The sequence below is a fragment of the Kocuria sp. GQ42 genome (assembly GCF_059758435.1).
In genome coordinates this window covers 56,274-113,118 of record NZ_JCAXEN010000001.1, presented here as the reverse complement: position 1 = coordinate 113,118, position 56,845 = coordinate 56,274, and the positions used below count along the sequence as shown (strand labels likewise).

The window sequence follows — 56,845 nt, the reverse complement described above, 5'->3', positions numbered from 1 at the left end:
GCAGGTGCTGGACCGCCACGGCGCAGTCGTTGTAGATGCAGAATCCGCTGGCCTTCTCCGCGTGGGCGTGGTGCATCCCGCCCCCGAAGTTCACGGCGTGCACCGCGTCCCCCGCGAGAACGGCCACGGCGCCCTGGTAGGTGCCGCCCACGAGCCGGGCGCTCGCCTCGTGCACCCCCGGGTACCCGGGGGTGTCCTCGGTGCCGAGACCGCACTCGGGGACCTCCACGGTGGGGTCGGCGCTGACGGCCCGGACCGAGTCCACGTAGTGCTGCGGGTGGACGAGGTTGAGCACCTCGTCCGGGGCCACCTCGGGCGCCTCCACCGTGACGTTGTCCCGGCGGTCCAGGCCGAACTCCTGGACCAGCCGGTAGGTGGCCTCGAGCCGGGACGGGTGCATGGGGTGGTGGTCCCCGAAGTTGTACTCGAGCAGGGCGGGGTCCCAGAACAGTCGCGTGGGGTACGGGGCGCCGGGCCCGGACGTAGCAGGGGTCACACCGCCATTAGACCACTCGGGGCCGGGGCCCGCCGTCGCGGGCGTGGCGCCGGCGCCCTTTGTGTCACCCCGGCGCGGCTCAGTCGAGGTCGCTGAAGGCCTCGACCGCACGGGTGGGTCCCGTCACCAGGATCTGGTCGTTCTCGTAGAGGACCGTGCCGGGCTCGGTGGCCTCCCACCCCTGGCCCAGGCGGCGGACCGCGACGATCGAGACCCCGTGGGTGCGCCGGATGCTGAGGGTGTCCAGCGGCCGCTGCTGGACGGCCTCCGGGGCCGGGCAGCGGATGAGGGCGAATCCCTCGTCGATCGTCACGAAGTCGAGGACCCGGCCCTGGATCAGGTGGGCGGAGCGCACGCCCATGTCGTGCTCGGGGCTGATGACGTGGTGGACCCCGAGCTGCTCGAGGATCTCGGCGTGGGGCGTGGTGATGGCCTTCGCCCAGATCTCGGGGTGGGCGAACTTCAGCAGCCGGGAGGCGACCAGGATGCTGGCCTGGACGTCGGAGCCGATGCCGACCACGACCTTGTCGAACTCGTCGACGCCGAGCTGGCGCAGCACCTGTTCCTGGGTGGCGTCGGCGCGCACCACGGTGGTCAGCTGCCCGTTGAGCTCCTGGACGACGTCCTCGTCGACGTCGATGCCCAGCACCTCGGCGCCGTTGCGCATCAGCTCGAGGGCCAGGGCGGCGCCGAAGCGGCCCAGGCCGATCACGGCCACCGTGCCCGGTGACCGGCGGCGGCCGGAGTGGTGGTGCGAGTCGGTGCCGGGGCGGGAGGGGAACATGTGGGGACCTCCTGGAGGTGTCGGGGTGGGCCGCGGGGCCCCGTGGGGTGGTGTGCCGGGCGGGCGCGGTGGACTCAGCCGATCAGCGGGCGTTCCTTGGGCAGTTCGTACAGGGCCTTCCGGGGACGGGCCGCCATGGCGGTGGCCACGGTGATGGGCCCCAGCCGGCCCAGGAACATCAGGGCGATGAGCACCCCCTGGGCCGCCGGCGAGAGATCCGCGGTGATGCCCGTGGACAGGCCCACGGTGGCGAACGCGGAGATCGTCTCGAACAGGATCCGGTCCAGGCCGATGTCCTCGTGCAGCAGCATCAGCACCATCGTGGCGGTGGTCACCGCGCCCAGTGCCAGGACGACCACCGTGATCGCCTGGCGCTGCACGGACCGGGACAGGCGCTTGCCGAGGACGTGCACGGCCGTTCCCCCGGTGATCTCGGTCCAGGCGATGAAGCCGAGGACGGCGACGGTGGTGACCTTCAGCCCGCCGGCCGTTCCGGCGGGGCCGCCGCCGATGAGCATCAGGAGGTCCAGCCCCAGCCAGGACACCGGGTGCATCGCCGAGATGTCGATGCTGTTGAACCCGGCCGTGCGGGCGATGGTGGACTGGAAGAACCCGGCCAGCAGCTTCTCGTCGGCCCGCATCGGCCCGAGGGTGGCGGGGTTGGACCACTCCACCGCGCACAGGAACACCGTGCCGGCGCCGAGCAGGACCGCGGTGGCGAACAGCACGATCCGGGTGTTCATGCTCCACCGCCGGGGCCGGCGCCACTCCCGGCGCAGCTGGTAGAGCACCGGGAACCCCAGCCCGCCCAGGACCACGGCGACGACGATCGGCAGGTTGGCCCAGGGGTCGGCGGCGAAGTCCATCATCGACAGGGTGTACAGGGCGAAGCCGGCGTTGTTGAACGCCGAGACCGCGTGGAACACGCCGTGCCACACCGCCTGCCCCGGTCCGTACCCGTAGCCGGCGAAGAAGCGCAGGGCGAGGGCCGCGGCCACGACCGTCTCGATCACCAGCGTGGTGGCGAGGATGCGCAGCAGCACCCGGCGCATGTCCCCGTAGCCGGGGTTCTTCGTCTCAGTCGAGCTCATGATCCGGGCCGTCAGGCCCAGCCGGCGGGCCAGGAGGATCCCCAGCACGGTGGCGAAGGACATCACCCCGAACCCGCCGATCTGGATCAGGGCCAGGATCACCGCCTGCCCGAACGGCGTCCAGTAGGTCGGCGTGTCCACCACGACCAGCCCGGTCACGCAGATCGCCGAGGTCGCGGTGAAGAACGCCTCCATGAACGACGCCCCGCCGGGGCCCGACCTCGCGATCGGGAGCATCAGCAGGACGGTGCCGACGGCCAGGGCGGTCGCGAACGCGCCGATGATCAGCTGCGCCGTGCGCGCCGCGGTCACCTCCCGCGGATCGGTGCTCCGCCGTTGTCCCGGCCGGCGGCCGTGGGGGGAGCGGATCCCGTGCCGTCGGGTCAGTCGACGGACCCGGGCGCGCAGCAGGGCCTCTTCCAGGGGCATGGGCGACAACCTACACCCGCGGCTGCCCGCCGCGGACGGGCTCGGGTGGAATACTGTCTCGGGTCGAGGCGAACGCCGCGGCCGCCGCCCCGCCCGGGCGGTCAGGACACCAGGAGGAGAGCCCGTGAGCCACCTGCAGCGCGCGCCCTGGGCCCGTCCGGAGGAGCGCGGCCGGTTCTGGCTGCTCACCTCGCTGCGCGACCTCGTGGACCGGATCGCGGCGGGCTCCCCCGCCCGTCTCGCCGTCATCTCCTTCGCCGCGGTCGTGTCCGTGTTCTCCTTCCTGCTGTGGCTGCCCGTGGCCTCGGCCCCCGGCGTCGTGACACCGGTCGAGGACGCCGTGTTCACGGCCACCTCCGCGGTCACCGTGACGGGCCTGACCACGGTGTCGACGGCGGCCAACTGGTCGTTCTTCGGCCAGTTCGTGATCCTGGTCGCGATGCAGATCGGCGGTCTGGGCACCCTCACCATGACCTCGATCCTGGCCCTGGCCATCGGTCGCAAGCTCGGCCTGAAGTCCCGGCTGATCACCCAGGAGGCCCTGAACATCGGGCGCCTGGGCGAGGTGGGCTCGCTCCTGCAGATCATCGTGCTGATGTCCGTGACGATCGAGGCGATCCTGGCCACGGTGCTGACGATCGGCTTCCTGGTGGTCGGGGAGCCGTTCCTTACCGCTCTCTGGCACGGGGTGTTCTACGCGGTCTCCGCGTTCAACAACGGGGGGTTCACCCCGCACTCGGACGGCCTCGTCCCGTACACGGACGCGGTGCTGATCCTCCTGCCGATCGCCCTGGGCGTCCTCCTGGGCTCCCTCGGCTTCCCCGTGGTCCTCGTGCTGCGGCAGACCGGGCTGCGCTTCTCGCGGTGGAACCTCAACACGAAGCTGGTGATCGTGACCACCACGATCCTGCTGTTCGTGGGGTGGGCCCTGTTCCTGGCCTTCGAGTGGACCAATCCGGACACCCTGCGGGACCGGCCCGTGCACGAGAAGATCTTCGAGGGCTTCTTCCACTCCGTCATGGTCCGCTCCGGGGGCTTCAACCTCGTGGACATGAACAGCCTGGAGCCGGTGACCCTGCTGATGACCGACGCGCTGATGTTCGCGGGCGGCGGCCCGGCCTCCGTGGCCGGCGGCATCAAGGTCACCACCCTCGCCGTGGTCTTCCTGGCGATCCTGGCCGAGGCCCGGGGCGACCGGTCCGTGATCGCGTTCTACCGGACCATCCCCGAGGACGCCCTCCGCATCGCGATCTCGGTGATCATGATGGGGGCGACCGTCGTCCTGGTGGGCTGCGGGATCCTCGTCGAGATCTCCCAGGAGCCGCTGGACCGGGTCCTGTTCGAGGTGATCTCCGCGTACGCGACGTGCGGTCTCAGCGTGGGGCTCTCCGGCGAGCTGCCCCCCGCCGGCAAGTACGTCCTGGTCCTGATCATGCTCATCGGGCGCATCGGCACGACCACCGTGGCCGCCGCCCTGGCGCTGCGCTCACGCCGGCGCCTCTACCGGTACCCCGAGGAAAGGCCCATCATTGGCTGACCGTTCGTCCCACAGCGTCCCCGTCCTGGTGATCGGCCTCGGCCGCTTCGGCACCGCCACCGCGCTCCAGCTCGCCCGCCAGGGCCGGGAGGTCCTGGGCGTGGAGCGGGACGCCCAGCTGGTCCAGAAGCTCTCCGGGCAGCTCACCCACGTGGTCGAGGCCGAGGCCACGGACATCGACGCCCTGCGCCAGCTGGGGGCGGCCGAGTTCGACTCCGCCGTGGTGGGCGTCGGCACGTCCATCGAGTCGAGCGTGCTCATCACGGCGAACCTCGTGGACCTCGGCGTGAGCCGGATCTGGGCGAAGGCCATCACGCCCTCGCACGGCAAGATCCTCTCCCGCATCGGGGCGCACCACGTGATCTTCCCCGAGGCGGACGCCGGGCGGCGCACCGCGCACCTGGTCTCGGGCCGGCTGCTGGACTACATCGAGTTCGACGACGACTTCGCGATCGTCAAGATGTATCCTCCGCGGGAGGTGCAGGGCTTCACGCTGGGCGACTCCCACGTCCGCTCCAAGTACGGCGTGACCGTGGTGGGCGTGAAGTCCCCGGGCGAGGACTTCACGTACGCCCGCCCCGACACCAAGGTCACCTCCCGCGACCTGCTGATCGTCTCGGGGCACGTGGACCTGCTCGAGCGCTTCGCGGCCCGCCCCTGACCCGGGACCCGGGGACCTCCCGGTCCGCGGCTCAGTCGCCGCTGAACTCGCGCGTGAGCTCCGCGGAGCGATCCGCCGAGGCGCGGGCCGCGGAGGCGACGAGAGCCTCGAAGCCGTTGTCCTGGAAGGTCGTGATGGCCCGGTCCGTGGTGCCCTTGGGGCTCGTGACGGCCTTGCGCAGGGCCGCGGGGTCGGCCTCCGCCGGGCGGAGCAGCTCCCCGGCGCCGGAGACGGTCTCCTTCGCGAGGACCCGCGCGACGTCCGCCGGCAGCCCCATCCGCTCCCCCGCCTGCTGCATGGCCTCGGCCAGCAGGAACACGTAGGCGGGCCCGGAGCCCGAGACGCCGGTCACGGCGTCCACCTGCTCCTCGGGGACCTCGACCACGGTGCCCACGGCCTCGAGCACCCGGCGCACGGCCTCCGTCTGCTCGGGGCCGGTGGCGGCCCCCGGGGTCACCGAGACCACCCCGCGGCCCACGCTGGAGGGCGTGTTCGGCATCGTGCGCACGACCGGCTGACCGGCGGGGAGGGCGCGCTCGAGGGCGCCGACGGAGATCCCCGCCGCCACCGACGCCACGACCGTGCCGGGGCGCAGGGCGGGGGCGATCTCGCGGGCGAGGTCGAGGATGCCGACGGGCTTGACGCCGAGCAGCACGACGTCCGCCTCACGGGCGGCCCGCCGGTTGGCATCGGGATCGTCACCGGTGACGTAGGGCCGCACGCCCGTCTCGTCCTCGAGCCGGCGGGCGCTCTCCGCGGAGCGGACGGTGGCCCGGACCTGCTCGACGGGCACGCCGGAGGCCAGCACCCCCCGCAGGATGGATCCGTTCATGGAGCCGCAGCCCAGGAAGGCGAGCACAGGGGTCATGGTCGGTGAGGTCCTCTCATCGGTGGAATCGGAACGGTGGGAACGGGACGGTGGGATCGGAACGGCGCCGGTGGGACGGCGGGGTGCATCGGTCGGTGTGGTTCGGACGGACCGCGACGAGGCGGGCGGACCGGGTGCGCCCGGGCCTCAGCCCTGACTGCCGTCCGCGCCCTCCGTGCCGTCGGGGCCGCCGGCGCTCGGGGCGCCGTCGGAGCGGCTCGTGTGCCGGCGGGCGAACTCGAGGGACTCCGCGAGCCACTGGGTGCGCTCGTCGGCGTTCTTCGAGCGGCGGGTCGAGACCTCGACCCCGATGATGCCCTGCCACCGGGTGGAGGCGAGGAACTCGAGGGACTCGGCCACCGGCTGCACCCCGTGGCCGGGCAGCAGGTGCTCGTCCGCCGTGGTCTCCCCGGACCCGTCGGTCAGGTGGACGTGGCCCAGCCGGGGGCCCAGCTCCCGGATGGCGGCCAGGGAGTCCATCCGGGCGGTGGCGGCGTGCGAGAAGTCCCACGTCACCCAGTCGTAGTCCAGGCCCAGCGGGCTGTAGTGCGGGGCGTAGACCACGGTGTCGCGGCCGCGGACCCGCCAGGGGTACATGTTCTCCACGGAGATCTTCACGCCGGTGGCCTGGGAGACCACCCGCACCCCCTCCACGAAGTTCGCGGCGTACCGGCGCTGCCACCGGAAGGGCGGGTGGACCACGACGACCTCCGCGCCCACCTGCTCGGTGAGCGCGGCCGCCATCTGGATCTTGGTCCACGACTTGCCCCACACCTGCTGGGTCAGCAGCAGGGTCGGGGCGTGGATGGTCGAGATGGGGAGCTGGTGGCGCTGCACGAGGTCCTGCAGCTGGTGGGTGAGCTGGCTCATCCGCTCGTGCGTGACGAGCACCTCCACGCTGTCGTAGCCCAGCTCCACGGCCGCCTCGAAGGTCTCCGGCACCCCGAGCGGATAGAGGGAGCTGGTGGACAGCGCCACGTGCGGACGGTACGGCTCCGCGGCGGCGCCCTGCTGCTCGCTCATGCCGCACCCACCAGGTGCCGGGGGTCCACGGTGCGGACGTCGGAGTGGCTGCTCAGCTGGTCCAGGCGGCGCAGGATCAGCCCTTCGCGGAGCGCCCACGGGCAGATCCGGATCGACTCGACGCCGTAGGCGTCCATCGCCGACTCCGCCACCACGGCCCCGGCGAGGATCTGCCGGGCCCGCGCGGCGGAGACGCCGGGCAGCTCGGCGCGCTCCGCCGGGGACATGGCCTCCATCCGGCGGGTCCACAGCCGCAGGTCCTCGAGGTGGAGGGTGCGGGGCACGTACGGGCCCATCTCGTACGGCGCCGCCCCGCAGATCCGGGCCAGGGAGCGGAACGTCTTGGAGGTGCCGGCCACGCAGGTGGGCTCCCCGGCCGCGCGGACCCGGTCGACCGCGGGCCGGAGCTCCTGGCGCACGTGCTTGCGCAGAGCCTTCATCTCCTTCGGGGTCGCGACGTCCCCGGCGACGAAGGTGCGGGTGAGCCGCCCCGCGCCGAGCGGCACCGAGGTCGCCACGGTGGGCAGCGCGTTGTCCCCCAGGGCCATCTCGAAGGACCCGCCGCCGATGTCGAGGTCGAGAACGGTCCCCGCGCCCCAGCCGAACCAGCGGCGCACCGCGAAGAACGTCACGGCCGCCTCCTGGTCCCCGGCCAGCTCCGTGAGGGTCACGCCGGAGCGGGACTGCACGTGGTCCAGCACCTGCGCCCCGTTGCCGGCCTCGCGGATCGCGGAGGTCGCGAAGGCCAGGAAGTCCTCGGCCCGGTTGTCCACGGCGAAGTCCCGGGCCTCGACCACGAACGCGGTGAGGGCGTCCCGGCCGGCGTCGGAGATGTTGCCGTCGGCGTCGAGGTACTGCACCAGCCGCAGGGCGAGCTTGTGGGACGCGTACGGCTCGGGCCGGGAGCCCGGGTAGACGTCCAGCAGGAGGAGATGGACGGTGTTCGACCCCACGTCGAGGACTCCGAGACGCATGCCGTGGTGCTCCTTCGAGTTCCGTGTCCGTCCCGCGCGTGCGGAGCGGATCAGCCCTTGGACCCGGCGCGGGCGGGCTTGGCCGCCGCGGGCTTCTTGGCCGTGCTCTTCTTCGCCGTGCCGCTCCTGGCGGTCGTCCCCTTGGCGGTCGTTCCCTTGGCCGTGGACCGGGCCGTCTTCTTGGGGGCGGGGCCCTGGGCGCGCTTCTCGGCGAGCAGCTGGCTGGCGCGCGCCGGCGTGATCTGCTCCACGGTCTCGCCGCGCGGGACCGTCACGTTGGTCTCGCCGTCGGTGATGTAGGGGCCGAAGCGCCCGTCCTTGATGACCATGGGCCGTTCCGTGATCTGGTCGGTGCCGAGGTCCGCGAGCGGAGGCTTGGCGGCGCCGCGGCCGCGCTGCTTGGGCTGGGCGTAGATCGCCAGGGCCTCGTCGAGGGTGACCGTGAACAGCTGCTCCTCGGACTGCAGGGAGCGCGAGTCGCCGCCCTTCTTCAGGTAGGGGCCGAAGCGGCCGTTCTGCACCGTGATCTCGTTGCCCTCGGCGTCCGTACCCAGCGTGCGCGGCAGGGAGAGGATCTTGAGCGCGTCCTCGAGGGTGACGTCCTGCAGGGTCATCGTGGAGAGCAGGGAGCCCGTGCGGGGCTTCTCCTTGACCGGCTTCTTCGGGGGCTTGGGCTTGCCGTTCTTGTAGTACTCGACGGGCTGGGCCGCGAGCTCCTCGGCGGTGGGCTCGGGGATCACCTCGGTGACGTAGGGCCCGTAGCGGCCGTCCTTGGCCACGATGGCGCGCCCGGTCACGGGGTCGCGGCCGAGCTCCCGGCCGTCGGCCTTGCCCGTCTCGATGAGCTCGCGCGCCTTGTCGGGGGTGAGCTCGTCGGGGGCGAGGTCCTCCGGCACGTTGGCCCGGATCGGGTCGGTGATCTCCCCGGTCTCCGGGTCGACGGCGCCGGCCACCTCCAGGTAGGGGCCGAACTTGCCGACCCGCAGGGTGATGTCCTCGGTCACGGGGATGGAGTTCACCGCGCGGGCGTCGATCTCGCCGAGGTCGTCGACGATGGGCTTGAGCCCGTTCTCGTGGCCCTGGGAGCCGAAGTAGAAGTCCTGCAGCCAGTCGGTGCTGTCCTCCTCGCCGCGGGCGATCCGGTCGAGGCCCTCCTCCATCGCCGCGGTGAAGTCGTAGTCCACGTAGTCGGAGAAGTGCTCCTCGAGCAGGCGCACCACGGAGAACGCGATCCACGAGGGGATGAGCGCGGAGCCCCGCACGCGGACGTAGCCGCGGTCCATGATCGTGGAGATGGTGGCCGCGTAGGTCGAGGGCCGGCCGATGCCGAGCTCGTCGAGGACCTTGACGAGGGACGCCTCGGTGTAGCGCGGCGGCGGCGAGGTGCGGTGCCCGTCCGCCTCGACGTCGGTCGCGTCCAGGCGGTCGCCCTCGGCCATCCGCGGGAGCCGCTTGTCGCCGTCCTTGCCGTCCTTGGCGCCGTCCTTGTCCGTGGCGGGGTCCTCGTCCCGGCCCTCCTCGTAGGCGGCCAGGAAGCCGCGGAACGTGATGACGGTGCCGGACGCGGAGAACTCGGCGTCCCGCCCGGCGGAGGACGTCGCCCCGAGCCGCACGGTCGCCGTCGACCCCTTGGCGTCGGCCATCTGGGAGGCCACGGTGCGCTTCCAGATCAGCTCGTAGAGCCGGAACGCGTCCGCGGAGAGCTCGCCGCGGACCTGGTTCGGGGTCCGGAAGGAGTCCCCGGCCGGGCGCACGGCCTCGTGCGCCTCCTGCGCGTTCTTCGACTTGGAGCTGTAGAGCCGCGGGGAGCCGGGCACGAAGTCGGCGCCGTAGAGCTCCGTGGCCTGGCGCCGGGCGGCCGTGACCGCCTGGTCGGACAGCGCCACGGAGTCGGTGCGCATGTAGGTGATGTAGCCGTTCTCGTACAGCTTCTGCGCCACCTGCATGGTGGTGCGGGAGGTGAAGCGCAGCTTGCGCGCCGCCTCCTGCTGCAGCGTGGAGGTGGTGAACGGGGCGGCCGGGCGGCGGGTGTAGGGCTTGGTCTCCAGCGACCGGACCGTGAACGCCGCGTCCTCGAGACCGGCGGCCAGTTCGCGGGCGGCCTGCTCGTCCAGGTGCGCGAGCTTGTCCGCGGCGCCCTTGAGCACGCCGTCGTCGCCGAAGTCGCGGCCGCCCGCCACCCGCTTGCCGTCCACGGAGGAGAGCCGGGCGCTGAAGGCGGTGCCGGCGTCCTCGCCGTCGGTGCGTGCGAACGTCCCGCTGAGGTCCCAGTAGTCGGCGGGCACGAACGCCATGCGCTTGCGCTCCCGCTCCACGACCAGACGGGTGGCCACGGACTGCACGCGCCCGGCGGACAGGCCCGAGGCGATCTTGCGCCACAGCACCGGGGAGATCTCGTAGCCGTAGAGCCGGTCGAGGATGCGCCGGGTCTCCTGCGCGTCGACCAGGTCCTGGTCGAGCTCGCGCAGCTCCCCGAAGGCCCGCTCGATGGCCTCGCGAGTGATCTCGGAGAAGGTCAGCCGGTAGACGGGGATCTTGGGCTTGAGCACCTCCAGGAGGTGCCACGCGATGGCCTCCCCCTCGCGGTCGCCGTCGGTGGCGAGGTAGAGGGCGTCCGCGTCCTTGAGCTTGCGCCGGAGCTCGGTGACCTTCTTCTTCTTGTCCGGGTTCACCACGTAGTACGGCTCGAAGCCGTGCTCCACGTCCACCGCGAACTTGCCGTAGGGACCCTTCTTGAGCTCCGCCGGCAGCTCCGAGGGCTGCGGGAGGTCGCGGATGTGCCCCATCGAGGACTCGACCTCGTAGGCGTCGCCGAGGTACCCGGCGATGGTCTTGACCTTGGAGGGGGACTCCACGATGAGCAGGCTCTTGCCCGTTCCCGGGCTCTGGGTGGCCTTCGTTGGCACGGTACTCCTTGCTGCGGTCCGCGGTGCCGCGGGCCGCGGCGCTGCTGGACGTCGGGTCGAACGGGCGGGCGTCGGCCCGCCGTTGCGCTCCACCATAACGCGTCACCGCCGTCAACCCCCGCGCGGCGGGGACCCGGAGGACATCGGCGTCCCCGGGCGGGCCGCCCGGCCCGGGCGTCCCCGGGCGGCCCGGGCCGGTCTCAGGAGGGGTAGCGCTCGGGCTCGTCGCCGATCGTGAACTCGCGGCCCGTGGCGTGCTCCACGTCGATGACCACGAAGTTGTACTTCAGCGTGGGCGCCCACGGCTTGAGCGGCAGCTCCTCCGCGGCGTCGATCTCGGCGCGCGTCTCGAGCCGGCGGGCCCGGCCGTGGACCACCACGGAGCGCACGACGTGCTCCTCCGAGACCTCGTCGATCTCGAACGCCACCTGGTCGTTGACGATGAGGCTCGAGAGCTTGGAGCCCTGGGCCGTGCGGAAGTACAGCTTGCGCTGGTGGACCACGTAGTTCACCGGGAAGATGTCCACGAGACCGGCGGCCTCGACGGCCAGCCGGCCGAAGGGGTGCTGCTCGAGGAGCTGCCAGACGGTGTCCTTGTCGAGGGTCTTGATGGGGTTCAGGTTGTCTCCGATGCTCATGCTCCCATCCTCCCACCCCCACCGTCGCGGCGCCGCCTGCTCATCCGCCCACAACGGTTCATCCGCCCACAACGGTGCTCAGGCGGCGGGCGGCACCGGCTCGTGCGGCACGAGGAAGCCGTCGAGCACGAGGTGCCGGACCTCCTCGGTCAGCCGCTGCCGCTCCTCGCCCGCCCAGTCCAGCAGGGCGGCGAGCGCCCCGAGGATCTGCCGGGCGCTCAGCTCGCCGTCGCAGGCCCCGGCGAAGCCCGCGGCCTCGCTCGAGAGCACCACGGTCCGGCGCAGCCCGGCCCCCTGCCGGAGCAGGATGACGCCGGGGTGCTCCGCGCCGGGGCGCTGGTGGCGCTCCTCGGTGACGTCCTCGGCGGCCACGAGGTGGGCGTCCAGCCAGTCCTGGGAGTGCGCCGCGAGCCAGTCGGCCCGTTCCCACGTGGCGGCGAGCGCGGGGGCGAGCGGCTGCTGGACCGGGTGGGGGACGTGCTCGAAGCGGCGGAGCGCACCCCCGGGCCGGGTCCGGGACGGGCGGCGGAGGCGGATCATCCCGAAGCCCACGGCCTCGACGCCGCGGGCGGCGAAGTCGTCGAGATAGGCGCGGTAGGCGCGTTCGTAGTGCTCGAGGTCTCGGGACTCCGCCGCGTCCCGCAGCCACGTCTCGGCGTACTCCTCCGGGCCGGCCAGCTCCCGCTGGAGGAACCACGCGTCGACTCCCTCGGGCACCCACTGCTCGGGCCGCTGCGCCCAGCGCTCGGCGGCCGGCCGCGCGTCCCCGGGCGGCGGGGCGAGGACCTCCCAGTTGCCGAGCAGGTGGGCGGTGGCCCCGGGGGCCATGACCCCGGGCAGCTCCCGCACCAGGTCGGCCACGATCCGGTCCCCCGGCAGACCGCCGTCCCGGTAGGTGTAGCGGTCGAGAGGGGTCTCCCCGGCGGGGCGCGGGGTGATGACGAACGGCGGGTTGGACACCACGAGGTCGAACCGCTCACCGCGCACGGGCTCCAGGAGGGAGCCCGCCCGCAGGCTCACGCGGTCCTCGAGCCGGTCGGGGTCGATCCCGAGCGCCTGCGCGTTGAGCAGCAGGTTGAACCGGGTGAAGCCCAGGGCCCGGTCCGAGACGTCGGTGGCGGTCACGTGCCCCGCGTGCGCGAGCAGGTGGAACGTCTGGATGCCGCACCCGGTCCCCAGGTCCAGCGCCCGGTCCACCCGGCGGCGGTCGGTCGTCTGGGCCAGCGTCAGGGAGGCCTGGCCGATCCCCAGCACGTGGTCGCGGCGCAGCACGCCGGGGCGCTGGGACTCGCCCAGGTCGCTCGCCACGTACAGCTCCGTCCCGTCGTCGGAGGCGTGGGGGCGCAGGTCCACGGTGGAGCGCAGCCCGCCCTCCGTCTCCTCGGCGAGGCCCAGGCCCACGAGCTGCTCCGGGCGCACCGGGGCGGGCGCGAGCGTCTCCGCGGGGACGGTGCGGCCGAGCAGGAAGAGCGAGACGACCCCGGCGAGGCCCCGGTCCGGGTGCCCGGGCGTGCGGAGGGCCGGGTCGAGGACCCGCAGGGCGGGCACCGCCTGGTCCCGTGCGAGCGCGTCCATGGCGGCCTCCCCCAGCAGCTCCGCCACGCGGTCGTGGGTGAAGCCCGTCCGGCGGAGGGCGTCGTGCAGCTCGGCCGGCGCCCGCGGGTCGTCGGAGGCGGGGGTCCCCGGGACGCGGGAGAAGGCCGGCGCCGCGGAGGGGCCGGGGGCGGCGGGGCTCATGCGGCGCCCGTCGGCACGGGCACGGGTGCCGTGGCGGTGCGGGAGGCGGCCGGGGCCGCGTCGCCGGGCACGGGTGCGGGGGCGGACGCGACGGCGACCGGGGCGCCGTCGCCGGCCCCCGGTGCCGTGGCGGTGCCGCACCCGGCCGGGCAGGTGAGCCGCGGCCGCTCCTCGAGGCAGGCCGGGCACGCGAGCACGAGGGCGCGGCAGGAGCCGTCCGCGCAGTTGACGAAGCGGTTCGCGGGGCCGGCGCACCGGTCGCAGCGCCCGATCGTGACCGCGGCCGGGGTGAACCGCACGTGCATGCGCCGGTCGAAGACGTACAGGGACCCCTCCCACAGCCCCCGGTCCCCGCGCTCGCGGCCGTACTCGGCGATGCCGCCGTCGAGCTGGTAGACCTCCTGGAAGCCGCGGTTGCGCATCAGCGCGGAGAGCACCTCGCAGCGGATCCCGCCGGTGCAGTAGGTGACCACGGGCCGGGTCTTGAGGTGGTCGTACTTCCCGGAGTCCAGCTCGGCCACGAAGTCGCGGGTGTGCGCCACGTCCGGGACCACGGCCCCGCGGAAGCGCCCGATCCGGGCCTCGTGGGCGTTGCGCCCGTCGAAGAACACGACGTCCTCGCCGCGGCGGGCCACGAGCTCGTCCACGGCGTCGGGCGCCAGGCGGATGCCGCCGCCGACCACGCCGTGCTCGTCGACCTCGAGCTCGCCGGGCGCGCCGAAGGACACGAGCTCGTCCCGGACCTTGACCGACAGCCGCGGGAAGTCCTCGGCCGAGCCGTCCGACCACTTGAACACCGTGTCCCGGAGACCGGGGTGGGAGCGGGTGGTCCGGGCGTACTGCTTGAGCGCCCCGACCTCACCGCCCACGGTGGCGTTGATCCCGTGCGGGGAGACGATGATCCGCCCGCGCAGGCCCAGCCCCTCGCACAGGGCGCGCTGCCAGAGCATCACGGCCGTGGGGTCGGGGAGCGGGGTGAAGACGTAGTGCAGAACGATCCGGTGCTGTGCCACGGGTCCAGGCTACAAGCGCGGCGGGGCGCCCGGCGCCGCGCGGTCCGGGCGCCGGGTCAGTGGCCCAGGTGGAACACGCGGCCGGTGACCTTCGTGGGGGCCACCTCCACGTACTCGAGCTTGGTGGTCCCGACCCACGGCCGCAGCGGCAGCTCGTCCACCCGGTCGGTCTCCTCCGGGTCGGTCAGCTGGCGGGCCGTGCCGCGCACGATCACGGACCAGGCCTCCCCGCCCTGCGCCTGGTCGACCTGCACGGCGACGTGCTCGTTGAGCACCAGGTGCAGCAGCTTGGTGCCCTTGGCGGTGCGGAAGTAGATCTTCCCGTCGTCGGCCACGAGGTTGATGGGGGTGATCTCGATCTCGTCGCCGTCCATGGTGGCGATCCGGCCGAAGCGTGCGCTGTAGAGGTGCTCCCAGCACTGCTCCGGGGTCAGCTCCGTGACCGGCGGCCGGTGCGCCCGGGCCTCCTTGTCGGGATTGTGCCCGGAGATGTTCATGGGGTTGCTCATGCGGTCATTCTGGCACGGGGCCTCCGCGGGCGTGACCCGTGTCATGTTCGTGACCGGGGGCCGGCCCGGGACGGGCGGACGCCCCGGCCGGGGTGACCGGCCGGGGCGTCCGCCTTCGTCAGCGCTTCCGGGGCGTTCAGCGGCCGGAGGTGGCGCCGGCCCCCTGCAGCCTCTCCAGCTCGGCCGCCTCGGTGCGGGTGGTGTGCAGGTCGTCGATCTGGCCCAGGGTCCTGTCCTTGGTCTCCTTGGCCGTCAGGGCGGCGGCCACGGCGATCAGGCAGGCGCCGGTGACGAACCCCGCCACGCCCAGCCAGTTGTCCCCCTCGGCCCCGGCCAGGGAGCTGGCCAGGACGGGGGCGAAGCCGCCGGAGATCGCGAAGCCGATCTGGGTGCCCAGGGCCAGCCCCGTCACGCGCACCCGGGTGGGGAACATCTCCGCGTAGAAGGAGGGCCAGATGCCGTTGGACATGGAGTAGAAGAAGCCGGACATGACGGCGCCGAGGAGGAAGATCAGCGTCCAGTTCCCGGCGTGGACGGCGGCCAGGTAGGGATACATCACCGCGGCCGCGCCGGCCGCCCCGGTGATGAACACCGGCTTGCGCCCGACCCGGTCGGCGACCGTGGCCGCCACGGGGATCACGAGCAGGGCCACGGCGTTGGCGATGACGGAGACCCACAGCATGGTCGAGCGGTCCAGGCCCACCACGGAGGTGGCGAAGGACAGCGACCACACCAGGAAGACCACGTTGACGGTGTTGATCATCGCGGCCGCGGCCACGCGCAGCACCGCGGTCTTGTGGTGCTTGACCATCAGGGCGAGCGGGGTGGCCGGCTTCTCGCCGGGCAGCACGGCCCGGGCCTGCTCGAAGGCGGGCGGCTCCTCCAGGTGGCGGCGGATCAGATAGGCCACGACCACCACGACGGCGGAGAGCCAGAACGGGACCCGCCAGCCCCAGCTGAACAGCTGCTCCTCGGTGAGCACGAGCGTGAAGGGGATGAAGACGGCGGTGGCGAGGAGGGTGCCGAACTGGGTGCCCTGCAGCGTCCAGCTCGTGGTGAAGGCCCGCCGGTGCTCCTCGGAGTGCTCCAGGGAGACCGAGATCGCGCTGGCCTGCTCGCCGGAGGCCGACAGCCCCTGGATGACGCGGCAGGTCACGAGCAGAGCCGGGGCCAGCAGACCGGCCTGGTCGTAGGTCGGCAGGCAGCCGACGGCGAACGTGCCGGCACCCATCATGAACAGGGTCAGCATCAGCACGAACTTGCGCCCGAACCGGTCTCCGAGGGGGCCCATGATGAGGGCCCCCAGGGGGCGGACGACATAGGCGACGCCCACGGTGCCCATCGACAGCAGGATCGCCACCCCGGGGGACGTGTCGGCCGGGAAGAACAGGTGGTTGAGCACCAGGGCGGCGGCCGTCCCGTAGACGGCGAAGTCGTAGTACTCCAGGGCGGAGCCGATCCAGCTGGCCAGGGCCGCCTTCTTCGGGGTCTTGCCGTGGGTCGCGGCCGCGGCCGGTGGAGAAGCGTTGTGCATGGGAGGTCCTTCGCTGAGTGCACCCGGGACGGAGGGGGCACGGGACGTGAGCGGAGCTGGAGAGAGGTACACCGGCGGGTGGACGGGTTCGCGAGGAGCTCGGCCGGCCGGACCGTTGCCATATGCTGGCAACTGTGTTTATATCTTGAACACAAGAATGATCCAGATCACACTGCACGTCAAGAGTGCGCACTGCGATGACGCCGGCCCCGGGCCCAGTGGGCCCGGGGCCGAGGAGCAGTGGCGCGGTGCCACCGACGTCGTCCCGCGGAGGATCCGCGTCTCACCGCACCCGGCCGGCGCCCTCCCCCGGCACGACGACGAAGACGTCCGGCGCCCGGTGACCCCGGTCCGCGAAGGCCTCGGCGACCGCGTTCCCGACCTGCTCCGCCCGCGCCGCGGGCACGAGGGCGATCGCGGAGCCGCCGAAGCCTCCGCCGGTCATCCGCGCCCCGGCGGCCCCGGCGGCCAGGGCGGTGTCGACGGCGAGGTCGAGCTCGGGGCAGGAGATCTCGTAGTCGTCCCGCATCGAGGCGTGGGAGGCGACCAGCAGCTCCCCGATGCCCCGGACGTCCCCGGCCCGCAGCCGCCGGACCGTCTCCAGGACCCTGCGGTTCTCGCTGAGCACGTGCCGGACCCGGCGGGCAGTCTCCTCGTCCAGTCCGCTCAGGTCGGTCCCGTCCGGGACGTCGCGCAGGGAGGCCGTTCCGAGGGCGGCGGCGCCGCGCTCGCAGGAGGCGCGCCGGGCGGCGTAGCCGCCGTCGGCGTGGGAGTGGGCGACCTTCGTGTCGACCACCAGGACGGCGAGCCCGTGCCGGGCCACCGGCAGCGGCACGAGCTCGGCCTCCTGGGTGCGGCAGTCCAGGAACAGCGCCGCGCCGGCCCGGCCGCGCAGGGAGGCCGACTGGTCCATGATCCCGGTCGGGGCGCCGACGAACTCGTTCTCCGCCCGCTGCGTCAGCCGCGCCATCGCCGGCCGGTCCAGCTCCAGCCCGAGCAGGTCGTTCAGGGCCACGATCGTGGCGACCTCCACGGCGTGCGAGGAGGACAGGCCCGCACCCACGGGGACGGTCGAGTCCAGCAGCAGCTCGAACCCGGGCACCTCCACCCCGTCCAGGCCGGCGAGCACGTGCACCACGCCGGCCGGATAGGCCCCCCAGCCGCCGACCGCCCCGGGGGCGAGCCCGAGGATCCGGAACCGGGCCCGGGACAGCCCCCCGCCGTCGGGGGCGTACGTGGAGGCCAGGTCGACGACGTCGTGCCCGGTCGCGTCCTCGCCCTGCCCGGTCCGCCGCCCCTGCTCGGCGTCCCGGCGCAGCCGGACGGCGACCATCGCCGAGCGGTCGATGGCGAAGGGCAGCACGAAGCCGTCGTTGTAGTCGGTGTGCTCCCCGATGAGATTCACCCGCCCCGGGGCACGCCACACCCCGTCCGGGGCGCGCCCGTAGACCTCGGCGAACCTGCGGGAGAGCTCCTCCGCCCGGGCGGCGTCGTCCTGACCCGCCTGCCGAGCGGCCTGCTGGGGGGTGTGCTGTCCGGTCATCGTGCGGCCTCCCTCAGGCGTGCGGCGGTCTGCTCCGCGGTGACGTCGTTGATGAACGCCCCCATGGCGGCCTCGGAGCCGGCCAGGAACTTCAGCTTGTCCTCGGCCCGCCGGGGGCTGGTCAGCTGCAGGTGCAGCCGGCCGGCCTCCCGGTCCGCCGCGTCCACGGGGGTCTGGTGCCAGGCGGCGATGTAGGGGGTCGGCGTGTCGTAGAGCCGGTCCACGCGCTGGACCAGGTCCTGGTACACCACCGCCAGCTCGTCCCGCTCGGCCCCGGTCAGCGCGGCCAGGTCCGGGACGCGGTGGTGCGGGACCAGGTGGACCTCCAGCGGCCACCGCGCGGCGTAGGGCACATAGGCCGAGAAGTGCTCGCCCGCCAGCACCATCCGGTCCCCGGCGGCGGTCTCGTCGGCCAGGACCTCGCCCATCAGCGTCCGCCCCGTGGCCTCGAGGTGCGCCCGGGAGCGGGCCGCGAGCCGCGCCGCGTGCGGAGCCGGATAGGGGTAGGCGTAGATCTGCCCGTGCGGGTGGTGCAGGGTCACCCCGATCTGCTCGCCCCGGTTCTCGAACGGGAACACGTGCCGGACGCCGGCCATGGCCGAGAGCGCCTCGGTGCGCTGGGCCCAGACCTCCACCACGGTGCGCGCCCGCTCGGAGGACAGGGACGCGAAGGAGCCCTGGTGCTCCGGGGTGAACACGACCACCTCGCACCGCCCCACGGCCGGGGACGGGACGCCCCACAGGGACCGCTCCCCCACCCGCTGCGGGTCCGGCAGCTCGGCCAGCTCCGGGCCCAGCGAAGGGAAGCGGTTCTCGAAGACGACGACGTCGAAGTCCTCCGCCGGGATCTCCGACTCGCGCCCACCCACGCTCGGGCACAGCGGGCACTGGTCGGCCGGGGGCAGGTAGGTGCGCGCCTGCCGGTGGGCGGCCACCGCCACCCACTCCCCCGTCAGCCGGTCGAAGCGCACCTCACCGCCGCCGGAGCGGGCGTCCAGGGGCCGGCGGTCCACCACGTGCTCCACGGGCGGGGTGCCGCGGTCGGAGAAGAACACGGCCTCCCGTCCGTCGGCGAGGTGGTGGGTCCGGTGCGCGATCAGCGGCGCGGCGGCGCGCTCGGCGGGGGCGGGAGAGGTCATCGGACGGGCTCCAGTCGCAGGTCGGGGACGTGCAGGCTCAAGGTCTGGCGGTCGGCGGCGTCCAGACCGTCGTCGGTCACGACGGTGTCTACCTCGTCGAGACCGGCGATGCGGTGGAGCCCGGACAGGCCCCACTTCGTGGAGTCGGCCAGCACCACGCTGCGGTCGCAGCGCTCCAGGAAGAGGCGGTTGATCTCGGCCTCCATCATGTTCGGAGTGGTCAACCCGTCGCGCTCGGACAGCCCGTGCACGCCCAGGAAGGCGAGGTCCACGTGCAGGGTGCGCAGGGCCGCGGTGGCCAGCGGTCCCACCAGGGCGTCCGAGGGGGTGCGCACCCCGCCCAGCAGGATCACCGTCTGTCCCGTGGCGGGCGCGTCCTGGAGCACGTCGGCGATCCGCGGGGAGTTCGTCACCACCGTGATGTCGCTGACGCGGCGCAGGGCGCGGGCCAGCGCGAAGGTGGTGGTCCCGGAGTTCAGCGAGACGGACATGCCCGGCCGCACCATCGCCTCGGCGGCGGCGGCGATGGCCGCCTTCTCCGGCAGCTGCAGCTCGGACTTGCGCGTGAATCCGGGCTCGGCCGCGGAGGATCCCGCCGGCAGCTTCGCCCCGCCGTGGACCTTCTGCAGCTCCCCGTCCCGGGCCAGCCGGTCCAGGTCCCGGCGCACCGTCATGTCGGACACGCCCAGCTCGGCGACCAGGTCCGCGACCCGCACCGCACCGGAGGCGCGCACGCGGTCGAGGATCTCCCGCCGTCGGCGGTCGGGGAGCATCTCGGTCATGGGGCCTCCTGGCTCGGCAGGGGTCCATCGAGACCCCGGATCGGCGACATGCCCCACAATACAAACATTCTTGTGTTCTCTTCAACAGTATTGATGTTCGGTTCTGTCGCTTCTAGTCTGGCGTGAACCACATCGATCCACCACTGCGATCGAGTGCCCGGAGCCACCACCCCGATCAGCGCCCAGGAGCCGACATGACTGCTGCGACCCTCGAGCCGACCACCGTCCTCGATCCCACCGGACCGTGCCGGGTCCACCTCACGAGCGGGGGCGTGTCGGTCCTGGTCGACCTCTCCGAGGCTCAGCTGCCCTCCGTGGTGCACTGGGGCGCCACACTGCCCGGCCTCGACGCCGAGGAGGCCGCCGTGCTCGTCGAGGCCGCGGTGGCCCACCGCACGGCCAACGGGCAGGACCTGCCGATGCGACCCGACGTGCTCGGGAGTCTGCACACCGGCTGGAGCGGCCGGCCAGGACTGGTGGGTGACCGGGACGGCACCGCGTGGACCCCGCTGCTGCTCCTCACGGAGGCCCGGCTGGATCCGGTGGACCCGCAGGAGGTCGTCGCCGACGGCGCCCTGGTGAGCGCCGGCGCGGCCCGCCTGCTCGTGGCGGCGGAGGACACCGGCGCAGGCCTGCGCGTGACGATCGAGCTGGAGCTCACGCCCTCGGGCCTGCTGCGCGCCCGCGCCACGCTGACGAACACCGCCTCAGGCCACTACCGCGTCCAGGAGCTGGGCCTCGTGCTCCCCTTGCCCACCCACGCCCGGGAGATCCTGGACTTCGCAGGGCACTGGGGCAAGGAGCGGACCCCCCAGCGGCGCGAGCTCACCGTGGGCACGCACCTCCGGGAGGGGCGCAAGGGCCGCACCGGCGCCGACGCCGCCTACGTCCTGTCCGTGGGCGAACCGGGCTTCGGCTTCGCCGACGGTGAGGTCTGGGGCCTGCACACCGGGTTCTCCGGCAACCACCGCACGTGGGCGGAACGGCTCTACGACGGCCAGCAGGTCGTGGGCGGCTCCGAGCTGCTGCTGCCGGGCGAGGTCTCGCTCGGACAGGGCGAGAGCTACACCACCCCGTGGCTGTACGGCGCGTACGGGCGGGGGCTGGACGAGCAGGCCGGGCGCTTCCACGACTGGCTCCGGGCCCGCCCCCAGCACCCCGCCCGGCCCCGTCCGGTGACGCTGAACGTGTGGGAGGCCGTCTACTTCGACCACCGCCTCGAGAAGCTGGCCGCCCTGGCCGACCGGGCGGCCGCCGCCGGCGTGGAGCGCTACGTGCTCGACGACGGGTGGTTCGGCGCCCGCCGCGACGACAACGCCGGACTGGGCGACTGGGTGGTCTCCCCCGAGGTGTGGCCGCAGGGCCTGTCCCCGCTGATCGACCACGTCAACGCCCTCGGCATGGAGTTCGGCCTGTGGTTCGAGCCCGAGATGGTCAACCCCGACTCCGACGTGGCCCGCGCCCACCCCGAGTGGATCATGGGCCCCGGCGGGCGCCTGCCCACCGAGTCCCGCCGGCAGCAGGTGCTCGACCTGGGTGTTCCGGAGGCCTACGCGCACGTGCGCGACCAGATGGTGGCTCTCCTGGACGAGTACCCGATCGCCTACCTCAAGTGGGACCACAACCGCGACCTGCTCGAGGCCGGCACCCACCCCGACGGACGCCCCGGGGTGCACGCCCAGACCCTGGCGACCTACCGGCTGATGGCCGAGCTCAAGGAGCGGTTCCCGGACCTGGAGATCGAGTCCTGCTCCTCCGGCGGCGCCCGGGTCGACCTCGGGGTCCTGGAGCACACCGACAGGGTGTGGACCTCCGACGACATCGACGCCTTCGAGCGCCAGCAGATGCACCGGTGGACCCAGCAGCTCATCCCGGCCGAACTCATGGGCGCCCACATCGCCTCCGGCGCCTCGCACACCACCGGGCGCATGCACACCCTGCACTTCCGCGCCGGCACCGCCGTGTGGGGCCACCTCGGCATCGAGTGGGACCTCACCCAGGCCACCGAGCAGGAATCGGCCGAGCTCGCCGAGTGGGTCGCCTTCCACAAGGACCACCGCCGGCTGATCCACTCGGGCCGGATGGTCCGCCTGGACGCCTTCGACCCCGCGCTGCGGATCCACGGGGTCGTCAGCGCCGACCGCTCGGAAGCGCTGTTCGCCGTCGTCGGCGCCGCCCTGCCCGACGTCGAGCCCGTGGGCCGGTTCCGCCTGCGCGGCCTGGACCCCGAGCGCCACTACCGGGTGCGCGACGTCACCCCCGGCGCCGACCCGCACGGGTTCCGCCGCCCGCCGTGGTGGCCGGCCGAGCGGGGCGTGGTCCTGTCCGGCCGGGCGCTGCAGAGCGTGGGCGTGCACGCCCCCTGGCTGGCCCCGGACACCCTGCGCGTCCTCCGCCTCGACGCGCGCGGCTGAGCCGCACCCCCCCCGAGGTCAGCGGCCGGCGAGCTCCAGGTCCAGGGCGTGGCGCTCCACGTGGTCCAGGGCGAGGCGGACGGCCCCCACGGAGACCACCGACTCCCCGAGCACCGAGACCGCCACCCGCGGGGGCGTGGCGGTGAAGCGGGGCAGCAGGTCCTCGATCCGGCCCAGCAGCGCGCCCGCGGACTCGGCGACGGCACCGGCGATGACCACCAGTTCCGGGTCGAAGAGCGTGCCCAGCAGGCCGATGACCCGCGCGAGCCGCTCGGCGAGGCGGTCGAGGATCTGCTGCGCGACCTCGTCGCCGGCCGCCGCGGCACGGAACACCGCCTCCGCCTCGACGGCGCCGGACGGCCCGGCCAGCTCCCGGAGCGCGGTCTCCGGCGCCCCGGGCCGCACCGCCTCGGCGCCCCACGCCCGGCACAGCGCGGCGATGCCGTCCGGGCTGCCGACCCCTTCGACCAGGGTCAGGCTGCCGAGCTCGCCCGCCGCGCCGGAGCGGCCGTGCAGGAGACGGCCGGCCTCCATCAGCCCGGTGCCGATGCGCTCCCCCGCCAGCATCACCACGAGGTCGTCCACCCCGGCGGCAGCCCCGCGCCAGCGCTCGGCCATGGCCGCGAGGTTGGCGTCGTTGGCCAGCAGGGCGGGCCACCCGCGGCGCTCCTCCAGCCGGGTCTCGAGCCCGAGGTCGAAGGCCTCCCAGAACGGCTGGCCGTGGGAGATCCTGCCGGCGCGGTCCACGGGCGCGGCGATCCCCACCGCGGCGGCCAGCACCGCCCCGGGGGCCACGGACGCGTCCGCGAGCGCGCCGTCGACGGCGTCGTCCACGGTGGCCAGGCGCCGCTCCGGGGCGGGGTCGGCGAAGGCGCGGGTCGTGCGGCCCAGGACGCGGCCCCGCAGGTCCGCCACCACGGCGGTGGTCTTGGCCTCGCCGACGTCCACGCCCACCACGAAGCCCGCCCGGTCCCGGAACCGGAAGCGGCGGGCGGGCCGTCCGACCTGGGCGTCGGAGGCCCCCTCGAGCTCCTCGATCCAGCCCATCCGCAGCAGGTCGTCGCACACGGCGATGACGGTGGTGCGCACCAGGCCGGTGGCGGCGATGAGCTCCGTGACGGTGACGACGCCCGCCTCGCGCATCACCTCCAGGACCGCGACCGTGTTGGTCCGGCGCAGCAGCTGTGGCGATGTTCCCGTACGACCCACTCGAACCCCTTGACTCTCCCGAACTGTGATCCACATAATAGTCCAGATAATAAATCTAAGCCACGTATTTATAGTCCGCGCAGTGGCGGACCGCCTGTCGTCCGTCGTCGCCCCGCCCGAGGAGAACCATGAGCGAAACCCCAGCCCCGCCGCCCCCGTCCGTCCTCCCGGCCCCGGTGCGGCCGTGACCGCGCCACGGCGCCGGGGCGCGCGGCGATGGACCGCGACGGCCGTGTGCGCGCTGCTGCTGACCGGCTGCGCCGCGGACGCGGACGCGCCCACCACGATCACGTTCTTCCAGTTCAAGCCCGAGGCCGTCGCCTACTTCGAGGACCTCGCCCGGCAGTTCGAGGCCGAGAACCCGGACGTGCGCGTGGTCGTGGACAACGTCCCGGACCCCGAGACGGCCCTGCGCACCCGCCTGGTCAAGCAGGACGTGCCCGACGTCCTGACCCTCAACGCCAACTCGACGTTCGGCGAGCTCGCCTCCGCCGGGATCTTCGCGGACTTCGCCGGCACCCCCGCGCTCGAGGACGTCAACCCGGCCTACGTGGACGTCGTCCGGGACCTGGGCGCGAGCACGCCGGATGCCGTCAACGGGGTGCCCTTCGCCGCCAACGCCTCCGGAGTGCTCTACAACGAGGAGCTCTTCGCCGAGCACGGGGTGGAGGTGCCCCGCACGTGGGACGAGCTGATCGCCGCCGCGGAGACCTTCGAGGCCGCCGGGGTCACCCCCTTCTACGGGATGCTCGCCGACGCCTGGACCGCCCAGGCGCCGCTCGCACCGCTCGTCCCGCAGACCGTCCCGGAGGACTTCTGGAAGCAGCGCTTCGCGGGCGGGAGCACCTTCCGCGAGGAGTGGCCGGAGGCCGCGCAGAAGCTGGCGACCCTCTTCGACCACACCCAGCCCGACCCGGTGGCCACCGGCTACGAGGACGGCACCGCCGCCTTCGCCCGGGGCGAGTCGGCGATGCTGCTGCTGGGCAACTACGCCGTTCCCCAGATCCGCTCGTTCGAGCCCGAGTTCACCATCGGCAGCTTCGCGCTGCCCGCCACGAACGACCCCGCCGAGACCGTCCTGGTCTCGGGGGTGGACGTGGTCGTCACCGCCGGCGCGGACACCGAGCACCCCGAAGAGGTCCGGCGTTTCGTCGACTTCCTCATGCAGCCGGAGGTCGTCCAGGCCTACGCCGAGGAGCAGACGGCCATCCCGACCCTCGAGGGCATGTCCAACGACGACCCCGCGCTCGCCGGGGTCCAGACCTACATCGACCAGGAGCGCATCGTGGGTTTCTTCGACCACCAGTTCATCCCCGCCGTCCCCCTGGGGTCGCTGCTGCAGCAGTACCTCATCGACCGCGACCAGGAGGCCTTCCTGGGGAACCTCGACGAGAGCTGGGACAGGGTCGCCGACCGGCGCACCTGGGGCCTCGGGGCCGTGGAGACACGATGACCACGGCACCCGCCCGCGCGCAGGGCGCGCCGTCCACGGGCACGTCCGCCGCTCCGCCCGCCCGGCGCCGGAAGGGACCCGGCCGCGCCTTCTACTGGATGGTGCTGCCCGCCCTCGTGCTCTTCCTCCTCTTCCACACCCTCCCTGTGCTGCAGGGGGTCTTCTACAGCTTCACGGACTCCCCGGGCTACGGCGAGTGGGACTTCGTGGGCCTGTCCAACTACACGGCGCTGTTCACCGACGAGCGGGTCCGCTCCGCGTACCTGTTCACCTTCCGGTTCGCGCTCGTGGCGACCGTGCTCGTCAACGTCATCGCCCTGGCGCTGGCCGTGGGCCTGACGGGGCGGATCAAGTTCAAGAACACCCTGCGCGGGATCTACTTCGTGCCCAACATCCTGGCCGTCCTGGTGATCGGGTACGTGTTCAACTACCTGCTCACCAACTCCCTGCCCAGCATCGGGGCCGCCCTCGGGATCGACCGGCTGTCGACGTCGATCCTGGCCGACCCCGAGCTGGCCTGGGTCGGCATCGTGGTGCTCGCCGTGTGGCAGGCCGTCGCGTTCAACATCATCATCTACATCGCCGGGCTGCAGACCATCCCGGCCGAGCTCTACGAGGCCGCCGCCATCGACGGCGCCGGGCCGTGGCGGCGGTTCTGGTCCATCACGTTCCCCATGATCGGGGCGTTCTTCACGTTCAACATGGTGCTCTCGCTCAAGAACTTCCTGCAGGTCTTCGACCACATCATCGCCATGACCAACGGCGGGCCGGGCACGGCGACCGAGTCCGTCTCCGTCCTCATCTACCGCGGCGGGTTCCAGGGCGGCGAGTACGGCTACCAGATCGCCAACGCGGTCGTGTTCATGATCGTGCTGGTGGTCTTCGCCGTCGTCCAGCTCCGAGTCCTCCAGCGCGAAGAGGTGTCCGCCTGATGTCCTCCACCAACGTCTCCGCCCCGCCCAGCGGCACCGCTGCAGCCGCCCTCCCGGCCCGGCCCCGGCGGTCCGGCCGCCGGCGGCCCGAGGGAGGCCGGGTGAACTGGTGGCTGACCGCGCTGCTGGTCGTCCTGGCCCTGACCGTCTTCGTGCCGCTGTACTTCACGGTGATCACCGCCCTGAAGACCCCCGACCAGCTCGGCGGCAGCGGCTTCGCCCTCCCCACGGAGGTGCGGTGGGCGAACTTCGCCGACGCGTGGACGCTGACGGACTTCCCGCGGGCCGCGCTCAACAGCGCCCTGATCACCGTCTCCGCGGTGGCCCTCACGCTCCTGACGAACTCGATGGTGGCGTACGCGATCGCCCGCAACATGCACCGGCGCTTCTTCAAGGGCCTGTTCTTCTACTTCATCTCCGCCCTGTTCGTGCCCTTCCCGATCCTCATGCTGCCCGTGGCGAAGCAGACGGCCGCCCTGGGCCTCGACAACCCCGCCGGCCTGGTCCTGCTCTACGTGGTCTACGGCCTGTCCTTCAACATCTTCATCTTCACCGCCTACATCCGCTCCATCCCCGTCGAGCTCGAGGAGGCGGCCAGGATGGACGGTGCGGGCACGTGGGGAGTCTTCTGGCGGGTCGTCTTCCCGCTGCTCACGCCCATGAACGCCACGGTCGGCATCCTGACCTGCCTGTGGGCGTGGAACGACTTCCTGCTCCCCCTCATCATCGTCTCCGACCCGCAGCAGGCGACCCTGCCGCTCGTCCAGTACGTCTTCCAGTCCCAGTTCCAGACCAACTACACCGTCGCGTTCGCGTCCTACCTGATGGCGATGGCACCGCTGCTCGTGGTCTACGTCTTCGCCCAGCGGTGGGTCATCTCCGGCGTCACCCGAGGAGCAGTCAAATGAGCACCCGCACCCAGCAGCAGGACATCACCGCCCAGCGGCCCGGCACCGGCAGCGGCGCCGGGGACACCCCCGCGTGGTGGACCGACGCGGTCGTCTACCAGATCTACCCCCGCTCCTTCGCGGACTCCGACGGCGACGGGATCGGCGACCTCGGCGGCATCATCGCCCACCTCGACCACCTGCAGGACCTGGGCGTGGACGTCGTCTGGCTGTCCCCGATCTACTCGTCCCCGCAGGACGACAACGGCTACGACATCAGCGACTACCAGGACATCGACCCGGTCTTCGGCACCCTCGAGCAGTTCGACGAGCTGCTCGGGGCGGTGCACGCCCGCGGCATGAAGCTGGTGATGGACCTCGTGGTGAACCACACCTCCGACGAGCACCCGTGGTTCGTCGAGTCCCGCTCCTCCCCGGACTCCCCCAAGCGGGACTGGTACTGGTGGCGGGCCCCGCGCCGGGGCATGGAGCCCGGCGCCCCGGGCGCGGAGCCGACGAACTGGCAGAGCGCCTTCTCGGGCTCGACCTGGGAGTACGACGAGGCCTCGGGCGAGTACTACCTGCACCTGTTCTCGCGGAAGCAGCCGGACCTCAACTGGGAGAACCCCGAGGTGCGGCAGGCCGTCCACGCCATGATGCGCTGGTGGCTGGACCGCGGCGTGGACGGCTTCCGCATGGACGTCATCAACATGATCAGCAAGGACGTCGCCGAGGACGGCCACCTGCACGACGGGCCCCCGGTGGACGGGACGCCCTGGGGCGACGGGTCGGCGTCCTTCCTCTGCGGTCCCCGGATCCACGAGTTCCTCCAGGAGATGCACCGCGAGGTCTTCGCCGGCCGGGACGCCGAGCTCATCACGGTGGGCGAGATGCCCGGCGTCACCGTGGAGCAGGCCCAGCTCTTCACCGATCCGGCCCGCGCCGAGGTGGACATGGTCTTCCAGTTCGAGCACGTGGGCCTCGATCACGGCCCCGGCGGGAAGTTCGACCCCGAGCCGCTGCGCCTGACGGATCTGAAGGCCTCGCTGGGCCGCTGGCAGGAGGGCCTGGAGGAGGTCGGCTGGAACTCCCTGTACTGGAACAACCACGACCAGCCCCGCGCGGTCTCCCGCTTCGGCGACGACAGCCCGGAGCACCGGGTGGCCTCCGCGACCTGCCTGGCCACCCTGCTGCACCTGCACCGCGGCACGCCGTACGTGTACCAGGGCGAGGAGCTGGGCATGACCAACGCACCGTTCGAGACGATCGAGGACTTCCGCGACATCGAGTCGGTCAACCACTACCGCCACGCCGTGGCCGCCGGCGCGGACCCCGCGGGGGTGCTGCGCGGACTGCGCTGGTCGAGCCGGGACAACGCCCGCACCCCGGTCCAGTGGACCGCGGGCGCGAACGCCGGGTTCACCACCGGCACCCCGTGGATCGCGGTCAACCCGAACCACGAGGAGGTCAACGCCGAGACCGCCCGGGCCGACGAGCACTCGGTGTTCCACCACTACCGGCGTCTCATCGAGCTGCGGCACACCGAGCCCGTGGTCGCCCTGGGCGACTTCACCATGCTGGCCCCCCACCACGAGCAGCTCTACGCCTTCACCCGGCGGCTCGAGGACGTCGAGCTGCTGGTGCTCGCCAACGTCTCGGGCGAGGAGGTCCGCGCAGACCTGCCCGAGGGCTGGGCCGGCGCCGAGCTGCTGATCGGCAACCGCACCGACGGCGTGGTCCCCGGCGACGAGGGTCTGCTGCGCCCGTGGGAGGCCCGCGTGCACCGGCGGACCCGGGGCGCGGCGACGCAGGGCTGAGACGCGCCGCAGCGGCAGGGCGCCACCGTGCAGCGGCGCCGCACGGAGCCGCCGGGGCAGCACCGAGCGCCGATGCCCTGGCGGCTCCCGGCCGCCGCCCCGCCGGTGGGGCCGCCGGGGCGGCGGTGGCACAATGAACCGGTGCCGTCCTCCGACCACGTCTCCCTGATCCCCCTGCTCGGCCGCGGCGACGCGCCGGAGCAGGTGCGGCACGTCCGGGAGATCCCCGACCGGGACGCCGTGACGGCGCCGTGGCCCGAGCACCTGCACCCGGACGTGGTCGCGGCCTGGGAACGGCTGGGCGTGCACGCGCCGTACCTGCACCAGGTCCAGGCGGTGCTGGCCCCCCGGCACGTGGTGGTCGCCACGGGGACCGCGTCCGGAAAGTCCCTCGCCTACCAGGCGCCCGTGGCCGACGCCGTGCACCGCGGCCGGCTCGCGGCGCTGGCGAACCCGGGCATGATCCACCACCCGGACGAGGCCACGGCCCTCTACCTCTCCCCCACCAAGGCCCTGGCCGCCGACCAGCTCAAGGGCCTGGACGCCCTCGGCCTGCCGACCCTGCGTGCCGCCACCTACGACGGCGACACCGACCCCGCGGAGCGCCGGTGGGTCCGGGACCACGCCGACGTGGTGCTGTGCAACCCGGACATGCTGCACTACGGGGTGCTGCCCAACCACGCGCGCTGGTCCCGGTTCTTCCGCCGCCTGAAGTACGTCGTGGTGGATGAGGCCCATTCCTACCGGGGTGTCTTCGGCTCGCACGTGGCCAACCTCATGCGGCGGCTGCGCCGGATCTGCCGTCTCTACGGCGCGGACCCCGTCTTCATCGGGGCGTCCGCGACCTCCTTCGAGCCGCACGCCTCCTTCGCCCGCCTCGTCGGCGTCCCCGAGGCCGAGGTGACGCCGGTGACCACGGACTTCTCCCCGCACGGACCGGTCACCGTGGTGCTCTGGGAGCCGGAGCAGACCGACGGCGGCGGCGAGAACGACGCCCCGGTGCGCCGCACCGCCCTGGCCGAGACCGCCGACATGCTCACTGACCTGGTGCTCCGCCAGGTCCGCACCATCGCGTTCATCAAGTCCCGCCGCGGCGCGGAGACGATCGCCCAGATCGCCCACCGGCAGCTGGAGGAGGTCGACCCCTCGCTGGCCCACCGGGTGGCGGCCTACCGCTCCGGGTTCCTCCCCGAGGAGCGCCGGGAGCTCGAGGAGGCGCTGCGGGACGGGCGGCTGCTCGGGATCGCGAGCACGTCCGCGCTCGAGCTCGGCATCGACGTGGCCGGGCTGGACGCCGTGGTCGTGGCCGGGTGGCCCGGCACCCGGGCGTCGTTCTTCCAGCAGATCGGCCGGGCGGGCCGGGCCGGGCAGGAGGCCCTGGCCGCCTTCGTGGCCGGCGACGATCCCCTCGACACGTACCTCGTGAACCATCCGGAGGCGATCTTCGACGTCGACGTCGAGGCCACGGTGTTCGACCCTTCCAACCCCTACGTGCTGGCCCCGCACCTGTGCGCCGCCGCGGCCGAGCAGCCGCTGCGCACGGAGGAGATCGACAGCTTCGGGCCCACCGCGCCGGAGGTGCTCGGCTCGCTCGTGGCGAGCGGGCACCTGCGCCGCCGGCCGAACGGCTGGTTCTGGACGCACCCCCAGTCCGCGGCCGGGATGGTGTCGCTGCGCTCGGACGGCGGCGGGCCGATCCGGATCATCGAGACGGACACCGGCGCGGTGCTCGGCACGATGGACTCCCCCCAGTCCCACTACCAGGCCCATCCGGGGGCCGTGTACGTGCACCAGGGCCGGACCTACATCGTGGACGAGCTCGACGAGGCGGGCTCGGTGGCCGCCGTGACGCGGGCGAACCCCGACTTCTACACCACCGCGCGGGACATCACGCAGGTGAGCGTAGTCGCCGAGGAGCGCTCGGAGCACTGGGGGCCGGTGACCGTCCACTTCGGCCAGGTGCAGGTCACCACGAAGGTGGTCTCGTTCCAGCGCAAGGCCGTGATCTCCAACGAGGTGCTGGGTGAGGAGCCCCTGGACCTCGCGGCCCGCGACCTGTTCACGAAGTCCGTGTGGTTCACCGTGCCGGGCCCCGTGCTGACCGGCGCGGGGATCGAGGAGCCCGACGTCCCCGGGGCGCTGCACGCGGCCGAGCACGCCGCGATCGGCCTGCTGCCGCTCGTGGCCTCGTGCGACCGCTGGGACGTGGGCGGGCTCTCGACCGCGCTGCACGCCGACACGGAGCTGCCCACGGTGTTCGTCTACGACGGCCACCCGGGCGGGGCGGGGTTCGCGGAGCGCGGCTACGCCACGGCGGTCGCGTGGCTGGGCGCCACCCGGGAGGCGATCTCCTCGTGCGAGTGCGAGCACGGGTGCCCGTCCTGCGTGCAGTCGCCGAAGTGCGGCAACCGCAACAACCCGCTGGACAAGGCCGGTGCCGTGCGGCTGATCGACGCGGTGCTGCGCGACGCCCCCCGCGCCTGAGTCCTCACGGCGCACGGGCGGCCTCCGGGGGCCCGGCCCGGGACACGCTGCGGGCGGCCCCGAAGCGGGCGAGCGGCCCGTCCAGGGCCACGGCGGTGCGCACGTCCACGACGACGCGCTCCGGCTCCACGAGCGCGCACTGCTCGAGCCGTGCCCCGTTCTCCCGGGCCACGCGCTCGGCGGCGCCGCACGGGTCGCCGGCCACGAGGCCCCGGGCGGTGTCGGCGGCGGCGAGCGCCGCGAGGTCGGCGGCCTTGCCGGCACGGTGGGTCGCGATCCCCGCCTGGGCCAGCAGCAGCACGGCCACCAGCAGCACGCCGAGCACCAGGGTGAGCGTCAGCGCGTGCACGGTGCCGCTCCCCCGGTCGTCGTCGTGGTCCGGCCAGCGGTCGGGCCGCCCCGGGATGCCCGGCGCCACGATCTCAGCCACCGTGCCCATCGGCCGCTCCGGCCCCCTCCGTCTCGGCGGAGGCGTCCGCGCGCAGCTCCCAGCCGCCCCAGGTCCCGAGGATGCCGGGGGCGGGGCCGGTGACGGTGACCGTGGCCGTCCCCGCGTTCCCGCCCAGGCGGATCGCGGCGTCCTCCCCGGCCACGCGCTGCGCCGTGGAGCGGACCACGGCGGCGCTCTCGCCGCGGGCGGCGGCCCGGGCCGAGGCCCGGGCGGCCTCCTCGTAGCGGATCAGGGTCATCCCGGCCGCGGCGGCCGCGAGGAGCACGGCCAGGAGCAGCACGAGGGCGGGCAGCAGCACGGCCGTCTCGGCGGTGACGGCGCCGCGGTCCGACGGCATCGGCCGCGGCGCGGGTCGGGACCCGGGGCCGCGCGGCGACCACGGACGGAGCCGGGAATCCGAACGCCACCGGGAGGCACGGGAACGGGGTCGGGACGGTGGACGAGACCGACCACGGGATGAGCATCGGGGGCGGTGGGCGGGCATGGTGGACTCCTCACGGGCAGGGCGCGTGGCGGCTCGGGCCGCTGGGACCGGCGGTCGGGTCCGACCGCCCGGGCCGGCGGTCAGGACGGACGGGGAGGACGCTCCCGCAGGGTCCGCGGCGCCGGGGACGGCACCACGGACCCCGCGGGAGCAGCCGCTCAGACGCCGAGCGCCTTCTCGATGATCGCGGTCAGGAGCTCGCGCACCTGGCCGGAGGAGAGGACCGCGGCCATGACCCCGCCGAAGGCCGCCGCTGCGAGCACGACCATGGCGTACTCCACGGTGGTCGCGCCGAGGTCCGGGTCCCCGGCCCGGACGAACGGGCGGGGCGGGGCGCCGGTGGTCCGGCGGGCGGACGGTGCGACCGGGCGGCCCCCGGCGGCGACCTCCAGGCCGGGCCCGGAGGGGCTGCGGCGCTTCCGGGCGGGACGGGAGGCGGTGATCTGGTGCTGGGACATGATGGTTCCTTTCGGTGCGGAGCGAACTGGTGCGGGGTGAGCAGGTGCCGGACGGCCAGCACTGGCCGGGCGGCACGGGCCGGGAAGCACTGGGCGAGCAGCACTCGCCGAGCCGGTGCCGGACGGCCGGCACGGGGCGGGACCCGGTGCGGACGGGGAACGCCCCGGCGGCCGGGGGCCCTCGGCTCCGGGCGCGGCGGGTCATCCGAACACCTCGGGCACGAGCCCCATCACGACCGGCAGGACGCCCCAGCAGACGAAGGCCGGCAGGGAGCACAGGCCCAGGGGCAGCACGAGCTGGACGGACAGCGACTCCGCGGCGCGCTCGGCCCGCCGGTAGGCGGCACGCCGGACCTGGGCGGCCTGCGAGCGCAGGCTCCGGGCCGACGGCGCCCCGGACGTCGCGGTGAACGTGAGCGCCTCGCGGTAGTCGGCCAGGTGCGTGGGCAGCTCGCCCGCCGAGGCCCACGCCGTGTGCCACGGCAGCCCGAGCCGCAGCCGGGAGCCCACGCCTTCGAGGGCGGCGCCGGTGGCGTCCGTCCAGCACCCGCCCAGCACCGCCACGGCCTCCCCGAGCGGCAGACCGGCGTCCAGCATGGCGGCGGTGAGCTCCACGAGGACGCCGGCGGAGACGTGCGGTCCCGGCGGGCTGCGGCGGGCCGCGGCCGGACGGGGCGTTCCCGGCAGCCGGGCCCGGGACGGGAGCGCCGCCAGCGCCACGGCGGCCACCAGGAGCAGCCCGGCGGCGGGCGCTGCGAGGGCGGTCATCGCGCACCCACCGCCTCGGCGCGGCCGATCAGGGTGCGCGTCCACACCCGGCCGAGGACCGTGAGCGCCGCGCCGGCCACGAGGGCGGCCAGCCCCCACGGCGTGGTGAGCAGCGTGCGCAGCGGGTCGACGCCCATGAGCATGCCCAGTCCGATGCCGAGCACCGGGAGCCAGGTCAGGATCCGGACGGTGGAGCGGGGGCCGGCCAGGGCGGTGCCGCGTGCCGCCTCGGCGTCGAGCTCCGCCTCGAGGGCGTCGGCGAGACCGCCGAGCAGGGCGGCGAGGGGCGCGCCGGTGCGCTCGGAGACCTCCCAGCACAGGGAGAGCTCGGCGGTGGTGGCGACGGCCCGCCGCTCCAGCGCGCGGTGGCCGAGCTCCGGGGCCGGCACCCCCGCCAGGGCGGTCGAGACGCTCAGCCCCAGGCGGGCGGCGGCCGCCACGGAGGTGCACAGCAGCTCGAGGTGCCGGCCGGTGCCCGTGCGGGCGGCGCGGCCCCCGGGCCCCGCTCCCTCGAACGCGGCCGCCGGGGACCGGCCCGCCTCCAGCAGCGCCGCGAGCCGGCGCAGCAGCGCGATCCACTCGGCGGCCTCCGTCTCGGTGTCCCGGGCGAACCGGGCACACCACCGGACCGGGGCGACCGCCCCGGTGCCCGCCCGCGCGGCCGACCGGACGCGGTGGCCCGGACCCGCGACCAGCACCGCGGCGCCCCCGGCGAGGCACAGGCAGAGGGCGAGGCAGAGGACGAGGACCGTGCTCACGGCCGGCCTCCCGCGAGGTCCTCGCCCGGGTCGGGCGAGCGGTCGGACGCCTGGCCGGGCGATCGGCCGGGCCGGTGGTCGAGCAGGGCGCACAGCCCGTCCCAGCCCGGGCCGCGGCGCACGCCGTCGTGGGACCGGACCGCCGCGGGCACGGAGACGAGGGCGCCGGCCCGGTCCTCGAGCAGGGACACCGCCCGGACCTCGCGGCGCCCGCCCGCCCGGGCCACGTGGACGACCAGGTCCAGGGCGCTCGCGGCCTGCAGCGTCACGGCCTCCCGGCTCATCCCGGCCAGGGCGCCCAGGGCCGCGAGCCGGGCAGGGACCGCCTCGGCGGAGTTGGCGTGCACGGTGCCCGCCCCCGCGTGGCCGGTGTTCAGGGCCGTGAGGAGCTCGCGCACCTCGGCGCCGCGGCACTCGCCCACCACGAGCCGGTCGGGCCGCATCCGCAGGGCCTGCCGGACGAGCTCCGCCAGGTCGATGCTGCCCGCGCCCTCGGTGTTGGCGTGCCGCGCCTGGAGACCGACCACGTGGGGGTGCTCGGGCCGCAGCTCGGCGGCGTCCTCGATGAGCACGATCCGCTCGTGCGCCGGGGAGCAGGAGAGCAGGGCGTTGAGGACGGTCGTCTTTCCCGCCCCGGTGGCGCCGCTGACCAGGAAGTTGGCGCCCGAGCGCACGGCGTCCACGAGGAGCTCGGCGGTGCCGGGGTGGACGGTCCCCGCCGCCACGAGGTCCTGCAGGGACAGGGTCCTCGTGCTGCGGAAGCGGACGGAGAGCAGGGTCCCGCCCGTGGAGATCGGCGGGAGGACGGCGTGCACCCGGTAGCCGGCGGCCGTCTGGACGTCCACGCACGGGTGGGCGGCGTCGAGTCGGCGTCCCGCGGCGGTGACCAGGCGCACGGCCAGGGCGCGCACCTCGGCGTCGGAGCGGAAGGGGGACGGGACGCGGCGCACCCCGGCCTCGGTCTCGAGCCAGACCTGGTCCGGCCCGTTGACGTAGACGTCGGTGAGACCCCGGTGCGGCAGCAGCGGCTCGAGCGGACCGAGACCGGTCAGCTCGGCGCGCACGGCCTGCACCGCCCGCAGGGTGCCGGCGGCCCCGAGCACCCTGCCGCCCGCGCGCACGGCCGCGGCGATGTCGGTGTCCGTGACCGGCCCGGGGGCGGCCAGCAGCCGGTCCCGCACGTCGTCGAGCAGGGCGGCCGGCAGCGCGGCCTGCGGACCGGGCACCGCACCGGGCAGCGCGGCGCTCACGGGGCGGCCCCCACGGCCTCGAGCAGACCCGCCACGTCCCGGGCGAGCCGCCGGGAGCGGCCCGCCTCGAGCAGCCGGCCCGTCTCGGCGGCCTCCGGCACCGCGCCGGAGAAGCGCAGGGAGCCGGCGACGGGCAGACCGGTCGTGGCGGCGGCGAGGGCGTCGTCCACGTCGGCCACGTTGAGCCCGGCCGGCACCAGGCGGGCATTGGCGCCCGCCAGGAGACCGGCGGCCCACCGCGCGGCCAGCACGCCGCGCACCGTCCGGGGCGTGAGCACGAGGACCTCGTCGCACAGGGCCGCGGTGTCCGCCGTGCTCGGCCCCGCCCGGCCCAGGTCCACGACGACGAGGGCGGCCGCCCGGCGCAGCGCCTCGAGCACGCCGGCGTACGGCGCGGCGGCTCCGTCCGGCTGGGAGCGGTCCCAGGAGAGCCAGCGCAGCTGTCCGGTCCGGGCCATGGCCGGCCACAGCTGCTCGGCGTGCACCGTCCCGGCGATCCGGAGCAGGTCCGGCCAGCGCAGACCGTCCTGGTCCTCGAGGCCCAGCAGGACGTCGATGCCGCAGCCGGCGCGGTCCGCGTCCACGAGGACGGCCGGCCGGTCCTCGTGGGCGGCGCGGTCGGCGAGCCAGCACGCCAGCGTGGACGTGCCGGCCCCGCCCACGGCGCCCAGCACGCCCAGCACCCGGCCCGTGCCGCCGGGACCGGCGGGGCCGCCGGGCCGGGCGGTGAGCAGGTCGGCGAGCCATCCGGCGGCGTCGGGCAGCACGGCCACGGCGCAGCCGCCGAGGTCGGCCGCCCGGTCCCAGATGCCGGGGTCCTCGGGCCGGCCCACGAGCACCGTGCCCGGACGGACCCGCCCCCGCACGGCGTGGCGCACGTCCACGAGCTCGGTGTCCGCGAGCGTGCCCGGCGCGGTGGCCGCCGCGCCGGGCGGATCGGCCAGCAGGTCGGCGCCGGCGGCCGCGCAGACGCGCTCGACCGTGGCGCGCAGCCCGGCGTCGTCGCTGACGAGGCGCACGGTGCGCGTGCGGGCCGCGGTGCCCGGACGCGGCGGGGCGGGGGCGGAGAGGTGGGCGGCGGTGCTCATGGCCCCACTGTCCGGGCGGGCGGGACCGGGCCGTCCCGGCGGGGGCGCCGGTGTGGACGGGCCACCGGCTTCCGGCGGCGCCGCGGGCGTGTGCAGTCCGGGCACCGGCGTAGCGTGACGGACCCGTGCAGGACAATGGCCGGATGCACATCGTGGTGGGACCAGCACAGGACGGCCGGGGCGGGCACCGGGTCCAGGGCCTGACGGGCTCCGGGGACCCGGACGGCCCCGGCGTCGACGTGCCCGCCGGGGAGCTGGCCGCGTTCGTCGCCGACCGCGAGGAGGCCGCCCGGCGCGCGGGGTCCACGCCGCCGCGCTGGACCTGGGAGCGCACGGGCGCCGTCTACCCGCAGCTGCTGGCCGCCGGCGTCCGGGTGGAGCGCTGCCACGACCTGCGGCTGTGCCAGGCGATCCTCGCCACGGCCGCCACCGCCCACGGGTCCGGCGTCGACGGCCCGCTGCCCTACGAGCCGGTGCTGCCGCCGCTGCCCGCCGACGAGGCGCCCGGGCTGCTCCCGCCGCCCTCCCCCGCCGAGGACCAGTCGAGCCTGTTCGACCTCCCCCGCGCCACCGGTCCCGACGCGGCCGTGCTGGTCGCCGAGCTGCGGGCGCAGCTCGCCGCGGTGGCCGGCGCGGTGGACGCCCGCCGGCTGACCCTGCTGCTGGCCGCGGAGTCCCAGGGCGCGCTGATCGCCGCGGAGATGCAGCACGCCGGGGTGCCCTGGCGGGAGGACGTCCACCGGGCCCTGCTGGAGGACGCCCTGGGCCCCGAGCCGGCGCCCGGGGAGCGCCCCCCGCGGATGGAGGAGACCGTGGCCCGGCTGCGGGAGACGCTGCACGCGCCGGGGCTGAACCCGGACTCCCCGCAGGAGCTGCTCAAGGCGATGCGGGCGGCGGGGATCGACGTGACCAGCACCCGGCAGTGGGAGCTCGTCGAGTGGGCGCGGGCCGTGCCCGGCCTGGCGGCCCGGCGCCAGGCCCTGATCGAGCCCGTCCTGGAGCACAAGAAGCAGGCGCGGCTGCTCAGCGCCAACGGGTGGCACTGGCTGGCCACGTGGGTGCGGGACGGCCGCTTCCGCCCGGAGTACGTGGTGGGCGGGGTGGTCACCGGCCGCTGGTCGGCCCGCGGCGGGGGCGCCCTGCAGATCCCGCACGTGGTGCGGGACGCCGTGCGGGCGGATCCCGGGCGCGTGCTCGTGGTGGCGGACGCGGCCCAGCTCGAGCCGCGCGTGCTGGCGGCGCTGGCCCACGACGACGCCCTGGCCGCCGCGTCCCGCGGCAGGGACCTCTACCAGGCCATCGCCGACCTCGGCGAGGAGCGGGGCTCGGAGCTGACCGAGCGCCCGCAGGCGAAGGTGGCCATGCTGGGCGCGATGTACGGGGCAACCACGGGCCAGTCGGGCCGGCTCATGCCGCACCTGGCGCGGATGTTCCCCCGCGCCCTGGACTACGTGGAGCAGGCCGCCCGGGTGGGCGAGACGGGCGGACAGGTCCGCACGCACCTGGGCCGCTGGTCCCCGCTGCCGGGCCCGGCGTGGGACGCGGCGCAGCGGGACACCGCCACCGAGGAGGCCGAGCGGCGCGCCGGGGCGATGGCCCGCGGGCAGGGCCGGTTCACCCGCAACTTCGTGGTCCAGGGCACGGCCGCCGAGTGGGCCGTGTGCTGGATGGGCGCCATCCGCTCGGCGCTGGCGCGGGAGGCGGTCGACGCCGAGCTCGTGTTCTTCCTGCACGACGAGGTCGTGCTCCACTGCACGCGGGAGAACGCCGAGCGGGCCGCCGAGCTGGTCCGCGAGTGCGCGGAGCGGGCGGCCCGGCTGGTGTTCGGGCGGATCCCGGTGGAGTTCCCCGTCAGCGTGGCCGTGGTGGAGTCCTACGCGGACGCCAAGTAGGCCGCCCCGGCACGGGTCTCAGCACGGGCCTCAGCACAGGTCCCGGTAGGGGGCGCCGGTCACGTGCCGGCGCCACTCGTCCTCCGTGATCGGGTCGCCCCGGTTGGCGCAGACCGCCTCGACCGCGTCCTCGGCCCGGACCAGCCAGCTGCGCACCACGCCGTCGTCGCCGGTGGCGACCAGCCGGTCCCCCACGAAGCGCACGTCGTTCATCCGGTCGCCGGAGGCGGACAGGGCCGCGTAGACATCGAGGTCCGCGGCGCCCACGGTCCACATCCACACGAACTTGTCGCCGGAGGCCCCGGCCAGCAGGGTCCCGTCCGCGGAGAACTGCAGGCCCTTGACGGAGGACAGGGCGTCCGAGGTCTCGCCCACGGGGTGGGGGTCGGACGGGTCCGCGACGTCCCAGAGCCGCACCCGGCCCGCCTCCGTGCCCACGGCCAGGAGGTCGGCCACCGGGGAGAACGCGATCGAGGTGGCCACGGAGTCGAGGGCCAGCCCCGCGGCCCGCCGCGGGGCGGCGGGGTCGGACACGTCCCACAGCTCCACGCCGTTGGTGTCGTCCGCGGCGGCGAACAGGGTGCCGTCCGCGTCGAACCGGGCGGCCTCCGTGCCGGGGACGGGGATCGTGGCCACCCGCCGGAGCGGCGCCTCGGGGCCGCGGCGCAGGAGGGCGATCTCGGAGCCCACCTCGGACCACGCCGCGATCGTGCCGGCGTCCGTCGTGACGTCCGCGCCCGTGATGCCCGCCTCGATGGCCGCGGCGCGCTCCGGCTCCTCCGGGCGGCCCCCGTCCAGGGGCCACACGAGGACGTCCCCGTCCTCGGTGCCCCCCGCGATCAGCGACGCGTCGGGGGCCACGGCCCCCGCGTACCAGAGGGTCTCCCCGGGCGGGGCCTCCGGGGGCGGCAGCGGCCGGGGGTCCTCGCCCGAGAGGTCGAAGAGGGACACGACGTCGGGGCCGATCCCGACGGCGCTCAGCACGGTGTGCTGCCGGTCCACGGAGAGCTGGTACACGGGCTCGCCCCGCCGGTGGATGACGGGCCCGCGCCGGTCCCACGAGCGGGTGGTGCCGTCCTGGGAGGTGGTGAGCACCCGCTCGCCCACGCGCAGCGCGCTGGTGACCCGGGCGGCGGTCGGGAAGGAGTCGACCCGGGCGAGGTCGGAGAGCCGGTGCACGTAGGCGTTCTGGTCGAAGCTGGCGGCCACGACGGCCTCGCCGTCCGGGGTGAAGGAGACGTCGCTGATCCAGCTGCCGAAGTCCGTGAGCGTCCCGGAGCGGGAGACCCGCTCCCCCTCGACGTCGTAGAGGCGCAGCTCGCGGGCGCTCAGCCCGGCGGCCAGGCGCGCGCCGTCGTCGGCGAGGTCCAGGGCCCGGACGACCCGCCCGGTCGGGACCGGGTCGAGGCGCTGCGCGCGGGCGCCGTCGGTGGCGTACCGGGCGATCTCCCCGGACGTCCCGCCCGCGTAGACCGTTCCGTCGGGGGCGGCCGCCAGGGCCAGGACGTCTGCGTCCTCCCCCAGCGCCAGCGCCGGCAGCGGAGCGGGGGCGCCGGGCTCCTCGATCGACCACCGCAGCACCTCGCCCCGCCCCCCGGCCAGCAGCTGCCGGCCGTCGGGCGAGAGGACGACCGCATTGACCGGTGTCCCCGCCCCCACGTCGAGCCCGGCCAGCCGCCGGGCCGGGGCCCCGGTGACGTCCCACAGGCTCACGTGCCCGAGCCCGCCCAACGCCGCGAGGACCCGCCCGTCCACCGCCACGAGGTCCACGTCGCTCAGTCCGGGGGCGCCGTCGACCACCGCGAGGTCCTCCCGGTTCTCGGCGAGCCGGTCGCTGTCCCGCCACACGGACAGCAGGCCGTCCCCGGCGGCGCGCGCGACGACGGAGCCGTCGTCCAGCGCCGCGAGCCGGGACGCGCCGTCCGGGCCGAGCCACCGCTCCGGGGCGTTCACCGCGGTGGCGTCGATCAGGGCCGAGGTGCCCTCCCGGGTGGGGGCCATCCGGTAGGCCGCGAGGCTCAGCTGCGAGGCGAGGTTGGGCGACTCGCCCCGGATCCGGGAGGCCTCCAGCGCGGTCTGGCGGGAGAGCGCCTCGTCGCGGGCGGTCTCCGCGACGGTCTGGAAACGCTCCGCGCGGACGCCCAGCGCCCCGGCCACCACGGCCGCGCAGACGGCCAGGGCGAGCAGGACGAGGGCCACGTGGCCGCGCCGCTCGATCTCCCGGGCGCTGCGCTTCTGCCGCTCCAGCGCGTCCTCGTAGTGGCGCTCGCTCTCCGCCAGGTACTCGCGCTCGGCCGGGCTCAGGAGCGCCTGCTGGCGCGGGTCCCCGGTCCAGTCCCGGAAGGAGGCGAGCTGGCCCAGCGGGATCAGGGCGAGGGGGTCGCGGTCGTTGGCGAGCCACATCTGGGTGGCGCGCTGCAGCTGCTGGCGGACGTAGAGGTCGCGGCGGCTGTCCTCGATCCAGCGGCTGAGCCGGGACCAGTGGTCCAGCAGGGACTCGTGGCTGAGCTGGATCTCGTCCCGGTCGATGGTCAGCAGCCGGGCGCGGGCGAACTCCTCGACCACGGCCGCCCCGCCCTCCGGCAGCTCCTCCCGGAGCACCGGGGTGCGCACGACCGTGGCGGAGGTCCCGGTGCCGACCACGCGCACCAGCCGCAGGAACACCGCGCGGGCCACCTCCCGCTCGCGCGGGCCCAGCCGGGCGTGCACCTCCTCGGCCCGCCGCTCCACGGCCTCCGTGATGCCGCCCGCCGCGTGGTAGTCGGCCACCGTCAGCTCGCGGGTGCGGGCGTGCTCCCAGGTGCCGAGCATCGCCTGGGAGAGCATCGGCAGCAGGCCCACGCCGACCTCCGTGCCGCGGGGGGCGACGTCCCGCAGGATCACCCCGACCAGGTCCGGGGAGACCCGGGCGCCGACGGCCTCGGCGGGGCCCACCACGATCCGCTCCAGCTGCTCGCGGGTCAGCGCGCCGAGCAGCACCGGGCGCTCCAGGGCGGTGCGCAGCTCGGCGTGCCGGCTCGCGGTGCCGAAGAAGTCCGCCCGGAGGCCGACCACGACCACCCGGTCCCGGCTCGCCGCGGCGAGCCGGTCCAGGAACCGCCCCGGCTCCTCGGCCTCCCGGGCGCCCGTCCAGAGCTCCTCCAGCTGGTCGACGACGAGCAGGTCCGGAGCCGCCGCGACGGCGTCCTCGAGCCGGCGCACCGGGTCGAGGCCCGGGGTCGTGGCCTCGGCGCTCCACCCGTGCAGGGGCCCGCCCTCGGCCCGCAGCCGGCCGAGGAGCCCGGCGCCCAGCAGCGAGGACTTGCCCGCTCCGGAGGCTCCCACCACGGCCAGGATGCGGGGCCCGCCGGCGTCCGCCAACCGCACCACCCGCTCGCCGAGCACGGCGACCTCGGCGGTCCGGCCGAAGAAGTGCGTCTCGTCCTCGGGGCGGTAGGAGCGCAGGCCCACGTACGGGGTGGAGTCCGGCCTGACCGGGGTGCGGGAGCGGTTGACGTCCTCCCACCACAGCTCCGCGGGGCGCTCGTCCGTGAGCCCGAGGGCGTCCAGCAGGGCCGTGAACTCCTCGCGCAGGGCCGGGCCGGGCAGGTGCGCCCCGCTGAGCCAGCCCTGGATGGTGCTGGCCGGCAGTCGGCAGGAGGCCGCCAGCGCCCGGACCGACAGGCCGCGGCGGCGGCGCGCGGCGCTGAGCTGCTCGGCGAGCCGGGGCCGCTCGGGGCCGGGTGGGGGCGAGGCCACCGGGAGCCTCCTCGGGGGGTCGTGGGCACGGGGGACCCTGGAATGGTAAGTCCGCTTGCCGCGGCGCCGGCAATGTTGCGCCCGGGGCGGCGTCATGCCCCCGGGGGCGTGCTACAGCGGTGCGGGCAGGTCCCGTCCGGTGTCCCAGGGCACGGCCCAGCCGAGGGCGGTGAGCACCCGGTCCAGGAGCACACCGGTGAACCCCCAGACGGTCACGGTGGACGCGGTGCCGGGCACGGGGACCGTGAAGGCGGGCGAGCGGTAGGTCTGCCGGCCGCGCGTGACGGTCGCGGAGTGCCGGTTGGCCGGGTCGATGAGGTCCAGCACGGGGACGCGGAACACGAGGGAGGACTCCGCGTGGTCCACGACGTCCACCGGCGAGACGTCCCGCCACCAGCCCAGCACCGGGGTGACGAGGTGGTTGGAGACCGGCAGGGGCACCGGGGCCAGGGCGCCGAGCACCTCCACCCCGTGCGGGTCCAGCCCGGTCTCCTCCTCGGCCTCGCGGACGGCCGCGCGCACGTGGGCGGCGCTGACCTCGCCGCCGGGCACGGACAGCACCTCGTGCAGGTCCCCGTCCTCGGGGTCCAGGCGCCCGCCCGGGAAGGCGACCTGGCCGGGGTGGGAGCGCAGCGTCGCGGCCCGCTGGACCAGGAGGACGTCGAGGTCCCGCCCCACGCCCTCCGCGTGCTCGGCGGCGCGCGAGGGCAGGTCGTCGAGCGCGCCGAAGAGGATGAGCACGGCCGAGCGGCGGTAGTTCTCGTCGATCTGCCCGATCCGCCACGGCTCGCGGTCCTCCATCCGCAGCTGCCGGCCGCTGCGGGCCACGCGCAGCAGGTCCTGGTAGGCGTCGCCCATTGGCCGTCCTCCTCGCCGGTCGGTGCCGCTCACGAGCTCAGGGGCCAGCCGTCGGCCTGCAGCTGGGCCCGGCTGCGCCCGGCGAGGAACAGCTCCAGCAGATCCTCCCGGCCCGGGGCGAACTCGTACTTGAGCAGGGCCGCCGCCTGGGCGGTGTCCGTGGGGCCCTCGCCGTAGGACGGGCACAGGTCCGCGACGGGGCACACCCCGCACGCGGGCCGCCGGGAGTGGCAGATGCGCCGCCCGTGGTAGACGAGCCGCTGGGACAGGTCGGTCCAGTCGCGGGGCTCGAACAGGGCGGCGACGTCCCGCTCGACCTTGACCGGGTCCTCCTCCGCGGTCCAGCCGAAGCGGCGGGCGAGCCGGCCGAAGTGGGTGTCCACGGTGATCCCGGGGATCCCGAAGGCGTTGCCGAGCACCACGTTGGCGGTCTTGCGGCCCACCCCGGGCAGGGTGACGAGGTCCTCCAGCCGCCCGGGCACCTCGCCGTCGTGGTCGTCCACGATCTTCTGCGCCAGGGTCCGGATGGCCCGGGTCTTGGCCCGGTAGAAGCCGAGCGGGCGGATGATCTCCTGGATCTCGGCCTCGTCCGCCTCGGCGAGCGCCCGCGGCGTGGGACAGGCGGCGAAGAGGCGCGGCGTGGTCGCGTTCACCCGCACGTCGGTGGTCTGGGCGGAGAGCACCGTGGCCACGAGCAGCTCGTACGGGGAGCGGAAGTCCAGCTCGGCGACCGCGTACGGGTACGCCCCGGCGAGCACCGCGTTGATCCGGCGGGCCCGCCGCTTGAGCGCCAGCGGGGACTCGGGGGCACCCGTCCGGCGGCGCCGTGCGGCGCCGGCGCGCGCCTTCGCGGGGTCCACGACGCGCAGGTGGGCGGGCGGGCGGGGCACGGCAGTCGGGACCATGCCCCGATTCTAGGCGGCGCGCCCGGAGGGCTTCCGTGACTTGGTGCGGCGTGGCCCCTGTGGAACCGGGTGCACCGATCGTCTAGGGTGAAATCGACACTATGTGAGCTGTGACACGGACGTCCGGTGCTGCCGGTGGTCCGTGCGCGGTGTGCCACGAAGAAGGGAAGACCACATGGCTTCAGAGACCACGTCCGCCGAGAACAAGACCTTCGCCCCGAGCCCCGAGTTCGCGGCCCAGGCCAATGCCACCGCCGAGCTCTACCAGCAGGCGGAGGAGGAGGGCGTCGACTTCTGGGGCCGCCAGGCACGAGAGCTGCTGACCTGGAACAAGGAGTTCACCGAGGTCCTCGACTGGTCGAACCCCCCGTTCGCGAAGTGGTTCCAGGACGGCACCCTCAACGCGTGCTACAACGCCGTGGACCGCCACGTGGAGGCCGGCAACGGGGACCGGGTGGCCATCCACTTCGAGGGCGAGCCCGGCGACAGCCGCAGCTACACCTACGCCCAGCTCAAGGACGAGGTGTCCAAGGCCGCCAACGCCATGGAGAGCCTCGGCGTGACCAAGGGCGACCGTGTGGCCCTCTACCTGCCGATGATCGCCGAGGCCGTCATCGCGATGCTGGCCTGCGCCCGCATCGGCGCGATCCACTCCGTGGTCTTCGGCGGGTTCTCCGCCGACGCGCTGCGCTCGCGCGTCGAGGACGGCGAGGCGAAGCTCGTGGTCACCGCGGACGGGACGTTCCGCCGCGGCAAGCCCTCCATGCTCAAGCCGGCCGTCGACGACGCCCTCTCCCGCGGCGGCGCCACCGTGGAGCACGTGCTCGTGGTCCGCCGCAACGAGGCCGACATCGAGATGACCGAGGGCCGGGACGTGTGGTGGCACGAGGCCCTCGAGGCCGCCTCCCCGGAGCACACCCCGTCCGAGCAGGGCGCCGAGGACCCGCTTTTCATCCTCTACACCTCCGGGACCACCGGCAAGCCCAAGGGCATCATGCACACCACGGGCGGCTATCTCACCCAGGGCGCGTTCACCCACAAGAACGTCTTCGACCTCAAGCCGGAGACGGACGTCTACTGGTGCACCGCCGACGTCGGGTGGGTCACCGGCCACTCCTACGTCGCCTACGCGCCCCTGGTCAACGGCTCCACCCAGGTGATCTACGAGGGCACCCCGGACTCCCCGCACCGCGGCCGGTTCTGGGAGATCGTGCAGAAGTACGGGGTGACGATCATGTACACCTCCCCCACCGCGATCCGCACCATGATGAAGTGGGGCGAGGAGTTCCCCGCGAAGTACGACCTCTCGTCCCTGCGGGTGCTCGGCACCGTGGGCGAGGCCATCAACCCCGAGGCGTGGACCTGGTTCCACCGGGTCATCGGCGGCGGCCGCTGCCCGATCGTCGACACCTGGTGGCAGACCGAGACCGGCGCCATCATGATCTCCCAGCTGCCGGGCGTGACGGTCGCCAAGCCGGGCTCCGCGCAGGTGCCGATCCCCGGCATCAAGGTCGACGTCGTGGACGACACCGGGCAGTCCGTGCCCAACGAGACCTCGGGCTTCCTGGTGCTGCGCGAGCCGTGGCCCGCGATGCTGCGGACCATCTGGGGCGACGACGACCGCTACGTGGACACGTACTGGTCCCGGTTCGGCGAGATGTACTTCGCCGGCGACGGCGCCAAGCGCGACGCCGACGGGGACGTGTGGATCCTCGGCCGCGTCGACGACGTCATGAACGTCTCCGGCCACCGCCTGTCCACCCCGGAGATCGAGTCCGCGCTCGTCTCCCACCCGTCCGTGGCCGAGGCCGCGGTGGTGGGCGCCACGGACGAGACCACCGGCCAGGCCGTGATCGCGTTCGTCATCCTCTCCGACCAGGCCGACGCCGAGGGCCGGGACAAGACCGAGCTGGCCGAGGAGATGCGGGCCCACGTGGGCAAGGAGATCTCCCCGATCGCCAAGCCCAAGAAGGTGCTCATCGTCCCGGAGCTGCCCAAGACCCGGTCCGGGAAGATCATGCGCCGGCTGCTCAAGGACGTGGCGGAGGACCGGGAGGTCGGCGACGTCTCGACCCTCGCGGACCAGACCGTGATGCAGCAGATCGTGGACTCGCTCGCCAAGTAGTCCGCGCCCCAGCTCCGCAGCGTCCCCTCGCTCCTGCCGTGCGAGGGGGCGCTGCGGCGTCCGGGGGCCGCGCCCGGACCGGCGGGCGCCGGGGTGAGAGGATGCGGGCATGACCACCACGCGCAGACCGATCTACGTCCTCAACGGCCCCAACCTCAACCTGCTCGGCGTCCGGCGCCCGGAGGTGTACGGCACCACGACGCTCGGGGACATCGAGGAGGCCGTGCGCGCCCGGGCCGCCGCGGGCGGGTGGGACGTCGAGTTCCACCAGTCCAACCACGAGGGCGTCCTGGTGGACCGGATCCAGGAGGCCCGCACGGAGGGCGCGGCGATCGTGATCAACCCCGCGGCCTTCACGCACTACTCCATCGCGATCCACGACGCGCTCGAGGCGGCGGAGCTGCCCGTGGTGGAGGTGCACCTGTCCAACGTGCACCGGCGCGAGGCGTTCCGGCACACGTCCTATGTGTCCCTGCAGGCGGACGTGGTGATCGCCGGGGCGGGGGCCTTCGGCTACGAGATGGCGGTCGAGCACCTGCTGCGGACCCTGGAGGGGTAGCCGCTCAGGCGGCGCAGGAGCCGGAGTCCACGGCCTGGGTCGCGCCCGCGGCGGCGCCCAGCGCCCCGCGCAGCTCGTCCAGGGTGAGGGCGTAGCCGACCTGCCCCTCGAGGGCCTTGGCGAAGACGACGCCGACGACGGAGCCGTCCTGCGCCACGAGCGGGCCGCCGGAGTTGCCCTGCTGCACCTGACCGGCCAGCTGGATGATCTCCATCGTCCCGCCGGTCCCCTCCACGGGTGCGAGCGCGGTGCCCTGCACGGTGGCGGGCCCGGCGGCGAACGGCCCGCCCAGGGGGTAGCCCATGAAGGCGACCGAGTCCCCGGCCGCGGGGTCCGTCCCGAGCGGCAGCGCGGCCAGCGGCAGGGACGGCGCGGAGAGGACGGCGAGGTCGGAGCCCGGGTCGTAGTGGACGACGGCGGCGGCGTGCACCTGCCCGTCCCGGGTCTGCACCACCGGCTCGTCCACCCCGGCCACCACGTGCGCGTTGGTGACCACCTGCCCGGCGTCGGTCACGAAGCCCGAGCCGGTCTGGTTCTGGCGGCACTCCACCGCCATGCCGTAGACCTGCACCACGGACTGCCCGGCCGCCTGCAGCGCGGGCGTGCTCGTGCTCTCGTCGGGGGCCTCCTCGGCGGGGAAGAGCAGCTCGTCGAGCTGACGGATGCCGGTGGCCCCGCCCACGGCGTCCCGGGCCTCGGTCACCGCCGCGCGCACCGGTCCCGGGGTGTGCTCGTCGATCGTGCGCAGCACGGTCGAGGACGCCACCTGCTGGGACACGGTCGGGATGCCCAGCTGGCCGACCAGCGAGGCGAGCAGCGAGAGCACGAGCGCGGCGACGGCCACGTCGAGGGCCGCCCCGGCGATCCGGTTGAGCGCGCCCAGGCGCATGCGCTCGGTCACGGCGGACAGGGCGCGGCCCAGCAGCCCGCCCAGCATCTGCCCCGCCACCAGCAGGACCAGGACCGTGGCGAGCACGGCGCCCACCCGGTACTGCGGGTCCACCTGCGCGCTCACCCACGGGGCGGCCGAGAACGCCGCCACCCCGCCGAGCACGAGTCCGGCCAGGGAGAACAGGGAGTTGAAGAAGCCGCGACTGAACCCGTAGAAGAGGTAGCCCAGGAGCACGACGGCCAGGAGGACGTCGAGCAGGTTGAAGGACGGAGACATCGGGTTCCTCTGCGGTTTCTTCGGGGCCGGGAGCCGGGGAGCGAGCCACCAGCATAGGGAGCGCGGCTGGGAGATCCGTGGAGCGGGCCTGCCACCCCGCCCGGGCCGGCCGCGTCCGTCCTTGGGATTCGCGGGCCGGAGACACTACAGTGAACGTCAGGTACGTTAGGTCGCTCACACACCGGTGCGGGCGACTCCCGCTGACATCGGCCGCCACGGGCAACGGCCCGGCGGCACATCTTGAGGAGAACCATGGATATCGACGTCCTCCGCCGCGCTCCCCTGTTCGCGTCCCTGGACGACCAGGCCTTCGCCGCCCTCACCGAGGAGCTCACCGAGGTCGACCTCTCGCGCGGCTCCACGCTGTTCCACGAGGGCGATCCGGGCGACCAGCTGTACTTCATCATCTCGGGCAAGATCAAGCTCGGCCGCACCGCCCCGGACGGCCGCGAGAGCCTCGTGGCGATCATGGGCCCGGGCGAGCTGTTCGGCGAGATGGCGCTGTTCGACCCGAGCCCGCGCTCCACGTCCGCGACCGCCGTGTCCGAGACGCGCCTGGCCGGGCTCAAGCACGAGAACCTCAAGAAGGTCATCGAGCGCTCCCCCGACGTCTCCGCGCAGCTGCTGCAGGCCCTGGCCCGCCGGCTGCGGCGCACCAACGAGAGCCTCGCCGACCTGGTCTTCTCCGACGTGCCCGGCCGGGTGGCGAAAGCGCTGCTGGACCTGGCCGACCGGTTCGGCCGGCCCGCCACCGACGGCATCCTCGTGGCGCACGAGCTCACCCAGGAGGAGCTGGCCCAGCTCGTCGGCGCGTCCCGCGAGACCGTGAACAAGGCCCTGGCCGAGTTCGTCCAGCGCGGCTGGATCCGGCTCGAGGCGCGCGCCGTGGTGATCCTCGACCTGCAGCGGCTCAAGCAGCGCAGCCGCTGACTCCTGCCCCGGCACCGGGACGGCCCGGTCACCCTCACGGGTGACCGGGCCGTCCGCGTGTGCGGGCCCGGGGCGGCTCAGGTCAGGTCGAGGCGCAGCACGGGCCGGCCGTCGTGCACCTCGAGCACCGGGTTGCGGGCCACCACGGCCCGCTTCCTGGCCAGGAAGGCGATCGCCGAGGTGCACTCGGCGACCGACTCGAGCACGCACTGCACACCGGGCGAGGAGAGGTCGTCGATCGTGCGGCCCACGGTGTCCTCCTGCCCCACGAGGTCCCCGAGCCAGCTGCCCGCAGGGTCGGCCACGGCCTGCGCGGCGTCCACCCAGCGGCCCCAGACGCCCTTCGACTCGAGCACGGACGGGGCCTGCCCGTCGGGGACGACCGCGGTGAAGTAGTGGATGTCGTACCGGCGGTGGGCGAAGTCGGAGGTGATCCAGTGCGCGAGGGGCTTGAGCAGGTCGGAGCGCAGCACGAGCCGGCGCCGGCCGAGCACCTGGGCGAGGGACACGTCCCCCACGGCGAGCGCCTCCCGGGATCGCATCCACTCGGCGCCCTCCACGGACTCGATGGTGCTCATCGTGTCCGACCCGGCCAGCAGGACGCCGGCCTCCTCGAACGCCTTGCGGACCGCGGCGACCACGGTGCGCCGCGCCCGGCCGAGGTCGTCCTCGACGCCGAGCCTGCGCGCCCAGTCCGCGGGGCTGGGCCCGGCCCAGTCGAGGGGTTCGTCGTCGTGGGGCTCGAGGGTCCCGCCGGGGAACCCGACGGTGCCGAGCGGTGAGTTGCCCGGGCGGTACTTGAGGTAGGTCTCCACGCCGTGGTCGCCGTCCCGCACGAACACCACCGCGGCGGCGGGCGAGGGGGCGCTGCCGGGGATGCCGGCGCCCCGCTCGAGCCAGGCCTGCGCGGCCCCGCGCTGGCCCTCCGGGATCTCGAACCAGCGCACGGCCGGCGGGCGGCCCTGCCGCGGGGACGGGGGCTGCGAATCAGCGGAACTCGGCAACGAGCTCCACCTCGACCGGCGCGTCGAGCGGCAGGACCGCGACGCCCACCGCGGAGCGGGCGTGCACCCCGGCGTCGCCGAAGATCCGGCCCAGCAGCTCGGAGGCGCCGTTGATCACCCCGGGCTGACCGGTGAAGCCCGGGTCGGAGGCCACGAAGCCGACGACCTTGACGACCCGGACCACCCGGTCCAGGTCCCCGACGGCCTCCTTGACCGCGGCCACGGCGTTGAGGGCGGCGCGGGCCGCGAGCGCGTGGGCGTCCTCGGGAGAGACGGTGCCCGCCGCCCCGGACGCGGACACCTTGCCGGTGGCGGGCAGCTGCCCGTCCACGAAGGGCAGCTGGCCCGAGGTGTGCACCCACGAGCCGGTGACCACGGCGGGCACGTAGGCGGCCACGGGGGCCGCGACCGCCGGGAGCTCGAGGCCGAGCTCGGCGATGCGGGATTCGACGGCGGAGCCGTTGCTCATGGAAGTCCTCCGGTGTGGTGGGGGGCGGCGGTGTCCGGGCGTCAGGCCTTGGGGCGCTTGAAGTAGGCGATGGGGTTGGTCTGGACGGGGGCGTTCACGTTGCCCGCCGGGACGTCGGCGGGGGTGCTGCCGGGGAGCACGGTGACGAGCTCCCACCCGTCGTCGCCCCAGTTGTCGAGGATCTGCTTGGTGGCGTGGATCATGAGCGGCACGGTGGCGTATTCCCAGGTAGTCATGGCCCCAGCGTAGCCACGAACGCGGGGACGCGCTCCGCCGTGACGGGCCGCACACCGGCGGCGGCCAGGTTCGCGCTTGTAGACTGTCCGAATGGCTTCCCGCAAGAACCCTGCCGCGCAGGCACCGTCAGCCCTGGGCAACGTCGTGGCGTTCATCGCCACGAGCGTCGTTGCCGGCATCGTGGCCGCCGGTCTCCTGGTCCCCCCCGCAGCCGCCACCGGTCTCGCCGCCAACGCCTCCATCGGGTGGTTCAAGGACCTCCCGGCCCAGATGGAGGCGGGGCCGATGTCGCGCGCCTCCACCGTGGTGGCACGGGACGGGACCGAGATCGCCTCGTTCTACGCGCAGAACCGCACCCCCGTGTCCCTGGACGAGATGTCCCCGCACATGAGTGCCGCGATCCTCGCGATCGAGGACCGCGACTTCTACGAGCACGGCGGCGTGGACCTCGGCGGCATCCTGCGCGCCCTGGGCAACAACATCATCCGCCCGGACGCCCGCCAGGGCGCGTCGACCATCACGCAGCAGTACGTGAACAACCTGCTCATCGACTCCCAGGTCCGCGCCGGCGAGGAGGCCACCACCATCGGCGCCGACAAGGGCTACACGGACAAGATCAAGGAGATCAAGCTCGCCCTGTCCATGGAGCAGGAGCTGAGCAAGGACGAGATCCTCGAGGGCTACCTCAACATGGTGCTCTTCGGCGGGCAGAACTACGGCGTGGAGGCGGCCGCCCAGTACTACTGGGGCATCCCCGCGTCCGACCTGAGCGTCTCCCAGTCCGCCGTCCTGGCCGGGATGGTGCAGTCGCCCAACTACTACGACCCCGCCGCGAACCCGGAGGCGGCCACCGAGCGGCGCAACATCGTGCTGGACACGATGCTCACCACCGGGGCCATCACCCAGGAGGAGCACGCGACCGCGGCCGCCGAGCCCATCGAGGTGGACCCCAACCCCACCAACTCCGGGTGCACGGCCGCCGAGATCGCCCCCTACTTCTGCGACTACGTGGAGAACTCCATCCTCCAGGACTCGGCGTTCGGCGAGACGCCCGAGGAGCGGCTCAAGACCCTGCAGCTCGGCGGGCTCACCATCACCACCACGCTCGACGTCGACGCCCAGCGCGCGGCCCAGGAGTCGGTCAACGAGACCCAGCCGCGGGACGACAACCCGGACAACGTCTCCACCGCGCTCGTCTCTCTCGAGCCGACCAACGGCGACATCGTGGCGATGGCGCAGAACACCTACTACTCCACCGGCGAGGGCGCCTCCAACACCACGTACAACTTCAACGTGGACTCGTGGATGGGCGGGGCCGGCGGCTTCCAGGTCGGCTCGACCTACAAGCCCCTGACGTACGCCGCGTGGATCGACGCCGGCAACGGCGCGGAGGACGAGATCGACGCGACCCGCACCCGGTGGCCCGCTGACCACCGGTGGGAGGCCTCGTGCCTGGAGCGCGGGTACAAGATCGAGCCCGGCAACAACGGTGAGGGCTTCGAGATCCAGAACGCCGAGTCCGGCTACACCAGGGAGATGGAGGCCGACTTCGGCCTGTACAACTCGATCAACACCGCGATCTACGCGATGGCCGAGGACCTCGACCTGTGCGACATCGGGGAGATCTCCGAGTCCCTGGGCATCGTCAACGGCAAGGACGGCGAGCCCGTGGACACCACGGTCCTGGCGTCCCTGCTGGGCGGCTCCGTGGACATCTCCCCGATGACCATGGCCCGGGCCTACTCGGCGTTCGCCAACCGCGGCGAGATGTGCGAGCCCCGCGCCCTCGAGCGGGTCGTGGACTACACGGGCAAGGAGTACGAGATCCCCGAGACGTCCTGCGAGCGCGTGATCAGCGAGGACGTGGCCGACGGCGTGAACTTCGCGCTCAACCAGACCCTGGTCCGCGGCTCCGGCTGGCAGCGGGAGATCGGCCTGCCGGGCGCCTCCGCCGCCAAGACCGGCACCACCGACAACTCCACCCAGACGTGGATGATCGGCTACACCCGCGGCCTGGCCACCGCGTCCTGGGTCGGCAACTACGAGTTCGGCTCCCGGTCCCTGAACGGGCTGTCGATCGGCGGGGAGCGCACCGAGGGCGACGACTGGGTGGACGGCTCCACCTACGCCGGCGGCCAGTGGCAGCGGTTCATGGAGGAGGTGGCCCGGGACTACGACACGGACGAGTTCGAGGAGCCCTCCGACCGTGTGCTCGAGGGCCGCAACGGCACCTCGGAGCCCGGCTGAGGCCGGGAGCGGGAGTGGATCGCGTGCACATCCCCCGGGGCGCCGTCGCGCCCGCCCTGCGTACCGCCGCCGCCGTGACGGCGGCCGGTGCCGGGGCGGCGGCGGGCCTCGGCGCGTGGGGCGTCGTCGTCGAGCGCCGCCGCTTCCAGCTGCGCACGGAACGGCTCCGGCTGCTGCCCGAGGGCAGCGCGCCGCTGCGGATCCTGCACCTGTCGGACCTGCACGTCTGGCCCGGCCAGCGCGCCGTGCGGGAGTTCGTGCACTCGCTCGCGGCGCTGGAGCCGGACCTCGTGGTGGACACCGGGGACAACCTCTCCCACCCCGGGGCGCTGCCGTGGCTGCTGGAGATCCTGGAGCCGCTGTTCCGCTTCCCCGGGGCCTACGTCCCGGGGTCCAACTGCTATTTCGCGCCGCGACCCAAGAACCCGTTCCGCTACCTGTGGCGGGACACCTCCGGTGAGGGCCGGGACGAGGCGCCCCGGCTGCCCACCCAGGACATGCACGACGCGTTCGACGCCGCGGGCTGGACGCCGCTGATCAACCGCTCCGCCCGGATGGAGGTCGCGGGCCTCACCCTGGACCTGTCCGGGGTGGACGACCCGCACCTGGGCTACGACCGGCACCCCGGCTTCGGTGACCCCGCGACGGCGGACCTGCGCCTCGGGGTGGCCCACGCCCCCTACCTGCGGACCCTCGACCGCTTCGCGGCAGACGGCGCGCAGCTGGTGCTGGCCGGGCACACGCACGGCGGGCAGGTCTGCCTGCCGGGCGGGCGGGCGCTGGTCAGCAACTGCGACCTCGAGCCGGAGCGCTGCAAGGGGCTCATCACCCAGGGCGGGGTGCCGGTCAACGTGTCGGCGGGCCTGGGGACGTCCCGCTTCGCCCCGATCCGGCTGTTCTGCCCGCCCGAGGCCGTGCTGCTGACGCTCACGGACTGAGCGGGTCTCCCCGGCCGGCCGCGCGCGGGCCCCTTCAGCCGCCGCGCGGCACCAGGGCCTCGAGCACCGCGGGCAGGCGGGTGACGCCGTCGGAGCCGCAGAAGTGTCCCGCCCGCGGCACCACCCGCACGGGGGCGCCGAGCCGCGCGGCGAGCGCCTCGGTGGCGGCCGCCGGCACGGTCGGGTCGTCGTCCGAGCGCAGCACCAGGCGGCGCCGGGTGTTGGCGCGCACGGCGGAGACGTCCACGTCCTCGGCGAGGAACTCGTCGAGGAGGGGCACGGCCTCGAGCCGTCCCGTGAACCCGGCCACGAGCACCAGCCCGCCCAGCGTCCACGGCTGGGGCAGACCGGCGAGGTGGCGCAGGAGGGTGATGCAGCCCAGGCTGTGGCCCACCAGGTGGGTGTGCGGGTCCGGCTCGCCGACCGCCCGTGCCACGGCGGCCAGCCACGCCCCGGCTTCCGGGAAGGACGGCTCCGGCAGCTCCACGACCTCGGTCCGCACGCCCTCGGCGGCGAGCCGTTCGCGCAGCCACGGGAACCAGTGCTGGTCGGGGGCGGCGTCGTAGCCGTGCACCACCACCGCCCGGCGGACCTCCGGCTCGGGGTCGCTCACCCGGAGATCTCGGGGACCGCCACGATGATCCGGTGGTTGGTCTTGTCGCACAGGTACATCTCGACCGTGCCCTCCGGCACCGGGCCGCCCTCGGGCCACTGGTCCTCGGGGATCTGGCGCAGGGGTCCGCCGCAGGACGGGCAGATGGGGTCCATGGTGGTCTCCTCCAACGGGTCGGCTCCCGGGCCGGCGGGCCCGTGGCCCGAGCTTCCCCCAAAACGGCGCCGCCCACAATCCCCCCGCACGGTCCGGGCCGGTGGACAGGAACGAACGGGTGCGGGCGGTCGGGCACCGGCGGTCCCCGCCGGTGCCCGGCGCGGCGCCTGTGGTCACACCATAGGATGTGGCGTGGACCACCCCGGCTGCCCCGCCTCCCCGTCAGGAGATCCCATGACCGCCCCCAGCACGCGCCCCGCCCCCGCCCCCGAGGCCCTGCTGGAGGAGCTGCGGACCTGGTGCGGCCGCGACGCGGTGGTGACCTCGGAGCTCGAGCACCGCGCGCTGGCCCACGACGCCTCCCACTACCTGCTGCAGCCCGCGGCGGTGGTGCGCCCGCGCTCGGCCGCGGACATGGGCCACCTCTTCCGCGCGGTCGCCCGCCACGGCCTGGGCCTGACCTTCCGCTCCGGCGGGACGTCCCTGTCCGGGCAGTCCGTGACGGACCAGGTGCTGGTCGACGTCCGGCGGAACTTCCGGGAGATCGAGGTGCTGGACGGCGGCCGGCGGGTCCGCGTGCAGCCCGGGGCCACGGTGCGGCAGGTCAACGCCCGGCTGGCCCCGTACGGCCACAAGCTGGGGCCGGACCCGGCGAGCGAGGCCGCGTGCACGATCGGCGGTGTGGTGGCCAACAACTCCTCGGGCATGGCCTGCGGGACCGAGGCCAACACCTACCGGACGCTGGAGTCCCTGGTGTTCGTCCTGCCCTCCGGGACCCGGGTGGACACCGCGGAACCGGACGCCGACCGGCGGCTGCGGGAGCTCGAGCCCGCCCTGCACGAGGGTCTGCTGCGGCTGCGGGACCGGGTGCGCGGCGACCCGGCGTCGGTGCGCACGATCGAGCGGCAGTTCTCGATGAAGAACACCATGGGCTACGGCCTCAACTCCTTCCTGGACCACGACGAGCCGGTGCGGATCCTCGAGCACCTGATGGTCGGCAGCGAGGGCACCCTGGGCTTCGTGGCCCAGGCGGTCTTCCGGACGGTGGAGATCCTGCCGTTCGCCTCCACGGGGCTGCTGGTGTTCCCGGACCTGGCCGCGGCCACCCGCACGGTCCCCGCCCTGGTGGCGGCCCGCTCGGCCACGGTCGAGCTGCTGGACGCCACGTCCCTGAAGGTCTCCCAGCGCACGGGGCTGGCCCCGGCGCAGATCCTGGACATCGACGTCCGCGACCACGCGGCGCTGCTCGTCGAGTACCAGGGCCGCACGCTCGAGGAGGAGCAGGAGATCTCGGCGGGCGCCGCCGGGCTGTTCCGCACCCTGGACCTCGCGGCGCCGCCCGCCCTGACGGACGACCCCGCGGCCCGGGCCGCGCTGTGGACCGTGCGCAAGGGCCTCTACACCACCGTGGCGGGGGCCCGGCCGAGCGGGTCCAACGCGCTGCTCGAGGACGTCGTCGTCCCCGTCGCGGAGCTCGGCGAGACCTGCGAGCAGCTCACGGGGCTCTTCGACGCCCACGGCTACCGGGACTCGGTGATCTTCGGGCACGCCAAGGACGGCAACGTGCACTTCATGCTCAACGAGCAGTTCGACCGCCCGGACCTGCTGGCCCGCTACGAGCGCTTCACCGAGGACATGGTCGCCCTGGTCCTCGACCACCACGGCTCGCTCAAGGCCGAGCACGGCACGGGCCGCAACATGGCGCCGTTCGTGCGCCGGCAGTACGGGGACGAGCTCTACGACGTCATGGTGGCGCTCAAGCGGCTCGTCGACCCGGGCGCGCTGCTGAACCCGGGCGTGCTGCTCAACGAGGACCCTACGGTCTACGTGCGGGATCTCAAGACCGCGCCCACGGTGGAGCAGGAGGTGGACCGGTGCGTGGAGTGCGGCTACTGCGAGCCGGTCTGCCCGTCCAAGGACCTCACCCTCACGCCGCGGCAGCGCATCGTGGGCCGCCGGGAGATCGCGGCGGCCGAGGAGCGGGGGGACACGGAGCTGGCCGGCCGGCTGCGCGCCGAGTACGACTACGAGGGCCTGCAGACGTGCGCCGTGGACGGGATGTGCGTGACGGCGTGCCCCGTGCTCATCAACACGGGGGACCTCGTGCGCCGGCTGCGCGCCGAGGACCACAGCCGGGTCGCGGACGCCGGCTGGGGCGCCGCCGCGCGGGCGTGGGGGGCGACGACGACGGGCGCCGGGCTCGGCCTGACCGCCGCGAAGGCCCTGCCCGCCGCCCTGCCGTCCGCCGCGACCGCCGCGGCCCGGGCCGTCCTCGGCGCCGAGCACGTGCCGCAGTACAAGGCGGAGCTGCCCGCGGGCGGCCCGCCCCGGCCGCACCGGCGGGACCCGGCCGCGGAGGCCGTGTTCTTCCCGGCGTGCATCAACTCGATGTTCGGCACGGCCGCCCGCCCCGGGGGCGGCGCGGGCCTGACCGCCTCGGAGGCGTTCCTGGCGCTGTGCGACCGCGCCGGAGTGCACGTCACCGTCCCCGAGGGCATCGGGAACCTGTGCTGCGGGACACCGTGGAAGTCGAAGGGACTGCCCACCGGGTACGCCACGATGTCGGAGCGGACGCTGGCCGGGCTGTGGGAGGCGACCCGTCAGGGCGAGCTGCCGGTCGTCTGCGACGCCGCGTCCTGCACCGAGGGCCTGGAGACCATGTCCGGGCTGGCGGCGGCGTCCGGCCGCTACCACGCGCTGCGGTTCGTGGACGCGGTGGAGTTCGTGGCGGACCGGGTGCTGGGGCGGCTGACCGTCAGCCGCCCGATCGGGTCCATGTCGCTGCACCCCACGTGCTCGAGCGTGCACCTGGGCATCACCGGCGCCTTCGAGACCCTGTCCCGGGCGATCAGCGAGGACGTGGTCGTGCCGAAGGACTGGGGCTGCTGC

Annotated in this window: 47 protein-coding genes (2 of these 47 only partly in view); 15 read left to right on the top strand and 32 right to left on the bottom strand. The window is 74.2% G+C overall.

Going from position 1 to position 56,845, the window contains the following annotated elements; genetic code table 11:
- From AC6CH6_RS00505 to AC6CH6_RS00495, 3 genes are all read right to left on the bottom strand, one after another.
- On the bottom strand, window positions 1-496 hold the start of the coding sequence (locus tag AC6CH6_RS00505; protein ID WP_206063985.1) for an acetoin utilization protein AcuC. Its footprint begins 716 nt before the window's first position; the window shows 496 of its 1,212 coding nt (coding positions 1-496); it begins with the start codon at window positions 494-496; its stop codon lies off the left edge, out of view.
- 79 nt (window positions 497-575) lie between these two features.
- A complete protein-coding gene (locus AC6CH6_RS00500; protein ID WP_498253693.1) occupies window positions 576-1,280 on the bottom strand; it encodes a potassium channel family protein in 705 nt (234 codons plus the stop codon).
- 74 nt (window positions 1,281-1,354) lie between these two features.
- Window positions 1,355-2,800 carry a TrkH family potassium uptake protein gene (locus AC6CH6_RS00495; protein WP_498253692.1) on the bottom strand — a complete coding sequence of 482 codons (1,446 nt, stop codon included), beginning with the start codon at window positions 2,798-2,800 and terminating at the stop codon, window positions 1,355-1,357.
- Window positions 2,801-2,924: 124 nt separating this feature from the next.
- Between AC6CH6_RS00495 and AC6CH6_RS00490 the strand changes: the two genes are divergently transcribed.
- Together AC6CH6_RS00490 and AC6CH6_RS00485 are read left to right on the top strand one after the other, a co-directional pair.
- Window positions 2,925-4,337, top strand: coding sequence for a TrkH family potassium uptake protein (locus tag AC6CH6_RS00490; protein ID WP_498253691.1), 1,413 nt, complete (start codon window positions 2,925-2,927; stop codon window positions 4,335-4,337).
- Entirely contained in the window at window positions 4,330-4,998 is a 669-nt protein-coding gene (locus AC6CH6_RS00485; RefSeq protein ID WP_368820541.1) for a potassium channel family protein, read from the top strand. The genes AC6CH6_RS00490 and AC6CH6_RS00485 overlap by 8 nt, the downstream gene beginning before the upstream one ends.
- 31 nt (window positions 4,999-5,029) lie before the next feature.
- Here the strand turns inward: AC6CH6_RS00485 and proC are convergent, their stop codons facing one another.
- The 12 genes from proC to AC6CH6_RS00425 all read right to left on the bottom strand — a co-directional run bounded on the left by proC (window position 5,030) and on the right by AC6CH6_RS00425 (window position 19,664).
- Window positions 5,030-5,866: a pyrroline-5-carboxylate reductase gene (proC, locus tag AC6CH6_RS00480; protein WP_498253690.1), complete on the bottom strand. Its 837-nt coding sequence runs from the start codon at window positions 5,864-5,866 to the stop codon at window positions 5,030-5,032.
- A gap of 147 nt (window positions 5,867-6,013) precedes the next feature.
- Window positions 6,014-6,889, bottom strand: coding sequence for a sugar phosphate isomerase/epimerase family protein (locus AC6CH6_RS00475; protein ID WP_498253689.1), 876 nt, complete (start codon window positions 6,887-6,889; stop codon window positions 6,014-6,016).
- Window positions 6,886-7,863 carry a Ppx/GppA phosphatase family protein gene (locus tag AC6CH6_RS00470; protein ID WP_498253688.1) on the bottom strand — a complete coding sequence of 326 codons (978 nt, stop codon included), beginning with the start codon at window positions 7,861-7,863 and terminating at the stop codon, window positions 6,886-6,888. The genes AC6CH6_RS00475 and AC6CH6_RS00470 overlap by 4 nt, the downstream gene beginning before the upstream one ends.
- A 50-nt stretch (window positions 7,864-7,913) precedes the next feature.
- On the bottom strand, window positions 7,914-10,769 hold the full coding sequence (gene topA / locus AC6CH6_RS00465) for a type I DNA topoisomerase (protein ID WP_498253687.1): 2,856 nt from the start codon (window positions 10,767-10,769) through the stop codon (window positions 7,914-7,916).
- Between the two features lie 200 nt (window positions 10,770-10,969).
- A complete protein-coding gene (locus tag AC6CH6_RS00460) occupies window positions 10,970-11,407 on the bottom strand; it encodes a pyridoxamine 5'-phosphate oxidase family protein (protein ID WP_133409250.1) in 438 nt (145 codons plus the stop codon).
- Window positions 11,408-11,485: 78 nt separating this feature from the next.
- Window positions 11,486-13,144, bottom strand: coding sequence for a DUF7059 domain-containing protein (locus tag AC6CH6_RS00455; protein WP_498253686.1), 1,659 nt, complete (start codon window positions 13,142-13,144; stop codon window positions 11,486-11,488).
- A complete protein-coding gene (trhO, locus tag AC6CH6_RS00450; protein ID WP_498253685.1) occupies window positions 13,141-14,157 on the bottom strand; it encodes an oxygen-dependent tRNA uridine(34) hydroxylase TrhO in 1,017 nt (338 codons plus the stop codon). Before trhO ends, AC6CH6_RS00455 begins: the two co-directional genes overlap by 4 nt.
- Window positions 14,158-14,213: 56 nt before the next feature.
- Window positions 14,214-14,666: a pyridoxamine 5'-phosphate oxidase family protein gene (locus AC6CH6_RS00445; RefSeq protein ID WP_232035265.1), complete on the bottom strand. Its 453-nt coding sequence runs from the start codon at window positions 14,664-14,666 to the stop codon at window positions 14,214-14,216.
- Between the two features lie 136 nt (window positions 14,667-14,802).
- Window positions 14,803-16,200: an MFS transporter gene (locus AC6CH6_RS00440; protein WP_498253684.1), complete on the bottom strand. Its 1,398-nt coding sequence runs from the start codon at window positions 16,198-16,200 to the stop codon at window positions 14,803-14,805.
- A gap of 283 nt (window positions 16,201-16,483) precedes the next feature.
- Window positions 16,484-17,743 carry a galactokinase gene (gene galK / locus AC6CH6_RS00435; protein ID WP_498253683.1) on the bottom strand — a complete coding sequence of 420 codons (1,260 nt, stop codon included), beginning with the start codon at window positions 17,741-17,743 and terminating at the stop codon, window positions 16,484-16,486.
- Window positions 17,740-18,882 carry a galactose-1-phosphate uridylyltransferase gene (gene galT / locus AC6CH6_RS00430; RefSeq protein ID WP_498253682.1) on the bottom strand — a complete coding sequence of 381 codons (1,143 nt, stop codon included), beginning with the start codon at window positions 18,880-18,882 and terminating at the stop codon, window positions 17,740-17,742. The genes galK and galT overlap by 4 nt, the downstream gene beginning before the upstream one ends.
- Window positions 18,879-19,664, bottom strand: a complete 786-nt coding sequence (locus AC6CH6_RS00425) for a DeoR/GlpR family DNA-binding transcription regulator (RefSeq protein WP_498253681.1) — start codon at window positions 19,662-19,664, stop codon at window positions 18,879-18,881. Before AC6CH6_RS00425 ends, galT begins: the two co-directional genes overlap by 4 nt.
- Window positions 19,665-19,858: 194 nt before the next feature.
- Between AC6CH6_RS00425 and AC6CH6_RS00420 the strand changes: the two genes are divergently transcribed.
- Window positions 19,859-22,078, top strand: a complete 2,220-nt coding sequence (locus AC6CH6_RS00420) for an alpha-galactosidase (RefSeq protein WP_498253680.1) — start codon at window positions 19,859-19,861, stop codon at window positions 22,076-22,078.
- 18 nt (window positions 22,079-22,096) lie between these two features.
- Here the strand turns inward: AC6CH6_RS00420 and AC6CH6_RS00415 are convergent, their stop codons facing one another.
- Window positions 22,097-23,287, bottom strand: coding sequence for an ROK family protein (locus tag AC6CH6_RS00415; protein ID WP_498253679.1), 1,191 nt, complete (start codon window positions 23,285-23,287; stop codon window positions 22,097-22,099).
- Window positions 23,288-23,519: 232 nt separating this feature from the next.
- On the opposite strand from AC6CH6_RS00415, the gene AC6CH6_RS00410 reads away from it, so the two are divergent.
- The 5 genes from AC6CH6_RS00410 (at window position 23,520) to AC6CH6_RS00390 (ending at window position 30,860) form a co-directional block, all read left to right on the top strand.
- Window positions 23,520-24,740, top strand: coding sequence for an ABC transporter substrate-binding protein (locus tag AC6CH6_RS00410; protein WP_498253678.1), 1,221 nt, complete (start codon window positions 23,520-23,522; stop codon window positions 24,738-24,740).
- Window positions 24,737-25,672, top strand: a complete 936-nt coding sequence (locus tag AC6CH6_RS00405) for a carbohydrate ABC transporter permease (protein ID WP_498253677.1) — start codon at window positions 24,737-24,739, stop codon at window positions 25,670-25,672. Before AC6CH6_RS00410 ends, AC6CH6_RS00405 begins: the two co-directional genes overlap by 4 nt.
- Window positions 25,672-26,580: a carbohydrate ABC transporter permease gene (locus AC6CH6_RS00400; RefSeq protein WP_133409240.1), complete on the top strand. Its 909-nt coding sequence runs from the start codon at window positions 25,672-25,674 to the stop codon at window positions 26,578-26,580. Before AC6CH6_RS00405 ends, AC6CH6_RS00400 begins: the two co-directional genes overlap by 1 nt.
- Window positions 26,577-28,376 carry a glycoside hydrolase family 13 protein gene (locus tag AC6CH6_RS00395; protein ID WP_498253676.1) on the top strand — a complete coding sequence of 600 codons (1,800 nt, stop codon included), beginning with the start codon at window positions 26,577-26,579 and terminating at the stop codon, window positions 28,374-28,376. Before AC6CH6_RS00400 ends, AC6CH6_RS00395 begins: the two co-directional genes overlap by 4 nt.
- Window positions 28,377-28,517: 141 nt before the next feature.
- Window positions 28,518-30,860, top strand: coding sequence for a DEAD/DEAH box helicase (locus tag AC6CH6_RS00390; RefSeq protein ID WP_498253675.1), 2,343 nt, complete (start codon window positions 28,518-28,520; stop codon window positions 30,858-30,860).
- A gap of 4 nt (window positions 30,861-30,864) precedes the next feature.
- Here AC6CH6_RS00390 and AC6CH6_RS00385 read toward each other — a convergent pair whose 3' ends face one another.
- The 7 genes from AC6CH6_RS00385 to ssd form a co-directional block, all read right to left on the bottom strand.
- A complete protein-coding gene (locus AC6CH6_RS00385) occupies window positions 30,865-31,299 on the bottom strand; it encodes an Rv3654c family TadE-like protein (protein ID WP_498253674.1) in 435 nt (144 codons plus the stop codon).
- On the bottom strand, window positions 31,283-31,648 hold the full coding sequence (locus tag AC6CH6_RS00380) for a TadE family type IV pilus minor pilin (RefSeq protein WP_498253673.1): 366 nt from the start codon (window positions 31,646-31,648) through the stop codon (window positions 31,283-31,285). The genes AC6CH6_RS00385 and AC6CH6_RS00380 overlap by 17 nt, the downstream gene beginning before the upstream one ends.
- 305 nt (window positions 31,649-31,953) lie before the next feature.
- On the bottom strand, window positions 31,954-32,253 hold the full coding sequence (locus AC6CH6_RS00375; RefSeq protein WP_498253672.1) for a DUF4244 domain-containing protein: 300 nt from the start codon (window positions 32,251-32,253) through the stop codon (window positions 31,954-31,956).
- A gap of 201 nt (window positions 32,254-32,454) precedes the next feature.
- The gene (locus tag AC6CH6_RS00370; protein ID WP_498253671.1) at window positions 32,455-33,021 is read right to left on the bottom strand and encodes a type II secretion system F family protein; all 567 of its coding nucleotides are present in this window, start codon (window positions 33,019-33,021) and stop codon (window positions 32,455-32,457) included.
- Window positions 33,018-33,779 (bottom strand): type II secretion system F family protein, encoded by a 762-nt coding sequence (locus AC6CH6_RS00365; RefSeq protein ID WP_498253670.1) that lies wholly within the window; start codon window positions 33,777-33,779, stop codon window positions 33,018-33,020. Before AC6CH6_RS00365 ends, AC6CH6_RS00370 begins: the two co-directional genes overlap by 4 nt.
- Window positions 33,776-35,029 carry a TadA family conjugal transfer-associated ATPase gene (locus AC6CH6_RS00360; RefSeq protein WP_498253669.1) on the bottom strand — a complete coding sequence of 418 codons (1,254 nt, stop codon included), beginning with the start codon at window positions 35,027-35,029 and terminating at the stop codon, window positions 33,776-33,778. Before AC6CH6_RS00360 ends, AC6CH6_RS00365 begins: the two co-directional genes overlap by 4 nt.
- Window positions 35,026-36,117 carry a septum site-determining protein Ssd gene (ssd, locus tag AC6CH6_RS00355; protein WP_498253668.1) on the bottom strand — a complete coding sequence of 364 codons (1,092 nt, stop codon included), beginning with the start codon at window positions 36,115-36,117 and terminating at the stop codon, window positions 35,026-35,028. The genes AC6CH6_RS00360 and ssd overlap by 4 nt, the downstream gene beginning before the upstream one ends.
- 143 nt (window positions 36,118-36,260) lie before the next feature.
- On the opposite strand from ssd, the gene AC6CH6_RS00350 reads away from it, so the two are divergent.
- The gene (locus AC6CH6_RS00350) at window positions 36,261-38,009 is read left to right on the top strand and encodes a bifunctional 3'-5' exonuclease/DNA polymerase (protein ID WP_498253667.1); all 1,749 of its coding nucleotides are present in this window, start codon (window positions 36,261-36,263) and stop codon (window positions 38,007-38,009) included.
- A gap of 30 nt (window positions 38,010-38,039) precedes the next feature.
- Here AC6CH6_RS00350 and AC6CH6_RS00345 read toward each other — a convergent pair whose 3' ends face one another.
- From AC6CH6_RS00345 to nth, 3 genes are all read right to left on the bottom strand, one after another.
- On the bottom strand, window positions 38,040-41,747 hold the full coding sequence (locus tag AC6CH6_RS00345; protein ID WP_498253666.1) for an nSTAND1 domain-containing NTPase: 3,708 nt from the start codon (window positions 41,745-41,747) through the stop codon (window positions 38,040-38,042).
- A gap of 111 nt (window positions 41,748-41,858) precedes the next feature.
- Window positions 41,859-42,605, bottom strand: coding sequence for an NUDIX hydrolase (locus AC6CH6_RS00340; protein ID WP_017832514.1), 747 nt, complete (start codon window positions 42,603-42,605; stop codon window positions 41,859-41,861).
- A gap of 29 nt (window positions 42,606-42,634) precedes the next feature.
- Window positions 42,635-43,510 carry an endonuclease III gene (gene nth, locus AC6CH6_RS00335; protein WP_498253665.1) on the bottom strand — a complete coding sequence of 292 codons (876 nt, stop codon included), beginning with the start codon at window positions 43,508-43,510 and terminating at the stop codon, window positions 42,635-42,637.
- A gap of 175 nt (window positions 43,511-43,685) precedes the next feature.
- Between nth and acs the strand changes: the two genes are divergently transcribed.
- Window positions 43,686-45,635, top strand: a complete 1,950-nt coding sequence (gene acs / locus AC6CH6_RS00330; protein ID WP_498253664.1) for an acetate--CoA ligase — start codon at window positions 43,686-43,688, stop codon at window positions 45,633-45,635.
- A 109-nt stretch (window positions 45,636-45,744) separates the two neighbouring features.
- On the top strand, window positions 45,745-46,194 hold the full coding sequence (gene aroQ, locus AC6CH6_RS00325) for a type II 3-dehydroquinate dehydratase (RefSeq protein WP_109268170.1): 450 nt from the start codon (window positions 45,745-45,747) through the stop codon (window positions 46,192-46,194).
- 4 nt (window positions 46,195-46,198) lie between these two features.
- Here aroQ and AC6CH6_RS00320 read toward each other — a convergent pair whose 3' ends face one another.
- The gene (locus AC6CH6_RS00320) at window positions 46,199-47,362 is read right to left on the bottom strand and encodes a MarP family serine protease (protein WP_498253663.1); all 1,164 of its coding nucleotides are present in this window, start codon (window positions 47,360-47,362) and stop codon (window positions 46,199-46,201) included.
- A 252-nt stretch (window positions 47,363-47,614) separates the two neighbouring features.
- Here AC6CH6_RS00320 and AC6CH6_RS00315 point away from each other — a divergent pair, with 252 nt between their 5' ends.
- On the top strand, window positions 47,615-48,292 hold the full coding sequence (locus AC6CH6_RS00315) for a Crp/Fnr family transcriptional regulator (RefSeq protein ID WP_017832519.1): 678 nt from the start codon (window positions 47,615-47,617) through the stop codon (window positions 48,290-48,292).
- Between the two features lie 77 nt (window positions 48,293-48,369).
- Here the strand turns inward: AC6CH6_RS00315 and AC6CH6_RS00310 are convergent, their stop codons facing one another.
- Genes AC6CH6_RS00310 through AC6CH6_RS00300 form a run of 3 tightly spaced genes read right to left on the bottom strand, consistent with a single transcriptional unit; the run spans window position 48,370 to window position 50,001 of the window.
- Window positions 48,370-49,296, bottom strand: a complete 927-nt coding sequence (locus AC6CH6_RS00310) for an NUDIX hydrolase (protein ID WP_498253662.1) — start codon at window positions 49,294-49,296, stop codon at window positions 48,370-48,372.
- Window positions 49,280-49,765 carry a RidA family protein gene (locus tag AC6CH6_RS00305; protein WP_368810048.1) on the bottom strand — a complete coding sequence of 162 codons (486 nt, stop codon included), beginning with the start codon at window positions 49,763-49,765 and terminating at the stop codon, window positions 49,280-49,282. Before AC6CH6_RS00305 ends, AC6CH6_RS00310 begins: the two co-directional genes overlap by 17 nt.
- A gap of 41 nt (window positions 49,766-49,806) precedes the next feature.
- Window positions 49,807-50,001, bottom strand: coding sequence for a DUF4177 domain-containing protein (locus tag AC6CH6_RS00300; protein ID WP_133409226.1), 195 nt, complete (start codon window positions 49,999-50,001; stop codon window positions 49,807-49,809).
- Between the two features lie 91 nt (window positions 50,002-50,092).
- Between AC6CH6_RS00300 and AC6CH6_RS00295 the strand changes: the two genes are divergently transcribed.
- Window positions 50,093-52,249 carry a transglycosylase domain-containing protein gene (locus tag AC6CH6_RS00295; protein WP_498253661.1) on the top strand — a complete coding sequence of 719 codons (2,157 nt, stop codon included), beginning with the start codon at window positions 50,093-50,095 and terminating at the stop codon, window positions 52,247-52,249.
- A 23-nt stretch (window positions 52,250-52,272) separates the two neighbouring features.
- Window positions 52,273-53,187 carry a metallophosphoesterase gene (locus AC6CH6_RS00290; RefSeq protein WP_498253660.1) on the top strand — a complete coding sequence of 305 codons (915 nt, stop codon included), beginning with the start codon at window positions 52,273-52,275 and terminating at the stop codon, window positions 53,185-53,187.
- 34 nt (window positions 53,188-53,221) lie between these two features.
- Here AC6CH6_RS00290 and AC6CH6_RS00285 read toward each other — a convergent pair whose 3' ends face one another.
- Together AC6CH6_RS00285 and AC6CH6_RS00280 are read right to left on the bottom strand one after the other, a co-directional pair.
- Window positions 53,222-53,800, bottom strand: coding sequence for an RBBP9/YdeN family alpha/beta hydrolase (locus AC6CH6_RS00285; RefSeq protein ID WP_498253659.1), 579 nt, complete (start codon window positions 53,798-53,800; stop codon window positions 53,222-53,224).
- Window positions 53,797-53,955 carry a hypothetical protein gene (locus AC6CH6_RS00280; protein WP_165979625.1) on the bottom strand — a complete coding sequence of 53 codons (159 nt, stop codon included), beginning with the start codon at window positions 53,953-53,955 and terminating at the stop codon, window positions 53,797-53,799. The genes AC6CH6_RS00285 and AC6CH6_RS00280 overlap by 4 nt, the downstream gene beginning before the upstream one ends.
- Before the next feature lie 235 nt (window positions 53,956-54,190).
- Between AC6CH6_RS00280 and AC6CH6_RS00275 the strand changes: the two genes are divergently transcribed.
- Window positions 54,191-56,845 carry the 5' portion of an FAD-binding and (Fe-S)-binding domain-containing protein gene (locus tag AC6CH6_RS00275; protein ID WP_498253658.1) on the top strand. Its footprint extends 195 nt past the window's final position, so the window shows 2,655 of its 2,850 coding nt (coding positions 1-2,655); its start codon is at window positions 54,191-54,193; its stop codon lies off the right edge, out of view.

What these genes read in the sequence shown, in the direction of transcription:
- nth (WP_498253665.1), bottom strand. Translation starts at nt 43,510, where the DNA reads ATGGTCCCGACTGCCGTGCCCCGCCCGCCCGCCCACCTGCGCGTCGTG.
- AC6CH6_RS00370 (WP_498253671.1), bottom strand. Translation starts at nt 33,021, where the DNA reads ATGACCGCCCTCGCAGCGCCCGCCGCCGGGCTGCTCCTGGTGGCCGCC.
- AC6CH6_RS00500 (WP_498253693.1), bottom strand. Translation starts at nt 1,280, where the DNA reads ATGTTCCCCTCCCGCCCCGGCACCGACTCGCACCACCACTCCGGCCGC.
- aroQ (WP_109268170.1), top strand. Translation starts at nt 45,745, where the DNA reads ATGACCACCACGCGCAGACCGATCTACGTCCTCAACGGCCCCAACCTC.
- AC6CH6_RS00320 (WP_498253663.1), bottom strand. Translation starts at nt 47,362, where the DNA reads ATGTCTCCGTCCTTCAACCTGCTCGACGTCCTCCTGGCCGTCGTGCTC.
- AC6CH6_RS00350 (WP_498253667.1), top strand. Translation starts at nt 36,261, where the DNA reads ATGCACATCGTGGTGGGACCAGCACAGGACGGCCGGGGCGGGCACCGG.
- AC6CH6_RS00300 (WP_133409226.1), bottom strand. Translation starts at nt 50,001, where the DNA reads ATGACTACCTGGGAATACGCCACCGTGCCGCTCATGATCCACGCCACC.
- AC6CH6_RS00475 (WP_498253689.1), bottom strand. Translation starts at nt 6,889, where the DNA reads ATGAGCGAGCAGCAGGGCGCCGCCGCGGAGCCGTACCGTCCGCACGTG.
- AC6CH6_RS00470 (WP_498253688.1), bottom strand. Translation starts at nt 7,863, where the DNA reads ATGCGTCTCGGAGTCCTCGACGTGGGGTCGAACACCGTCCATCTCCTC.
- galK (WP_498253683.1), bottom strand. Translation starts at nt 17,743, where the DNA reads ATGACCGGACAGCACACCCCCCAGCAGGCCGCTCGGCAGGCGGGTCAG.
- AC6CH6_RS00305 (WP_368810048.1), bottom strand. Translation starts at nt 49,765, where the DNA reads ATGAGCAACGGCTCCGCCGTCGAATCCCGCATCGCCGAGCTCGGCCTC.
- galT (WP_498253682.1), bottom strand. Translation starts at nt 18,882, where the DNA reads ATGACCTCTCCCGCCCCCGCCGAGCGCGCCGCCGCGCCGCTGATCGCG.
- AC6CH6_RS00340 (WP_017832514.1), bottom strand. Translation starts at nt 42,605, where the DNA reads ATGGGCGACGCCTACCAGGACCTGCTGCGCGTGGCCCGCAGCGGCCGG.
- AC6CH6_RS00380 (WP_498253673.1), bottom strand. Translation starts at nt 31,648, where the DNA reads ATGCCGTCGGACCGCGGCGCCGTCACCGCCGAGACGGCCGTGCTGCTG.
- ssd (WP_498253668.1), bottom strand. Translation starts at nt 36,117, where the DNA reads ATGAGCACCGCCGCCCACCTCTCCGCCCCCGCCCCGCCGCGTCCGGGC.
- AC6CH6_RS00455 (WP_498253686.1), bottom strand. Translation starts at nt 13,144, where the DNA reads ATGAGCCCCGCCGCCCCCGGCCCCTCCGCGGCGCCGGCCTTCTCCCGC.
- AC6CH6_RS00385 (WP_498253674.1), bottom strand. Translation starts at nt 31,299, where the DNA reads ATGGGCACGGTGGCTGAGATCGTGGCGCCGGGCATCCCGGGGCGGCCC.
- AC6CH6_RS00395 (WP_498253676.1), top strand. Translation starts at nt 26,577, where the DNA reads ATGAGCACCCGCACCCAGCAGCAGGACATCACCGCCCAGCGGCCCGGC.
- acs (WP_498253664.1), top strand. Translation starts at nt 43,686, where the DNA reads ATGGCTTCAGAGACCACGTCCGCCGAGAACAAGACCTTCGCCCCGAGC.
- AC6CH6_RS00315 (WP_017832519.1), top strand. Translation starts at nt 47,615, where the DNA reads ATGGATATCGACGTCCTCCGCCGCGCTCCCCTGTTCGCGTCCCTGGAC.
- proC (WP_498253690.1), bottom strand. Translation starts at nt 5,866, where the DNA reads ATGACCCCTGTGCTCGCCTTCCTGGGCTGCGGCTCCATGAACGGATCC.
- AC6CH6_RS00400 (WP_133409240.1), top strand. Translation starts at nt 25,672, where the DNA reads ATGTCCTCCACCAACGTCTCCGCCCCGCCCAGCGGCACCGCTGCAGCC.
- AC6CH6_RS00405 (WP_498253677.1), top strand. Translation starts at nt 24,737, where the DNA reads ATGACCACGGCACCCGCCCGCGCGCAGGGCGCGCCGTCCACGGGCACG.
- AC6CH6_RS00440 (WP_498253684.1), bottom strand. Translation starts at nt 16,200, where the DNA reads ATGCACAACGCTTCTCCACCGGCCGCGGCCGCGACCCACGGCAAGACC.
- AC6CH6_RS00460 (WP_133409250.1), bottom strand. Translation starts at nt 11,407, where the DNA reads ATGAGCATCGGAGACAACCTGAACCCCATCAAGACCCTCGACAAGGAC.
- AC6CH6_RS00445 (WP_232035265.1), bottom strand. Translation starts at nt 14,666, where the DNA reads ATGAGCAACCCCATGAACATCTCCGGGCACAATCCCGACAAGGAGGCC.
- AC6CH6_RS00495 (WP_498253692.1), bottom strand. Translation starts at nt 2,800, where the DNA reads ATGCCCCTGGAAGAGGCCCTGCTGCGCGCCCGGGTCCGTCGACTGACC.
- AC6CH6_RS00420 (WP_498253680.1), top strand. Translation starts at nt 19,859, where the DNA reads ATGACTGCTGCGACCCTCGAGCCGACCACCGTCCTCGATCCCACCGGA.
- AC6CH6_RS00375 (WP_498253672.1), bottom strand. Translation starts at nt 32,253, where the DNA reads ATGTCCCAGCACCAGATCACCGCCTCCCGTCCCGCCCGGAAGCGCCGC.
- AC6CH6_RS00295 (WP_498253661.1), top strand. Translation starts at nt 50,093, where the DNA reads ATGGCTTCCCGCAAGAACCCTGCCGCGCAGGCACCGTCAGCCCTGGGC.
- AC6CH6_RS00280 (WP_165979625.1), bottom strand. Translation starts at nt 53,955, where the DNA reads ATGGACCCCATCTGCCCGTCCTGCGGCGGACCCCTGCGCCAGATCCCC.
- AC6CH6_RS00425 (WP_498253681.1), bottom strand. Translation starts at nt 19,664, where the DNA reads ATGACCGAGATGCTCCCCGACCGCCGACGGCGGGAGATCCTCGACCGC.